This is a genomic window from Roseovarius gahaiensis, assembly GCF_011601345.1.
GTDB lineage: Bacteria > Pseudomonadota > Alphaproteobacteria > Rhodobacterales > Rhodobacteraceae > Roseovarius > Roseovarius gahaiensis.
The window spans coordinates 110,731-166,876 of the sequence record NZ_JAAORB010000004.1 but is presented as its reverse complement, the minus strand read 5'-3'; the positions used below and the strand labels follow the sequence as shown (position 1 = coordinate 166,876).

Genomic DNA, 56,146 nt, shown 5'->3' with positions numbered 1-56,146 from the left:
GAAGGGGTCGAGGGGTTTATCAGTGTTGAGCGGTTTCAAAGCCTGACGACCCCGGGCAAGCTGCTCTCCCTCAGTTTCTGGGAGGACGAGGCCGCCGTTGAACGTTGGCGCAACCTGGAAGGCCATCGCCGCGCCCAAAAGGCCGGGCGCGCGCGGATGTTCGATGATTACCGGTTGCGGGTGGTCAGCGTTATCCGTGACTATGGCAAACATGATCGCGCCCAAGCCCCCGACGATAGCCGCGCGGCGCATGGGCTATAGCGAAAGCATTTCGAACCGAGCCTGAGATTTGCCTTTGATCTTGGCCGATCCGGACGGTAAACGAAACCCCAAGCGGTCCCGTAGCTCAACTGGATAGAGCAGCTGACTTCTAATCAGCAGGTTCGGGGTTCGAGTCCTCGCGGGATCGCCATTTTATATTATTGCAGCCTCTGCGTGCTTTGAAGCCATTCGCTGCGAGGGCAATATCTGGTGCCAGATGGGCTCACCGATCACGAATAGGTTGCCGAAGCTCATATCGTTTCTTCTATTCCTCCTGACCTGCCCACTGCGGGCTTCTCTGTCGTGGAGAGAGTCTGCAGGATGACACTATGTCAATCTGAAAGTCGGCAAAAAGCCTGTCGCTTCCTCTTTTCAAGACAGGTATGGTTTCCCGGAAATGCCGGCTGATGCATGGGGTCACGCACGGTCAGGACCGCTCAGATGCCCCTCAAAACGACAAGGAGGGTACCATCCGCTTTTCAGTCACCATCGCCCTCATCCTCGTGCTGTCCGCGGTGGGGCTGACCTACGAGATTGCTGCAGGCCGCGTGCTCGCGCCCTTCTTCGGCACTTCGTTGCTGACCTGGACGACCGTGATTGCGACGGTTCTGGGCGGGTTTTCCTTGGGCAGCGCGCTTGGCGGGATCGTGGCGGAACAGCCGCGCGCGATCGCCTTGCGCAATGTCCGCAACGCGCTTGTCGCGACAGCGGTTCTCATGGCCGTGTCGCCGACGTTGCTCGGCGTGCTGTATGTCTGGGGCGCGCGCGGCACGGGTGGTATGATGATCAGCGTGTTGCTCGTGTTCTTTCCGGCGTCTGTCTGTGTGACGCTGCCCTCGCCCTTGCTTGCGAAACTCGCAATCGAGGCGCGGCCGGGCCGGGAGGGATCGTCGCTGGGTTTCGTGCTGGCCTCAGGGTCCATCGGGGCCATTTTCGGGGCCATCCTCGCCGGGTTCGTGACCTTGCCCCTGATCGGCTCGACCGCGACCTTTGCCGCCTGCGGCGCCGTCGCCTTGCTTTGCCTGCCCTTCGTGCGCAGCGGCGCGCCGGGCAATCCCGGTGCGACCATCGCGGCGGCCGGTTTTGTCGCCTTTGCAGGCCTGGCCGGATCCCCGGCCTGTCAATACGAATCAGGTCTATCTTGCTTGCATGTCGTTGAGCGCGGCCCAGAGGTGCGCCTCGTTTCGGACGGCACAGTGCAAGCAGCCGAGCGGGTCACGCCGGTAGAGGTTGACGAGGGCACGGTCGAGCTTGTCCTGAGCTATACCGAGTGGCTCTGGGCGCGCATGGATCGCGATCTGGAGCCGGATGCATCGGTCCTTTTTGTCGGCGGCGGCGGTTACACGTTGCCAACAAAGCTTCTTGCGTCAAAGCCAGAGGCACAGGCGGTGGCCGTCGAGATCGACCCTTTGGTGACGAAAGTGGTGCGCGCGCACATGCCAAGTGCGGCGGAAATGATCGCGCAGACCAGTTATCACGTGTCCGAAGATAAAGCTGCCGATGGTCGGCTCGGCATCGTGCATGCCGACGGGCGGGTCTTCCTGAACCAAACCGATCAACGCTTCGACGCCGCCGTGATGGATGCTTTCTCTTCGGGCTCGGTCCCGGCGCATCTGGTCACGCGTGAGACCTTCGCCCGCCTGCGGGAGATCGTCGATGGCCCGGTCTATGTGAACCTTCTGGATACGCCCGACGGCCCCCTGGCGCGCGGCGTCCATGCCATCCTGCGCGAACTTTATCAGAACGTTGAGGCTGTTCAGGGCCGTGTGAACGCGCGGGGCCGAACCAATATCCTCTTTGCGGCATCCCCCCGACCGCTTGAGTCTCTGGACAGTTTATCTAACGGCTACGGCCCCGCACTAATCTCCGACGCTCGCGCCTTCACCGATGATCGCGGCTGGATAGGGCATCGGTAAATCTGACGCGCTACCCGGTGTCTTCGGCCTAAACCGGCCGTTCATCCACCCGAGGTCATCCCGCACTGCGGCCCGTGAGACCGAACTTTTGCTGCGCCCGCAAGGTCCAGTGATCAGCGGGTTCACAGTCGACGGACAATGTGTGACTTCGCTGCATCCCTGCATCCCTGCATCCCTGCGACACGCCGTGGGCCGACCAGCAGTCGTTTCACAATAGCCTATTCCACAGAGCACTCTGATGGGCGAGCTTGGGTTCGCTGCCTCGATTGCCGCCGCATTTGGCCTGTCGAGTAACGCTGCCTCCCCAAAAGACCATCGGCAGACCTCATCGTCGATATTTGCAGCGCAAGGCAAATGGAGCGTTAAATAGTGTCAGACTGGCCGCCGAGCGCCATGTCGGTGGTTGTCCTTTTAGCGCATTGCGCACCGCTGGAGGGCAGCGCGCTGTCTTTTGAAATGGTTTTCCGCCATAGGCCGGCTTGGACCACGACACAACTGCCCCACCAAATTCGACAAAAAAATGCTTTGATGAGCACGCGTTTCATCAAGGTGTCATCCTTTGTGCTCATTAGAGCATAAAAGGGGCTGTTGAATGAACAGAAGATCAGAGATTCTCGAAACGGCACAGTCGCGCGGGCGCGTCATGGTAGACGAGCTGGCAGCGGCCCTGCACGTCTCGGCCCATACGGTCCGCCGTGATATCAACGCGCTGTGCGCGCAGGGTAAATTGCGGCGCCTACACGGCGGGGCCGAATTCATCGAGGGCAGTTCGAATTTGCCCTACTCCGCGCGCACCTCGCTGAATGTGGCCGCCAAGCAGAGGATCGCGGCCCATGTCGCGGGGCTGATCCCCGATGGTGCAACGCTGTTTTTCTCGATTGGCACAACCCCGGCGGTGGTCGCCGCCGCGCTGGCCGCGCGTGAGGGACTGACCGTGATCACCAACAATTTGAACGCAGCAATGGCCCTGTCCGAGGCGCCCGGTGCACGGATTGTCATCCCCGGTGGGGAATTGCGCCTGCCGGACCGGGATATTCTGGGGTCGCTGGCCCAAGAGCTTTTCGGGGCCTACCGCGCGGATTTCGCCATTTACGGTGCCGCCGGGATCGACAACGACGGCTCCCTGCTGGATTTCCACGCACCCGAGGTGCGCATCCGCCGCCAAGCACAGGAAAACGCCCGGCACTCCATTTTCGTCGCGGACAGTTCGAAATTCGGTCGCCGCGCCCCGGCGGTCGGCGGTCATCTTGACGAGGCCGACCTTATCGTGACCGAGACCAACCCCGGTGCGCCTTTTGCGACCTTGCTGGAGTCGCTTGGCGATCGGTTGATCATCGCAGGAGAGAATACATGAGCTTTCTGACACTTGAAGGTCTCACGCGGCAATGGAGCGGACAAGGCGGCGTTCGCGATATAAGTCTTGGCCTGCAGCAAGGCGCTTTCCTGTCGATCCTTGGCCCCTCGGGTTGCGGCAAATCCACGATGCTGCGCCTGATTGCGGGGCTAGAGCAGCCACAAGCGGGGCGCATCAGAATTGATGGGCGCGACGTGACGGCCCTGCCGGCCGCACAGCGCAACCTGTCGATGGTGTTCCAATCTTACGCGCTATTTCCGCATCTCAGGGTGGCTGAAAACGTGATCTTCGGGCTCAAGGTGCGGCGCGTCACCCGCGCGGACCGGGAGCGGCGTCTGGCTGAAGTGCTTGCCATGACCGGACTGGAGGGGCTGGAGCGGCGCAAACCGTCCGAACTGTCGGGCGGGCAAAGGCAGCGCGTGGCACTGGCCCGTGCGGCGGTGGCCGAGCGGCCGCTGTGTTTGATGGACGAGCCGCTGTCGAACCTTGACGCCAAGTTGCGCCACTCGGTGCGTCGCGACATCCGGACACTGGCGCGCAAGTTGGCACTGACGGTCGTCTACGTGACCCACGATCAGGGCGAAGCGATGAGCCTGTCGGACAAGGTCGTGCTGATGCGGGATGGTCATATTGAACAGATTGGCACGCCTTCTGATCTTTACGCGCGACCGGCCACCATCTTTGCCGCGCAATTCATCGGCGACCCGCCTATGTCGCTGATCGACGCGGCCGCGCTTGGCCAAGAGGGTGCTTATACCATCGGGATGCGTCCCGAAGCCGTTTCACTTGTGCCAGCCGGCCAAGGCGATCTTGACGCGCGGATCGACGATTTCGAGTATCTGGGCGGTGAAACCCGTCTGGCACTCAGGCATCCGGCGGCGGACGGGCTCGCCGCGATCTTGCCCGGCCCCGCCCCGTTCGAACCCGGCCAAACGGTCGGTGTGGTTATCCCCAAAGAAAATCGGCTCCTTTTCGACTCCGTCACCGGAAGCCTGAAAAAGGAGCCGCAGCAGAATCCAAAGGCGCGCATTCGTCAAAATCCCGCGCCCGAGGATGGCCATAGGCCCCTTACTCCAACCCAAACAGTCAAAGAGGACCTCTTGAAATGACCCGTATCACTGCTGTGTCCGCCATATTGGCGGCCTCCACCGCGCTCGTCAATCCAGCCATGGCCGAGACCGAACTGACCATGTATTACCCCATCGCCGTCGGCGGCGCGCTGACCGATGTGGTTGATGGGATCGTCGCCGAGTTCGAAGCGCAAAACCCTGACATCAGCGTCAACGCGATCTACGCTGGCAACTATGACGACACGCGTATCAAATCGCTGGCCGCACTCAATTCCGGCGAGCCTGCACAGCTTGCGGTAATTGCTGCGATTGATGCCTATGATCTGATCGAGCAAGATCTGGTCGTGCCCTTCGAGGACATGATCAAGACTGATGCTGAAAAAGCTTGGCTAAACGGCTTTTATCCGGCGCTGATGGCCAACAGCAAAATCGAAGACAAGACGTGGGGCGTGCCGTTCCAGCGGTCCACCGTCGTGGCGTATTACAACAAGGACATGTTCCGCGAGGCGGGCCTTGATCCGGAAACCGCACCAACCACATGGGACGAATTGGTGTCGATGGGCAAAGCCCTGACCAACGACGACCACCATGGCCTTATGATCCCCTCGACGGGCTATCCCTACTGGATGTTCCAGGCGCTGGCGATCCAGAACGGTCAAGAACTGATGGCGAATGACGGGCTGACCACCTATTTCGACGCGCCCGACTCTGTCGCGGCGCTTGAATTCTGGAAATCGCTGTCGACCGAACATGGCATCATGCCCGAAGGCACCGTGGAATGGGGCACGCTGCGCCAAGCCTTCCTTGAGGGTGAGACCGCCATGATGTGGCATTCCACCGGCAACCTGACGGCGGTCAAGGACAATGCCGAGTTCGATTTCGGTGTCGCCATGCTGCCGGGCCAGGAACGTCTGGGCTCGCCCACCGGCGGTGGCAATTTCTACCTGTTCAAAGACTCGACCGACGAGGAAAAGCAAGCTGCGCTTGAACTGATCAAGTTCATGACCGCGCCCGAGCAAGCTGCGAAGTGGTCCATCGCCACCGGCTATATGGGCGTGTCGCCCGCCGCCTACGAAACCGAAGCGCTCAAGACCTACACGGCTGATTTCCCACCGGCCCTTGTGGCACGCGATCAGCTTGAACACGCGGTTGCCGAATTCTCGACCTTCGAGACGGCGCGCGTGCGCGACGGTCTGAACGCCGCAATCCAATCGGCACTGACCGGCGACAAAAGCCCGCAAGAGGCGCTGGCCGAGGCGCAAGCCACTGCCGAGCGTCAACTGCGCGCCTACAAGTAAGCCCAAGCTATGACCCTTTACCGGGCCGGTTGATCAATCCGGCCCGGCCCTATGGAGACCCACATGACCGACGCATTCACCTTTGAGCGCCGCCGCCGCGCGCTGCATGGCTGGCTATTGTTGTCGCCCGCGCTCATCATGCTGACGGCGTTTGCCTTTTACCCGTCGCTGGCCACCATGGTGACCTCGCTCTGGTCGCGCGGCACCCGCCGCAACCCGGCCGAATTTGTGGGGCTGGACAATTACCGCTACCTTTTCGACGATCCGACCTTCTGGCAGGTGGCAAGCAACAACCTTCTCTATGCTTTGGTCACAATCCCGGCGTCCATGGCGCTGGCGCTTGTCATGGCGCTTTGGGCCAATTCGAAAATTCCGGCGCGCAGCTTTATACGCACTGCCTATTTTACGCCCACCGTGCTGCCAATGATCGCGGCGGCGAACCTTTGGCTGTTTTTCTACACGCCCAGTTTCGGCATCCTCAACCAGATCGGGGCGCTCTTTGGGGCCGAGCCGGTCAACTGGCTTGGTCAACCCGAAACCGCGCTTTGGGCGATCTGCGTGGTGACGATCTGGAAAGAGGCGGGGTTTTTCATGATTTTCTATCTCGCCGCGCTGCAAACCATCCCACCCGATTTGAAAGAAGCCGCCGAGATCGAAGGCGCAAGCCGCTGGACCTACGCGCGCCGTATTCTACTGCCGCTCTTGATGCCGACCACGCTGTTCATCCTCGTCAATGCGATGATCAATTCGGTCAAGCTGATCGACCACCTGTTCATCCTCACCAAGGGCGGGCCATCCGACAGCTCAAAGCTGATCCTCTACTACATCTGGGAGAACGCGTTTGCCTATTTCGACAGGCCATCAGCCGCGGCGATGACTGTGCTGGTACTGGCCCTGATGGGGGCATTGGCGGCTTTTCAGTTCCTCGTGCTTGACCGGCGGGTGCATTACAGATGATCCGTTATATCGAACCCGCCGCCGCAGTCCTGCTGGCCCTTTTGTGGATTTCGCCGCTGGTCTTCGCATTCTGGGCCGCGTTCCATGATGTCAGCGACGCGGTGAATTTCCGCCTGACCGCGCCGCTGACGCTTGAAAACTTCCGCACCGCTTGGGCTGGTGCGCCGTGGCTGCGGTATTTCCTCAACACCTTCATGCTGGTCTCGCTGATCCTTGCAGGGCAGTTCCTGCTTTGCACGCTGGCCGGTTATGCCTTTGCACAGACAGAATTTCGCGGGCGCGACGTGCTGTTCATTCTCGTGCTGATGCAGCTTTTCATCCTGCCTGAGGTGTTGATCGTCGAAAACTATCAGGTCGCCGCCTCCTTAGGGCTGCTTGACAGCATTATGGGCATCGGCGCGCCCTATATGGCCTCGGCCTTTGGCATATTCCTGATGCGGCAGGCGTTCAAATCCGTGCCCAAGGATCTGGACGAGGCGGCACGCGTCGAAGGTTGCGGCACATTGGGCGTGCTCTGGCGGGTCTATGTGCCCGCTGCGCGCCCCACCTATCTGGCCTATGCGCTGGTCTCGGTGGCATCGCACTGGAACAACTTCCTTTGGCCGCTAATCGTGACCAATTCGCCCTCAACCCGCCCGCTGACCGTGGGCCTGTCGCTGTTTGGCGCGCCCGAGAACGGGGTCGATATATCGGTGATCTCGGCAGCCACGGTCATGGTGATCGCGCCGCTCTTGATCGGCTTTTTGATATTCCAGCGTCAATTCGTTCAGGCCTTCCTGACCGCTGGTGTGAAATGAGGACAGTATGACCCGCATCCTGCACATCTCGGATCTGCACATCATGCCCGAAGGGCAACTGTTCCACGGCACGATCGACACCGCCACAGCGCTGCAAGACATGCTGTCCGGGCTGGCACGCCTATTACCCGCCATCGGCCCGGTGGAGCGGCTGGTGATTTCGGGCGACCTGACGGAAACCGGATGCGACGGTGCCTATGATCACCTGCGCGCAATTATGGCCACGGCACCGCTGCCTTGGCGTGCCATTCCAGGCAATCATGATAATCGCGAAACCATGCGGGCCTTTGCCGCGCAGGAGGGCTGGATGCCCGATAAAGGGCCGATCAACTGGCGCGAGGATCTGGACGATGTCACCACCCTGGGCCTTGATACGCTGGTTGAAGGGGCAGCCCACGGTGAGGTGAGCGACCAGACACTGGAGTGGCTTGCGGCCACGCTGCGCGATCTGGCAGGCCGTCCGCTGCTTGTCTTCATGCACCACCCGCCTTTTGCAACCGGCATCTCTGCCATGGACGCCATCGGCCTCACCCCCAATCCACGCCTTGAGGCCGTTTTGCATGACCATGACGGCCCTGTGCAGATTGCCTGCGGGCATGTTCACCGCATGATCACGGGTCAGTTTGCCGGACGCCAAGTCACGATTGCTCCGGGCACGTCACATGCAGTTGGTCTTAATCTTCAAACCCAAACTGGGGTTCATTTCGTGCCGGGTCATTGCGGCGCAGTTCTGCACGATGTTGGGCACAGCTGCCAAACTTTACATATTTCATCTGACGATTTGCGGTAACCGGACGCTCCATCCAGCGCAATGCGCTCCCCCCAGAATACCGCGCTGAGGCCGTGCCGGATTTGTTCCGTGCTGGCTTTCTTTGACGTGAGCCTAAGCCAGTCGCCGTCGTGTTCAATGTCATTAAACTGAATCATATACATAAAAAATCGTCACATATCAGAAATATAGTCCGCCACATATGATTAATATCGCGTGCGTGTCGGCCCACGAATGGGCCGAAGACCTTCTTTCATGGCGCTTCCTTGACGGGTGCGTCCAAATTTCTGTCGGAGACACTGATGAAAAAGCACCTCCTCGCTACGGTCGCCACTTTGGCTGTGAGCGCCGCCGCCGGACAGGCGCAGGATCGCACGGAAATCCAGTTTTGGCACGCCATGGGTGGCCAGCTGGGCGAGCGCACAGACGCCTTCGCCACCACCTTCAACGAGCAGCAGGACAGCTGCACCGTCAACTCGGTTTACCAAGGCGACTACACCGAGACGATGACCGCAGCAATCGCGGCATTCCGCGCCGGCGAACAGCCCAACATCGTGCAGGTCTTCGAAGTTGGCACCGCAACCATGATGGCTGCCGAGGGCGCGATCTACCCCGTGCATCAGTTGATGGAAGATCAGGGTCTGGCCTTCGACGAAAGCAGCTACATCCCTGCCGTGATCTCCTACTACTCTGACACGGACGGCAACATGCTGTCTCTGCCCTACAACTCGTCCACCCCTGTGATGTGGGTCAATGTCACCTTGTTTGAAGAGAACGACATCGAGATCCCGACGACCTGGGACGAAACCATCGACGCCGCCCGCGCCCTCAAAGCCGCTGGTGTCGCCTCTCCGTTGGGCTTTGGCTGGCAATCCTGGACCATGATCGAGAACTTCTCGGCGTGGCATGACCTGGAGATCGGAACGCTTGAGAACGGCTTTGCCGGCACCGGCACCGAGCTGAAGATCAACAATCCCGCCGTGGTCGGCCACATTGACCGCATCCAAACCATGGCCGAGGAAGGCTTGTTCACGTATGGCGGCCGCCGGGGCGACTCCCGCCCGCAATTCGTGAACGGCGAAGCCGCCATGTGGATCAACTCTTCGGCCTATTTTGGCGGTTTTGAGGCCGACATTCAGGACTTCGAGTTTACCCAAGTTCCGATGCCGATCGACACGTCTGTCCGCGCCGAGCCGCAGAACTCGATCATCGGTGGCGCTACGCTCTGGGCCTTGCAGGGCCATGAGGATGCCGAGTTTGCCTGCACCGCGCAATTCCTCGACTTCCTGTCGGGCACCGAACAGCAGGCCGACTGGGCCCAGGCGACCGGCTATGTGCCGATCACCAACGCCGCTGCCGAGCTGATGGACGAGCGTGGCTTCTTTGCTGATAATCCGGGAACGGACGTGGCCATCAATCAGTTGTCGCTGAACGAGCCGACCTCGAACTCTCGCGGGTTGCGCTTTGGCAACTTTGTGCAGATCCGTGACGTGATCAACGAAGAACTGGAGGCTGTCTGGGCCGGTGACAAGACCGCTCAGGAGGCATTGGACGCCGCTGTGACGCGTGGCAACGCGCTGTTGCGCCGCTTCGAGGCCACCAACTCCTGATCCTCTGGATCTGACTGTCAGGCCGGCCGGGGCATGCTTCGGCCGGTTATTTTTTATCTGGAAATCCCATGCAGAAACGTGTCGTCTTTCGCCACCGTTGGCTGCCCTATCTGCTGCTCGCCCCGCAGATTGCGGTTACGCTGATCTTCTTCATCTGGCCCGCCTATCAGGCGCTGGAAACCTCATTCTTTTTGGAGGATGTGTTCGGTTTCAACCGGACATTTGTCTGGTTTGAGAATTTCACCGCGCTGTTTTCCGATGGCAGCTACTTACGCAGCTTCTGGACGACCCTGATCTTTGGTCTGTCGGTGACGCTATTGTCCATGAGCACGGCTCTGGCGCTGGCTGTGGCGGCCAACCGGGTGTTGCGGGGCAAAATGAGCTACCGGACCTTCTTGATATGGCCCTATGCGGTGGCCCCGGCGCTGGCAGGGGTGCTGTGGTTCTTCATGATGAATCCGTCGCTGGGCATTGTCGCCTATATGCTGGAAAGCACCTTTGGTGTGGATTGGAATCATTACGTCAACGGCCGTCAGGCCCTGTTGATGGTGATCGTCGCCGCCGCGTGGAAACAGATCAGCTATAATTTCTTGTTCTTCCTCGCCGGATTGCAATCAATGCCGAAATCGCTGATCGAGGCGGCAGCCATCGACGGGGCCAGCCCGGCACGCCGCTTTTGGACAATCTGCTTTCCGCTGCTGTCGCCCACCACGTTTTTTCTGCTGGTGGTCAATCTGGTCTACGCATTTTTCGATACCTTCGCGATCATCCATGCCACGACCTCGGGCGGGCCGGCTGATGCGACCGCGATCCTCGTCTACAAGGTCTATTCCACCGGCTTTGTGGGACAGGATTACGGATCGTCGGCCGCACAGTCAGTGATCCTGATGGCGCTTGTGATTGCGATGACCGTCGTTCAATTCCGCTTCGTCGAACGCAAGGTGCAATACTGATGGTCGAAAACCGCCCCCTCGCCACCGTGACAACCCATGTCGTGCTCATCCTTGGCATCGTGTTCTTGTGCTTTCCTGTCTGGGTCGCGCTGGTTGCGTCCACCCATCCGGGCGAGGCGCTGGCACGCTCGCCCATCCCGCTTTGGTTCGGCACTCAGGCGGTCGAGAATTACACCCAGTTGCTGACCGCGGGCGTTCCGGCTGCAGGTGGCGTGCCGCTGGCCACCATGATGTTCAATTCGCTGATCATGGCGCTTGGCATCACACTCGGCAAGATCGCGATCTCGCTGCTGTCAGCCTTTGCCATCGTGTATTTTCGCTTCCCGCTGCGGATGCTGTTTTTCTGGCTGATCTTCATCACCCTGATGCTGCCGGTAGAAGTCCGCATTCTGCCCACTTACGACGTGATCGCCAGCCTTGGCATGCTGAACAGCTATTTCGGTCTGATCATTCCTCTGATCGCCTCCGCCACAGCGACGTTCCTGTTCCGGCAGTTCTTTTTGACCATACCGGACGAACTGGTGGAGGCCGCCCGCATGGATCGGGCCGGTCCGATCCGGTTCTTTTGGGATATATTGCTGCCGCTGTCGCGCACCAATATCGCGGCGCTGTTCATCATACTGTTCATTTACGGTTGGAACCAGTATCTCTGGCCGCTCCTCATTACAACGGATCAAGACCTTTACACTATCGTGATGGGCATCCAGCGGATGGTTAACGTGGGTGAAGGCATCCCGATCTGGCACTACACCATGGGCACGGCGATTCTGGCCATGATCCCGCCTGTTCTCGTGGTGCTGGCAATGCAGCGGCTTTTCGTGAAGGGCCTTGTGGAAAGTGAGAAATAAACCATGGCAGACTTGAAATTGAACGGTGTGGGCAAAACCTATGCGGGCGGCGTGTCTGCCGTGGCCGACGCCACGTTCGAGATCGCGGACGCAGAGTTTATCGTGCTGGTTGGCCCATCTGGCTGCGGCAAGTCCACGATACTGCGCATGATCGCCGGTCTCGAAGAGATCACCGAAGGAGACTTGCAGATCGGCGGCCGGGTGGTCAATGCGGTCGAACCCGGCGACCGTGACATCGCCATGGTGTTCCAGAACTACGCGCTCTACCCGCACATGACGGTGCGCGGGAACATGTCCTACGGCCTACGCAATCAGGGCATGCCGAAGGCAGAAATCGACACGCGGATCGCCGAGGCCGCACGGTTTCTGCAACTGGAGCCTTATCTTGATCGAAAACCCCGCGCCCTGTCCGGGGGCCAGCGCCAGCGGGTGGCAATGGGGCGCGCCATCGTGCGCGAGCCCTCAGTTTTCCTGTTCGACGAACCGCTGTCGAACCTCGACGCCAAGCTGCGCACCCAGTTACGGGCCGAGTTGAAGGATCTGCACAAGCGTCTTGGTGCCACCTTCGTTTACGTGACCCACGACCAGATAGAGGCGATGAGCCTTGCCGATCGCATTGTCATTATGTCAAGCGGCAAGATCGAACAGATCGGCACACCGATGGATCTCTATACGAACCCTGCTAGCACTTTTGTAGCCGAGTTCATCGGCGCCCCGCCCATGAACGTTCTGCAGGCGTCTGGCCAAGCAGCCCGGGAACTTCTTTCACTGGCGCCGGATGCTCCTGCAGATCTTGGCTTTGTCGGAGTCAGGCCGGAATTTCTGAAGGTCGGAGACACAGGGGTGAAGGCGCATGTTACGCTGGTCGAGCCGCTTGGTGCGGAAACGCTCGTGCACCTGGCACTTGGGCCAGACAAGATGATCATGCGCGGCGGGCAAGACCACGTCTTCGAGGCCGGGAGCGAGATCACCCTGACCTTGGCCCCCTCTGATCTGCGCTTCTTCGATCCGAGCGGCCGCCGAATATCTGCCGCCTAAGCCCCAAAATGGGCCTGACGTCCACCGGGCGTCAGGCCCACCGTTCAGCCTCATTGGCGCGAAATAATGAGGCTTTTTAGTATCACCCGCGAAGCCGCAGGGCCTCTCCGTCCATCATAGGCGCGGGGTGGATCTGTCACGGAATTGTTCCGTCCCATCAATGGCGGACAACGGCTCGCTCCTTGAGATGCACTCCCGCCGCGTGATCGGCTGGGCCGTCTCAAACCGCATGAAACGTGACTTGGCGATCCGGTCGCGCAATTTACCAGCACAGTTTTGACCGATGTGCTGCGTGACGCCAAGGTTAATATCTCGGATGGTTGGGCGTGGTCGCTGGATCGACAATCGCATGAGCGCGCGGCTCTGGCGCTCGCTGAAATATGAATACGTCTATCTGAACGCCTTCAAGGTCGGCGTTTCACTAGACGGTTCAGGCATGGCCCCCCGGCGCTTCGAACAGGATCAGTTCGACCCTCTCATCGCCATCGACCCAAGCGTCATGGCCCGGCGGGATCTCGAAGAAATCGCCCTTGGTGATCGGCGTTTCCTGCCCGCTCTCGACCATTCGCACCACCAGCCTGCCCGAGAGGCAATAGCCGGTGTGATGCATCGGGCAGGTATCGGGAGACCCAAGAAGCGGTTTCTCGTCCGCCTCCCAGGTCCAGCCGGGCTCGAACACCGCGTGCATGCCGGTCGAACCTTGCGCTGTCTTGACGATGTCGATGCCGCCCTGCGCCTTCATGTCAAGCCGGTCGTCGGGGTATTCGAAGCGACGGGTTTCGATTTGGGGCGTCATGTTGTGCCTGCCTTTCCGCGGGCCGGCCATTGGGGCTGGTCCGCTTATACGTGGGTGATTTCGGGTTTCAGGGTGTCAAGGATCGCCCCGACCTCGGCGCGGGTGTCCGCGTCGTAGTTCAGGGCCTTCATCGTCTTCAGGATATCGTCGGCGGCGCCGTCGTATTTCGCATCGTCGATCTTCATGCCGCGATGCGCCTCGGTCATGCTGCGACCGGTGTAGGTGCCCGGCCCGCCACTGCCGACGGCGAAGAAGTCGCATGTGTGCTGCTTGATCTCCTCGACCCGCTCGGGGCGGTCGGCGTAGGGCTGAAACCGGTGGCCAATCAAGGGGTTGTCCATATGAGCCGCGACGGCCCCATCGACGATCCGGCGGATGCCCGCGGCGCCGCCAAGGCGTTCGTAGAGCGTCACGGTCCAAAGGTCTTGGGCGAGGGAATGGGGCATGGCTGCTCCTTTCTGGTCTGTCGGTGGGTTTGCTCAGGTGGGTTCGGACTGCGCGGCCCTGACGGCATGGGCCGTCATTGGTTTACCACCGATGGCCCACGCGCCGCTGGGGATTTCCTGCACCCGAACCCATGTCACGCCGCGCAGGGCCTCGCCCTCGATGCCGACCATTGCTTCGGTCACGTCCCGGATCATCCGCTGTTTCTAGTCATCGTCGAAGACCCCTTCGATCAGTTCGATATCGACAAGAGGCATTTTCTTTCTCCCTTGGTTTCAAGTGGTTTGGCGTGTGCCGGACCGCTCCGGCCTGTGCGTAGAATGGCATCCATGTCTGCTGTCAGGCTAGTTCACGAACTGAATCCGCCCCGGTACAGGGCCTGAACTGGTCAGATGCGGGGGCGATATGTCAGGCGGTGGGCACGACAGGAAAGGAGGCTCTCCATGACCAATGCGAGCTACAAACAATTCTGCCCCGTCGCGATGGCGGCAGAGGTTTTGTGCACCCGCTGGACGGTTGTTTTGTTGCGCGAACTGGTGGCCGGATCGACCCGCTTTAACGAGTTGCGCCGAGGCGTGCCGCGCATGTCGCCGGCGCTGCTGTCAAAGCGCTTGCGCGAGTTGGAGACGGCGGGTGTGGTGATGCGCGAACGGCTGCCTGAGGCGCCCGAGATCGAAGCCTACCGGCTGACCCAAGCCGGGTGCGACATTCAGCCAGTGATCGAGGCCATCGGCATGTGGGGCCAGAAATGGGTTGAGACCGAGCCGTCGCTGGAAAACCTCGACCCCGAGCTTTTGATGTGGGACATGCGCCGCAATCTCGACACCGACCCGGTGCCGGACCGCCGCGTGGTGATCGCGTTCATCTATCCCGAACTGCCCGAGGCTCAGCGCAACTGGTGGCTGATCGTCGAGCCGGACCGCACGGTTGACCTGTGCCACATCGACCCCGGCTTTGACGTTGATCTTTACGCGACCGTGGATCTGCGCACGATGACCGAAATCTGGATGGGCCTGCGGTCGGTCTCTGATGCTGTCGACCGCGAGGCGCTGCTGTTGGTGGGCTCTTCGGGCCTGATCCGTTCCATGCAGACCTGGCTGGGCCTCAGCCCCTTCGCGGGGCAGGAAAAACTGGCAAGTTGAGTGTGATTTGCCGGTCAAGCAGACGGCGCCGAATGGCGGTTGGGTATATGTGCCGCCTCCCGGTCAGCTTCCGGTGAACCGCCCGCGCCAAGGAAGCCGGGGAAGGGGCTGCTCACAGCGCGCTCACCAAGATGGTGCGACCGTCACTTGGGAATTGCAATGTGCACAAACATTGATCATCCTGTATACTATGGAGTACCTGCAGACATCGCACAGCGCTTTTCTGACAAGCATGGCCGGAATCGTGGCGTTGGCAGCCGGTTTTACCGGCTTGTCGCTGACCCGTGGGCTGCAGCAACGCGCAGTGATGGCAAAAAAGCTGTCTGTCGCCTTGGCGGCCGTGGCCCTAGGGGGCGGGATTTGGGCGATGCACTTTATCGCCATGCTCGGGCTGCAAATGCCCGTTCTGTTTTACTACGACGCTGCCGTGACGCTTATCTCGGCCTTGACCGCCATTCTGATTGTCGGGGCCGCCTTGATGCTTTTGCATTTTGCCGAGCGCACGCCGTTGGTCATCACCAGCGCCGGTGCGATTGTCGGGGGCGGTGTTCTTGCGATGCATTATATTGGAATGGCCGGGCTTCAGCTGTGTCGGGCCGTCTATACTTGGCCGGGGCTGGTGATCTCCTCTGTCGTTGCCATTGGCCTGTGCATCATGGCGTTTTGGGTCGCATATGGCCATCGGACAAACCGTAATATTCTTTTGGGGACGCTGTGTTTTGCCGTCGCCGTCATTGCTGTTCATTTCTTGGCGATGGCGGGAACCCGTTTTGTTGCGATGCCGGATACCGGAGAATTCGGACCGCTGATGAGCAATGAGATCCTTGCGCTTGGAGTCATCTTTTTCAGTTTTGTAATCTTTGGGGCCTGTCTTTGGGTCAGTGTCACCTATCTGCTGCCCGGCGACGGCCCCAAGCGCCAACCTGCTGCAGCAAAAGATGCAGCTGAACCCGCACCGACCGAACCCGCACCGACCGAACAAACCCCGGAGGACACGCATGTTCTGTGCGAGCGTGATGGCAGCAAAGTCTATCTGAGTGCAAAGGACATTCTGTTTGTGCGCGCGGACGCGCATTATACGCAGGTCTACACGGCGCAAGAGCCGTTGTTTTGCACTTGGTCGTTCAGCGAAGCTGCCAAATGCCTTTTGCCCGCAGGTTTTTTGCAAACGCACCGCAGCTATCTGGTCAATCCGGGCCGGGTGGCCCGGTTTGAACGCGTCAAGGATAAGGGCCGCTGCGTGTTTGAAGGCGATGATATACCACCTGCGCTGGTAAGCCGAACCAAGCTTAAGACGACACAGGATGCGCTGGCGCCATAGACGGCGCATTTCGTGCCAATAGCGGCGCATTTCGTGCAAAACCCCAACGTTTCATTGAAATTTTAATGCGTCCGCATGGCGACGCCCGCAATCTTCTACCTAGCCAGAACATTCGCTTTAGGGAGGAGAAAGCCGATGATTCCAGCGGCGTTTGAATATTATCGCCCCAAGGACATGGCATCCGTGCTGTCCTTGCTCGAAGAACACGGGGATGACGCTCGCGTCATGGCCGGAGGCCACAGCCTCATCCCCATGATGAAACTGCGCATGGCCGATGTGCCGCATCTGATCGATCTTCAGGATATCGACGGGCTGTCAGAGATCGAAATTGGTGCCGACACGATCAAGATCGGGGCCATGGTGACCCAAATGGACCTGATCAGCCACGAAGGGCTGGCAGACGCTGCACCCATCCTGCGCGAGACGGCTTTGCAAATTGCCGATCCTCAGGTGCGCTACATGGGCACCGTGGGCGGGAATGTTGCCAATGGCGATCCGGGCAATGACATGCCGGGCCTGATGCAGTGTCTTGATGCGACGATGTCCGTGATTGGGCCGGATGGCGCGCGCGACATCCTTGCACGGGAATTTTACGAAGCAGCGTATATGACCGCGCGGGAAGATGACGAAGTCTTGACCAGCGTGACCATTCCGCGTCCCAAGGGCGGTCACGCTTACGAAAAGCAAAAGCGCAAGATCGGGGATTACGCTACGGCGGCCGCTGCTGTGCAAATCGTGAAAGAGAACGGGGTTTGCACAAGCGCCTCAATCGCGATGACCAACCTCAGCGATATTCCGATCCATTCGCCAGACGCAGAAGCCGCGCTTGTCGGGACGGCCGTGGATGACGCTGCGATCAAGGCAGCGATGCAGGCCATGCTGGGCGACATTGACCCCAACGAAGACAACCGGGGCCCTGTCGCTTTTAAAAACCATGTGGCCGGCGTCATTTTGCGACGCGCCATCGAACGCGCTTGGTCGCGGGCGTAAGGGAGGAATAATATGTCCAACAAGATGCACATTAAATTTACTGTGAACGGCAAAGTCGAAGAGTTCCTTGCCGAGCCACGCGAATTGTTGATCTACACGCTGCGCGAGCGGCTGAATATCACCGGGCCGCATATCGGCTGCGAAACGTCCCATTGCGGTGCTTGCAGCGTCACGATTGACGGAAAATCTGTGAAAGCCTGTACGATGTTCGCAGTGCAGGCCGATGGCGCCGACATCACGACGATCGAAGGGATCGGTGGCCCTGACGACCTGCACCCGTTGCAAAATGCGTTCAAAGAGCATCACGGGCTGCAGTGTGGCTACTGCACACCGGGAATGATCACCCGCGCAACCAAGCTTTTGGAAGAGAACCCCAACCCGACCGAGGAAGAAATCCGGTTTGGCATGGCTGGCAATATTTGCCGCTGCACGGGCTACCAAAACATCATCAAAGCCATTCAGCACGCTGCGGCGGAGATGAATGCAGCCAAGGAGGCGGCGGAATGAAAGACGAAGTCACTCGCGACGAACGCGTCGATAACCTCAAAGGCATGGGCTGCTCGCGCAAGCGGGTCGAGGACGCCCGATTTACCCAGGGCAAGGGCAACTACGTTGATGATGTCAAACTGGATGGCATGCTCTTTGGCGATTTCGTCCGCTCTCCTCATGCGCACGCCAGAATCAAGAATATTGACACATCTGCCGCTCTGGAAGTGCCCGGCGTTCTGGCCGTGCTGACAGCCGCTGATCTGGAACCGCTTGGCCTGCATTGGATGCCGACACTGGCCGGTGACAAGCAGATGGTTTTGGCCGATGGCAAGGTGCTGTTTCAAGGCCAAGAGGTGGCCTTTGTCGTGGCCGAAGACCGCTATGCGGCTTCGGACGGCATGGAAGCGGTCGTTGTCGACTACGAGGAATTGCCAGTTCTGGTGAACCCGTTCGAGGCCCTGAAATCAGACGTCGTATTGCGCGAGGATCTGGTGGCCGAGGATGGCTCTATTCCTGACGGGGCCCACGGCCCGCGCAAGCACGCCAACCATATCTTCACATGGGAAGCGGGCGACAAGGACACCACCGACGAGGTCATCTCGAACGCCGAGATCGTGGCCGAGGAAGAGATGTATTACCACCGGACCCATCCTTGCCCACTGGAAACCTGCGGCTGCGTGGCCTCGATGGATAAAGTCAACGGCAAGCTGACGCTTTGGGGCACCTTTCAGGCGCCGCACGCGATCCGCACAATCGTGGCGCTGATTTCCGGGATGGAAGAGCATAACATTCGCGTCATCTCACCTGATATTGGTGGCGGCTTTGGCAACAAGGTTGGGGCGTATCCCGGGTATGTCTGCTCGGTTGTGGCCTCTATCGTGACGGGCAAGCCGGTCAAGTGGATCGAAGACCGGATGGACAACCTGATGACAACGGCCTTCGCCCGTGACTACTGGATGAAGGGCAAGATCTCGGCCACCAAAGACGGAAAGATCACTGGTCTGCATTGTCATGTGACAGCGGATCATGGCGGCTTTGACGCCTGTGCGGATCCAACGAAATTCCCGGCCGGGTTCATGAATATCTGCACCGGGTCTTATGATATCCCCACAGCTTTCCTAGAGGTGGACGGCGTCTACACCAACAAGGCACCGGGGGGCGTATCCTATCGCTGTTCCTTCCGGGTGACCGAGGCGGTCTATTTCATCGAACGCATGATCGAGGTTCTGGCGATCAAGTTGAACATGGATGCGGCAGAGCTGCGTCGGATCAACTTCATCAAAAAAGAGCAATTCCCCTACACTGCGGCTTTGGGTTGGGAATACGACTCGGGTGATTATCACACCGCTTGGGACAAGGCGCTCAAGACCGTCGACTATGACGGGTTGCGCGCCGAACAAGCGCAGCGTGTTGAGGATTTCAAGGCCGGCAAGACCCGCAAGCTGATGGGTATTGGTTTGTCGTTCTTCACCGAGATCGTCGGTGCGGGGCCCGTTAAGAACTGCGATATTCTTGGCCTTGGCATGTTCGACAGCTGTGAAATCCGTATCCACCCGACAGGCTCGGCGATTGCGCGGCTTGGCACGATTTCTCAGGGTCAGGGACATGCGACGACCTTCGCGCAAATCCTTGCCTCAGAAGTTGGTCTGCCAGCGGACAGCATCACCATAGAAGAGGGTGATACCGACACCGCCCCTTATGGCCTTGGCACTTATGGATCGCGTTCCACCCCGGTGGCCGGGGCCGCCACGGCCATGGCCGGGCGCAAGATCCGCGCCAAGGCACAGATGATCGCGGCGTATTTGCTCGAGGTGCACGACGATGACGTAGAATTCGATGTCGATCGTTTTGTCGTCAAAGGTGCGCCTGAAAAGTTCAAGACGATGAAGGAAATCGCCTTTGCCGCCTACAATCAGGCCATTCCGGGCATGGAACCGGGGCTTGAGGCGGTCAGCTACTACGATCCGCCAAACATGACCTACCCGTTCGGGGCCTATGTCTGCGTGATGGATATCGACGTGGATACAGGCGTGACAGAGATCCGCCGCTTCTATGCGCTGGATGACTGTGGCACGCGGATCAACCCGATGATCATCGAAGGGCAAGTCCATGGCGGCCTGACCGAGGCGCTGGCTGTCGCACTGGGCCAAGAGATTGCCTATGACGACATGGGCAACGTCAAAACCGGGACGTTGATGGATTTCTTCCTGCCAACCGCATGGGAGGTGCCCAACTACGAGACTGACTACACCGTAACGCCCAGTCCGCATCATCCCATCGGTGCCAAGGGCGTGGGTGAAAGCCCGCATGTCGGTGGTGTGCCGTGTTTCTCCAACGCTGTGCAGGATGCATTCCGTGCCTTTGGCAACACGCATACCAACATGCCGCATGATCATTGGCGGATCTGGAAGACCGCCAATGAACTTGGGCTGCACGACTAACGCCAATGAGGGTGCGCGGAGACGCGTACCCTCAGGAGAATCCTATGAGCTGGACTGACTTGAAAACCGCACTGGCCGGGCAAGGCTATGTGGCCTCTGATGACTTGGCTGTTGCTTTGCAACTGGCCTTGTCACTGGGCCGCCCCTTGTTGCTGGAAGGGGCCGCAGGTGTCGGCAAGACCGAAGTTGCGCGCACATTGGCGCAAGCACAGGACACGCGGCTGATCCGGTTGCAATGCTATGAAGGCCTAGACGCGGCGCAGGCGATCTATGAATGGAACTACCAGCGGCAATTGTTGAGCATCCGCGCGGCAGCCGAAGGCGGAGAGACTGGCAAAGCCGTCGAAGACCGCATCTTTTCGCGTGATTTTCTTTTGGAACGCCCGCTTCTGGCGGCGATCACGCAAAAAACACCCCCGGTGTTGCTGATCGATGAAATCGACCGGGCAGATGAAGAGTTTGAGGCCTATTTGCTGGAAATCCTGTCGGATTTTCAGGTTTCCATCCCGGAACTTGGGACAATCAAGGCCACCTCGCAGCCTATCGTGATCCTGACATCGAATGGCACCCGCGATCTGTCGGACGCGCTGCGCCGTCGTTGTCTATACACTTATGTCGAATACCCCGACCGGGCGACGGAATTGGCCGTCCTAAAGGCGCGCTGCCCCGAAATCGAGCAGCGGCTGGGCGAGCAGATCATCGGCTTTGTGCAACGCCTGCGCGAGGAGGATCTGGAAAAGACACCTGGCATCGCCGAAATGCTGGATTTTGCGGCAGCTCTGATGGGGCTGGGCATCGCAGACCTGACCGAAGATCCGGCGGTTTTGCAATCCACCCTGACCACCTTGCTAAAGACCCAAAGCGATCAGGCGAGCATCACCCCGGATGTCGCCGCCCGCATCGCGGGAAAGGCGGCATGAGCCGGGTCACGAAATTCACCGCCCGTGATCCCGGGCCTGCCGCGCGCATGGCGGGGTTCATCGCGCATCTGCGCGAGAATGGCTTGCGTTTGGGTGTCGCCGAGGCAGATGCGGCCATGGCCGCGATTTCGGAGATCGACGCGATCCATCCCGACGACTGCCGCAAGGCCCTGCGCGCCGTTTGCACCGGCTGCAAGGACGAGGCAGAGCGGTTCGACGATCTGTTCAACAGCTTCTGGATGGACATGGGCCGGGTGAAACAAAAAGTCATCCCGAACCAAACCGCTAGCGCGAACGATAATGTGCATTCCTCCCGCGATGGACAGGGCGAAGATCTTGGCGCCGCTGGCTCTGCAACAGCCCCTGACACCGATGGTGGCGAGGCGGACAGTGATGGCACTGGGAAGTTGATCGCAACGAAACAGCGCAACCTAAACCGCCGCGACTTGCGGGATCTGGTGCGCCCCGAGGACATCGCCGAAGCTGAAGACGTGGCGCGCCGATTGGGCGCGGCGTTGCGCGACACCCGATCCCGTCGCCGGGTTGCGGCCCGCCGGGGCGACAGGCTGCATTTCCGAAAAACCATCCGCCATAGCCTTGCGACCGGTGGCGAACCTTTGCGCCTGATCAAGAAACGCAGGCCCGACCGTAGCCGCAAGATCACGGCGATTTGCGACGTGTCCGGTTCGATGAGTGTGTATTCCCAAGTCTTTCTGGCTTTTCTATTCGGGCTCATGCGGGCCGATACATCGGCGGATGCCTACCTTTTTCACACCCGCCTTGTACGGATCACCGAAGCCTTGCGCGACAAAGACGCGATGCGCGCCATTGGCCGCATGACCCTGATGGCAGATGGCTTTGGCGGCGGATCGAAAATCGGCGAAAGCCTGCAAGGCTTCGCAGATACTTATGCGCGCCGTTTTGTTGACGGTCGATCTGTGGTGGTCATCCTGTCCGATGGCTACGACACCAGCGATCCGGCGATCCTTGATCGCGCCCTTGCCAAGTTGCGCAAGCGCGGATGCCGGATCATCTGGCTTAACCCGCTCAAAGGCTGGACAGATTACCAACCTGTGGCCGCGGGCATGGCCGCAGCCCTTCCGCATCTCGATCTGTTCCGTGCAGCAAACACCCTTGACGATCTTGCTGCCCTCGAAACGGAGTTGGCCCGCATATGACACCCGCAGAAGTCATCTCTTCTGAACTCGCCGAAGTCGCACAAGACCTGCGCAACCGGTCAGAGCCCTTTGCCTTTGCCACCATCGTGCGCACCGTGGGCGCGACGGCGGCCAAGCCGGGTGCCAAGGCGCTGCTGTCGGCGGATGGCACCATCCTGCAGGGCTGGCTGGGCGGTGGCTGTACCCGAGGCGCGGTAAAGCGCGCGACTTTGCAGGCTCTGGCAGAGGGCGCACCGCAGCTTGTATCGGTCGCACCGGAAGACCTGCTTGCCGAAAAGGGCGTCACGCCCGGTGATCAGATTGACGGCACCCAATTCGCCCGCAACGGCTGCCCTTCACGGGGGACAGTGGATATATTCATCGAGCCGTGTCTGCCCCTGCCGCAACTGGTGGTTTTGGGCGCATCTCCGGTCGCGCAAGCGCTGAGCATGCTTGCACCGACCTTCCATTGGCACGTCGAAACCGAAATGCAGGCCGTTGGGCCACAGCGGTTCATCGTGGTCGCGACACAAGGTCAGGGGGATCTGGACGCGCTGAAGGCCGCGCTCGATACGCAGGCGGACTACGTTGCCTTTGTTGGCAGCCACCGCAAGTTCGAAGCCCTCGCAGCAAAGCTTGTAGCCGCAGGCGTTGAGAAAGCCGCAGTAGACCGTGTCAAAGCGCCAGCCGGGTCCGATATTGGCGCGGTCACGCCAGAAGAAATCGCCCTGTCTATCCTGGCTGAACTGGTCGAGCGTCGCCGGGCAAAGGTGAAGTCCTGCGATGAATAATCTGAGCACCGTCATACTCGCCGCCGGCCTTTCGCGCCGGATGGGCACAGACAACAAGCTGTTACTGCCGGTTAATGGCATGCCGATGATCTGTCATATGGTCCGCGTGTACAGCGCGGTTACAAATGGCGCCGTGATCGTCGTCACCGGCCATGAGGCACAGCAGATCGAGGCCGCGCTTGACGGCAGTGTTGTGCAGACGGTTTTCAACCCCGATTACAGATTGGGTCAACACACCTCTGTTTCCTGCGGTTTGAACGCGGTGCCAGAAGGCCATGACCTTTTGATTGGATTGAGTGATCAGCCTATGCTGCGCGAAAACGATCTGCACGCGTTGCTTGACGCCCATAGCGCACAGCCCGGCCAAATCTCGATCCCGCGATACGCAGGCCAGCGCGGCAACCCGATCGTGGTCCCTGCGGTGCTGCGGGCTCGGCTTCTGACTGATCCTCGCAACCCCGGTTGCAGGTCATTCACGCGCCAGAACCCCGAACATGTACAGTTCCACGACCTGTCCGCTGCGGGGTTTTACGCCGATATCGACACGCCCGAAGCCTACGCCGCGTTTGAACGTGGCGCATTGGAGCACGTCCTATGAAATCACTCAGAAAATTACTGATCCACCTGCGTCGCATGCTCGCGCTAACCCCTAAACAGGCCGAGCATCTGGCCACCCTCAAATTTCCCTGTTGCTAAAGAAGGATATCGCATGGAACTCGCTGACGAAGTAACAATCAACGCCCCCAAAGACCGTGTCTATGAAGCGCTGAACGATCCCGAGGTGCTGAAGCAGTGTATCCCGGGCTGTGAAGAACTGATCAAACATTCTGACACAGAACTGGAAGCCAAAGTCGTGCTCAAGGTTGGGCCTGTGAAGGCGCGTTTTAGCGGCAATGTGCAGCTTGATACGTCCGGTGCGCCTGATCAATTTTCGCTCACTGGTCAAGGCAACGGCGGCACGGCGGGCCATGCGAAAGGCGGGGCGGACGTCACGCTGACAGCCATCGACGCCCACACCACACTGCTGAAATATGACGCCAAGGCGGATATCGGCGGCAAGCTGGCGCAGCTTGGCAGCCGTCTGATCCAAAGCACGGCCAAAAAACTGGCGGCGAAGTTCTTCAAATCATTTGCCGAAGTGGTCAATGAAGACGCTGCCGCCTGAGGATCTGACCTACACCGAGCATCCCTCGGACATCATTGCAAAGGCGGCCGCGCTCATCAATGCCGGCCGTCCTTTCGCGCTGATCACGTCCATGGCCATCGAAGGTGGGGCCGCGCGAGAGGTCGGGTCGCTGGCTTTGGTCGAGTCCAATGGGGCCATGACCGGCTATTTGTCCAACGGGTGCATCGACCGCGACATTCAACTGCACGCACAGTCAGCACTGGAGCGCGGCACAAAAACGCTTATTCGCTATGGCGAAGGCTCGCGCTATGTCGATCTCAAGTTGCCCTGTGGCGGGGCGCTGACGGTGTTGATTGATCCGGTGCCGGATCGGAACGCCATCTTGAAGGCAGCTCAAAATTTGGCGGCGCGTCACCCTGTGCGCTTGCAATTTTCTGCCGAAAACATGAGCAAAGCTTTTGACTATAGCCCCCGTGATCGTCTGGTGCTGGCCGGGCGCGGGGCTGTTTTTCGGTCCATCGCCCAAATCGGCAAGGCGACGGGATTTGACCTGCATCTCCTTTCGCCTGATCCCGAAGACCTTGCCGCCATCGGGCATTTGGCCAGTTCAAGGCCCGTGCATCTGACAACGCCCGATCAGGTGCCTGAGTTGAACACGCTTGACGCCTTTTCGGCCTTTCTGACGTTGTTCCACGACCATGGGTGGGAACCGGACCTGTTGCGCGCAGCGGTAAACAGCCCTGCCGCGTTCATCGGCAGCTTGGGAAGCCAACGAACCCACCAGATGCGGCTGGACACGCTGCGCGCCATGGGCGTTGATGAGTCAGCATTGACGCGTTTGCGCGGGCCCATTGGTCTGGTTCCATCTTTGAGAGATGCGCCATCCATTGCGGTGTCTGCGCTGGCCGAAGTTGTCGCGGCTTTGCAGCAAACAAACCGTTAGGCGTAACCAGCTGGCGCGCAGGGCCAGCCGGGCGTCGGCCATTACGTCAGCTCCAGAAAGCTGATCCCTGCCAAAACAAGCGCCGCGAGAAACAGGGTTTCGGCCACGATCAGCGTGATCGCCCCGCCGCCCACCTTGATGATGTTGCGCAGGTCCGTCTTCATGCCAACAGCGGCGATGGCCGCCAGCAGCGCCCAAGACGACAGTTTGGCCAAGAGCGCCCCCAGTGTTGCGGGGATCAGGCCAAGGGAATTCAGCGAGGCGAGGCACAAAAACCCCACCACAAAACCGGGCACGATCGGTGTTCGGGTGCCGCCGTCGCGCATCTGTTCACGGTGCCACACCAGCGTGATCACGATCACCACCGGCGCAAGGAAAGAGACGCGGATTAGCTTGACGAGGGTTGATGTCTCGCCCGCGGTCTCGGAAATCGAAAAGCCCGCGCCAACAACCTGCGCGACATCATGCACCGTCGCGCCGATAAAGGCACCGGCCGTGACGTCATCGAACCCAAGCGCCGTGGTGAAGATCGGATAGAGGATCATCGCGATCGTTGACAGGACCGTGACACCCAGCACAGTGAACAATAGGTTTCGTTCGGACCGGTCGTCCTTTGGCAGGACGGCGGCGATAGCCATGGCGGCCGAAGCGCCACAGATTGCCACTGACCCGGCCGTAAGGATGGCAAAGCGCGGCCCCTGTCCGATTACCCGCGCCAGCGCCACACCAAAGAGGATGGTGGCGATCACCCCCAGCACCAGCAGCCCGATCATTCCCCAGCCCAGCGAGGTCAGCATCTCTACGCTGATCCGCGCCCCGAGAATGGCGACACCAAACCGCAAGACGGACCTTGCAGTAAAGCCGATCCCGGCCGCTGCCGAGGTTTCTTCGCTCAGAAAGTTAAGTGCGATCCCGAACAGGAGCGCCATCAGCATCGCCGGCGCGCCGTAATGCTCGGCCACGAATTGCGCGGCCAGCGCCACCAAAACGGCGATCATGAGGCCGGGAAAATAGCTTCGGACGCGCCCGGCCAAATGTCGGCCGGACGCGAGCGAGAGGTCTGGCAGCTTCATGTCGGTCTATTCGACCATGTCGGCGGGATCGATGCCGGCGATCTGAACCGGGGTCTTCATCGCGTCGCGGCGGAACGGATCGCCCAGTTCTTGGTTGAGCATCGCCTCGATGAGGGTGGTGGTATTGTTCTGCATCTGGTCGATGATTGCTTGGTTCAGCGCGTCTGTCAGTTCCTCCATCGTGCGGGCGACCACACCCTTGAGGCCGCAGGCCTCGGCCATACGGGCAAAGCTGACCTGCGTGTCAAGTTCGGTGCCGACGAAATTGTCGTCGAACCACAGGGTCGAATTGCGCTTTTCCGCGCCCCACTGGTAGTTGCGGAACACGATCTGGGTGATCGCGGGCCACTCGGGCCGGCCGATCGCCGTCAGTTCGTTGACGGCGATGCCAAAGGCCCCGTCGCCGGCAAAGCCCACCACCGGCACGTCCGGGCAGCCGATCTTGGCGCCCATGATGGACGGCAGGCCATAGCCGCAGGGGCCGAACAGACCGGGCGCGAGGTATTTCCGCCCCGCTTCGAAACTGGGATAGGCGTTGCCGATGGCGCAGTTGTTGCCGATATCCGAGCTGATGATCGCCTCGCGCGGCAGCGCCGATTGGATCGCGCGCCACGCCATACGCGGGCTCATCCAGTCGGGCTTGGCGGCGCGGGCGCGTTCGTTCCACGTCGTGCCGGGATCGTCCTCTTCGTGGTCCATCGACGACAACTGCTGCGCCCATTTCGACTTGGTTTCGGCGATCTTGGCGCGGCGCGCCTCGCGGCCCTCATCGCCAGCGGTCTCTGAAAGCTGGGCAAGGATGCCGCGGGCGACCTTGCCCGCGTCGCCGACAATGCCGACCGAGACGGTCTTGGTGCGCCCGATGCGGTCGGGGTTGATATCGACTTGGATGATTTGCGCGTCTTTGGGCCAGTAGTCGATGCCGTAGCCCGGCAACGTCGAGAACGGGTTGAGCCGCGTGCCAAGGCACAGCACCACGTCAGCATCGCGGATCAACTCCATCCCCGCCTTCGAGCCGTTATAGCCCAGCGGCCCGGCAAAAAGCGGATGCGAGCCGGGGAAGGCGTCGTTGTGCTGATAGCCCACGCAGACCGGCGCATCGAGCCGTTCGGCCAAGGCGCGGCTTGCCGCGATCCCGCCTTCGGACAGCACCACCCCGGCACCGTTGAGGATAACCGGGTTTTTCGCGGTCGACAGCATCTGCGCGGCTTGCGCGACAGAGTTTTCACCGCCCGGCGAGCGTTCGAATTCCAGCGCCGTGGGCAGGTCTACGTCGATCACCTGTGTCCAGTAATCGCGCGGGATGTTGATCTGTGCTGGTGCCGAAAGTTGCTTGGCCTTGGAGATCACCCGCGCCAGCACCTCGGCCATGCGCGACGGGTCGCGCACCTCTTCTTGATAGGCGACCATGTCTTCGAACAGCTTCATCTGCTCGACCTCTTGGAAACCGCCTTGGCCGATGGTCTTGTTGGCCGCCTGCGGTGTGACCAGCAGCAGCGGCGTGTGGTTCCAGTAAGCGGTTTTCACCGCCGTCACGAAATTGGTGATGCCGGGGCCGTTTTGGGCGATCATCATCGACATCCGGCCTGTCGCGCGGGTGTAGCCGTCGGCCATCATCCCTGCGCTGCCCTCATGCGCACAGTCCCAGAAGGTGATCCCGGCCTTCGGGAACAGATCCGAGATCGGCATCATGGCCGACCCGATGATCCCGAACGCATGTTTGATCCCATGCCGCTGAAGGGTTTTGACAAAGGCTTCTTCCGTGGTCATCTGCATGGCGTGTGAATCCTTTCACGATTGTATGTCGGAGTTAGGTGGCGCGGGCGCCCGCGCTGTGATCCTCGCGGATCATGTCGGCGGCTTTTTCGCCGATCATGATCGCCGGGGCGTTGGTGTTGCCCGAAACGATCTCGGGCATGATCGAGCAATCCGCGACGCGCAGGCCGGTGATGCCGTGCACGCGCAGACGGGCATCCACCACCGCATCCCCGCCGGGCCCCATCTTGCAGGTGCCGGTGGGGTGGTAGATCGTCGTGGAATAGTTGCGCGCCCAATCCAGCGTGCCCTCGTAGTCGTCGAGATCAAGCGACGCGTCGGGGCGGAACTCTTCGGAGATCTTGCTGTCGAGCGGTGCGTGGCGTGCGATGCGCCGGGCGATCCTGACGCCTTCGACGATCGTTCGACAGTCGGTCTCGGTCGAAAGGTAGTTGGGGTGGATTTTCGGGTATCCGGTTGGATCGTCCGGGGCGAGACGGATCTTGCCGCGGCTTTCGGGGCGCAGCTGACAAACCGACATCGTAAAGGCCGAGAAGGGATGGACCCCCTCGCCGGGGCTGTCGGCTGACCAAGGTTGCACGTGGAACTGGATGTCGGGCGTTTCGACATGCGGGCCGGTGCGCATAAAGCCGGTTGCAAGGCTTGCGGCCATCGCCATCGGCCCGGCCCGGAACATCGCGTATTTGAGCGCAATGCGCGCCTGATTGTAGAGGCTGCGCACCTCGTCGTTCAGCGTGGGTTCATTGCACTTGAACACCAGCCGGGCCTGAAGGTGGTCTTGCATGTTGCCGCCCACGCCGGGCAGGTCGCGCAGCACCTCGATGCCACATGCCTTGAGGTGTGCGGCCTCGCCCAATCCCGAGAGCATCAGAAGATGCGGCGATCCGATGGCGCCGGAGGATAGGATGACCTCTCGCCCGGCGGTGACCACATGCTCGGCGCCCGCCCGGTCGCGATAAGCCACCCCGGTGGCGCGGGTGCCGTCGAAAACGACTCGGCTGGCCTGTGCCCGTGTCAGGATGGTCAGGTTCTCGCGCTTGCGGACTGGGTTGAGAAAGGCCACGGCCGACGAACAGCGCCGCCCCTTGCGCGCGGTGAGCTGAAAATATCCCACGCCTTCCTGTGTTGCGCCGTTGTAATCGGGGTTGAACGGATAGCCGGCCTCTTGTGCGGCGGCGACCCAGGCGTCGCAGATGGGGCGTTGTAGCCGCATGTTCGAGACCGAAAGCGGCCCGGCGTCGCCATGAAACTCATCCGCGCCACGCTCTTGGCATTCGGATCGCTTGAAGAGCGGCAGCACCTCGTCCCAGCCCCAGCCCGGATTGCCCTTCTGCGCCCAGCGGTCGTAATCCTGCGGCTGGCCGCGCACGTAAAGCAGCCCATTGAGCGAGGACGACCCCCCCAGCACCTTGCCGCGCGGCCAGTCAAGCGCACGGCCATTCAGGCCCGGATCAGGCTCGGTGCGGTAACACCAGTCCACCGACGGGTTGTGCATGGTTTTGAAATAGCCGACCGGGATATGGATCCATGGATTCCAGTCACGCCCGCCCGCTTCCATCAGAATGACAGTGATATTCGGATCGGCAGAGAGGCGATTCGCAAGCACACATCCAGCAGAGCCCGCCCCAACGATTACGTAATCCGCTGATATTTCCGACATTTTCGACCGCCCTTTGCCCAAATTGTGTGCGGGGAAATATTTTCCTTGCCAGGTTGAGCATATGTCGATCAATATTGAGACTGCAAGTATCAAAATTGCGCAATAAGGGAGGATATCATGAAAGCATCGAAAGCCCTCAGCGGGATTTCCCGCAGGGATCTGTTTCGCCTGTCAGGTCAGTTCGGCCTGTCATCCGTGGTTTTGGGCGCCGGGGCGCTGACGGGGGCGGTGTCGCTGTCTTCGGTCGCCCGTGCAGCCGAAAGCACCTATGAAAAGCGGTTTGCCAAAGAGCCAAAACACACGCTGAAATTGGGCGCGGCTGGCTTCAATGCGCAGAACCTTCTGATTGAACGCGCCGGTGTTCTGGAGTTTGCCCGCGATCTGGAGGAGCGGACCGAAGGTGAAATCCGCGTGGAATTCATCGGTGATAACCAAATCTGCGGCCAGTTGAACTGTGTCGAAAAGGCCCAGACCGGCGTGATCGACATGTATGCCGCCTCGACGCAGAACTCGGCTGGTGGCGCGCCCTATCTCAACGTGCTCGACTACGCCTATATGTTCCCCAGCCGGGCATCGCAGTATCATTTCCTGTACTCGCCGGAATCGCAGCGCATCCTGCGCGATCCGTTGGAAAAGCGGCACGGTCTGAAGTTCCTCTTCAGCCATTGTGAACTGCGCGGCATCCAGCTTGGCAGCAACTTTGCCGATAAGCCCACTGTCACCAAGCTGGAAGAGCTTTTTGGCACCAAGAACCGTGTGACGGGCACACAACTTGGCCGCATCGCGATGCAACAGCTGAACCTGAACCCAGTGCCGGTGGCGTGGGAAGAAACGCTTGACGGTCTCAAGCAGGGTCTGATCGACGGCGCCGAAACTTGGGCGTCTGCCGTGGCCTATGCCAACATGTCGCCGGTTGTGAGCCAGTCGGTCGACCTCAAGTTCTTCTGCGGCACGGAGCACACGTCGATGTCGGCGCGGGTCTTTGACGAGATGGAACCGCATCTGCAGGACGCGATCATGGAATCGGCTTATTTGGCACAGGTTCACGTGCAGGCGGCCAACGAGGCGGCGTTGGTCAAGACGGTGGGCTTCTCTGACCCGCAGCTTCCCGGCACGATCTTTGACCAGCATGACGTGCGTCCTGCGTTCCTTGCAGACGATCAGATCAAGATGGCCGAAGAGATGTGCTCGCCCGAGTTCAACCCCGAGCCTTGGGCGCAGTGGCGCGAGCGGCTCAACAACTGGGCCGGTGGCATCGACACCTATCAAGAGATCTACGACACCGCGCGCCAGATTCCCGTGGATACGCTGCCCGAGAATGTCGAGCCGCGCCGCTGGTGGCGTTCGGCATGATCACCTAGCATAGGGTCGGGCCGTATGCGGCCCGACCTCAAGCCGCCGTGACGTGCGGCCAAGACATACGGCAACCCAAAGGGAGGAATGGGCATGACCGGTTGGTTTCAGGGCACGGGGGACATCCTGAGTGCCCTCGCTGCGGGCGATTCATGGATGTTGAGCGAAGCAATGCGTGCACCGGCGGCTTGGCCGCTGGGGCTGATCGCGATGCTGGCGCTGGCAATGGTTTTTCTTGTGCTCTATCGCGTCGTGCCGTGGACCGAGCGTAACCTTGAACAGACGCTTATGGTCGTGTCCTACCTCGCCATTGGTGGGATCATTTTCGTCGAGGTGTTTCGCCGCTTCGTCCTGTCGCAGCAGGCACCTTGGTCGACCACGCTGCCGCCGTTCCTGTTCCTCATTATGACGTGGTTCGGGTGCAGCTATAACGTCAAGTTGCGCACGCATCTGGCGTTTAATGAATTCCGCACCGCCATGCCACGGGCGGGTCAGATGGCATGCCTGACGCTGGATGCGGTGATGTGGATTGGATTTTCTTGGGTGGTGGTCGTGACCGCGACCAAGGTGGCGGCTAACTCGGCCGCGAATTTTCAGATCATGCTGGGCACGGACAACATCATGCAATGGTGGTTCCTGCTGTCGGTGCCGCTGGCGTTCACAACACTGGTGGCGCGGGTGATTGAAAACCTGCTGACCGATATCGCCAATTTCAGGCGGGGCAACACGCTTATCACCCAAGCCGTGATCGGAGGCGACTGACATGACCGACCCTTCAACGCTTGTCACGCTCATTTCTATAGGGGTGACCCTTCTCTTCATGCTCGGCGTGCCGGTCTTTCTGGTGATCGGCTACTGGGTGATCGGCGTCTCCTTCGTGCTTGGGATGCCATTGCAGAATATCGGCGGCGCGCTGGCGGATGTGTTCACCGACGGGTTTGCGCTGCTGGCGATGCCACTCTTCATCCTGACGGGCGACCTGATCAACCGCTCGGGCATCGCACGACGCCTGAGCGATTTCGCCTATGCCTGCCTTGGCTGGATCCGTGGCGGGCTGGCGATGGCGTCACTTGGCGCTTGCGGGCTTTTCGCCGCGATCTCCGGCTCCAATTCGGCCACCACGGCCACGATCGGCTCGATGCTGCATCCCGAAATGGTCAAAGGCGGCTACGATGAGCGGTTCTCGGCGGCGACGGCGGCGGCGGGCGGCACGGTGGGTATCATCATCCCGCCCTCGATCATTTTCATCGTCTATGGCTTCCTGCTCAATCTGCCGATTTCCGAGCTGTTCGTCGCCGGCATCATCCCCGGTGCGATGATGGTGGGCGCGATGATGTTCGCCGCCTTCCTGATCTGCTGGAGCAACAAGTGGGGCATTCTCATCGCACTTAGCCCGATGCGGGTGATCAAAACCGCCATCGGCGCATGGCTTGGCTTTTTTGCCATCGGCCTGGTTCTCTGGGGCATTTACACCGGAAAATTCTCACCCACAGAGGCGGCGGGCGTGACCGTGGGCTTCTGCGTGATCGTGGGCTTTATAAGCCTGCCGCTCTACAAGATCATGGGCGGGGCCAAAGGCCGCGACGTGAGCGAAAAGCGCGTCTCGGAAATGCTGGTGGTCGAAGGGTTCAGCCCGCTGGAGTTGCCTTCGATCACCATGCGCTCGGCGCAGATCACAGGCATTCTTGCGCCGCTCATCGCGGTGTCGGTGGTGATGCAGCAGATCTTGTCGGTGCTGGGCGCGCAGGAACTGATCGGCGATTTCGTAACCTCGATGGGCGGGTATTACGCGGTGCTTTTCACGTCGATGGCGATCGTTTTTGTCTGCGGTATGGTGCTGGAAAGCCTGCCAGTGACGATCATCCTTGCGCCGATCCTTGCACCGATTGCGCATTCGGTGGGCGTCGAGCCGGTGCAATTCGCGGTGATCTTCCTTGTCGGGGCGTCCATCGGGTTCGTCACACCACCCTATGGTCTGAATCTCTATGTCGCATCCGGCGTGACGGGCGTTCCCTACTTCCGGCTTTTGCGCTACACGCTGCCGTATCTGGTGGCACTGCTGACGGTCTGGTTCATAATCGCGTTGGTGCCTGAATTTTCAACGGCGCTGTTGCCGAACCGATGACGGTGGGGTTTCGATGGACGGGGACAACACGGGGACAATCCCCACAAACCTGCGCTTGCTTTTGGTGATTGAAGAAATCGCCAAGGCAGGCGTGCCGGTCACGCCCACGGATGTGAACGCCGCCCTCGGCCTGCCCAAGCCAACGATCCACCGGCTGTTTGCCACGCTGGAGGACGAAGGCTTTTTGCAGCGCGACATGGATGGGCGGACCTATTCGCCCGGCCCCCGGTTGCGCACCATGGCGGGCGGCATCCTGTCTTCGCTGCGCATCCGCACCGCGCGGCAGGCCATTCTCAAACGGCTGAGCAGCGAGATCGGCGAGACCTGCAACATTGCCCTGCCAGATCGCGACGCGATGATCTATCTGGAGCGGGTCGAGACCGAATGGCCGCTGCGGATCCAATTGCCCATCGGCACGCGCGTGCCGTTCTACTGCACGGCAAGCGGCAAGATGTACCTGTCGTCACTGACAAAGACGCACCTTGCGAAATACCTTGCCGCGACCAACCTTGAGGCGCGGACGCCCAATACCCTGACCGGTGCCGACGAACTGATGACAGAGATCGCCAGCGTGCGCACGCAGGGCTATTCGATTGATCGCGAGGAATTCATGCGCGACATGATCGCGCTTGCCGTGCCGATCCTTGATACGAACGACCGTCTGATGGCGACGCTGGCCTTTCACGCGCCGACGCAACGTTTCGACATCGCACGCGCGTTGGAATATCTGCCTTCGATGCATGCTGCGGCGGCAGACCTGTCACGACTTGTGTCCGAGGGTGATGCGGGCTGAGCCCCGCCGCCCCCCGTCCAGCAGGCCCGCGCAGTCATAGGGCCTGCCCAAGTGTCCAATCGCCGCGGCCTCGCGCATGATTTGCTTGGTCGCGGCAGACGCGCGAGGCCCGTTTTCCTGCACCTGCGGAGGATGGCCGCATCTTGGGTGATGCAGCCTTAGCCTGCCGGATTGCACATGTCGCCGACGACACCGCGACGCAACGGGATCATGCCGTTTGGTTCCAACAAAACGGTTTCCAGCTTGGCGCTTAGGCGTGGCCCGATATTTTTGATCCTACCATATCTGTTCCGGTGACAGGGGCGTTGTGGTCATGTTTAACGCGCCAAGTGCGCGCAATCGGGCATAGGCCGCATCCGCGAGCGCATTGCAATCGGTCAAGGCCCGGTCAAACCGTGCATGATTGAACTCTGTCAAAACCCGTGATGCCAGCGTCGCTTCGTCGGCATCCAGCAGACGCGATGCCGCGCGCACAATATCGGGCAGTTCCGTATTCGTGTGCGCCTCGATCGCGCGCCAGTGCGTCCAGACTTCCTGCAGGATCGGGTCCGGCGTTTGGAAGGCAAGATGCATCAGCCGTTTGAAGTCGCTGAAGGCCGAGGGGCCGGTTTCGATGCCCTGTGGGACCAGCGAAACCGTATCGGGGTCTTTGTCCGCCTTTCGACAGTCCAGAAAGCGATGGCTTTCGCCGGTTGTCAGGTAGCGGTGCTGCTGCCATGCAGGCGGCACCGAAGTCTGCCCCATAAAGACCGGCAACAGCGGCGCGGTGACCGGCCCGACCGGCGCATGCCACATCATGCGCAGCGCATCATGCTTGGGATGGACAAGCGGCACAACCTGCCCATACCCGGCGGTGTCGCCGGTCAGGCGCTCTGTGCTGATCGACCAGAATACATCCTCCAGACCGATCTTGCCCGGCCGCGCGGCGCGGCTGCGCATTTCGTCCTCGATCCAGGCGACGCCATCCCAACGGTGCTTGCCGTCACCATAGACATGATTGACATGAAACGGGCCATCATCCGGCGACCACCAGCCCATCTCGCGGGCCGTGTCGAAGAAATGCGGCGGACACAGGAAATCTTCGGTCGGGGCGTCTGGAACCGTGCCAATATAGCCCGGTCGCGAGGCCCGGATGCTGTCCGGGCCCAGCCGTTCGGCACACCAAAGGCCCTTGCCGCCGGCAAACTCAATCACCACCCAAGCCTCGTCAGGGTCGGCGATTATGTGGGAATTGCCGCCATAGGTGGAATAGCCATGCGTGGCGATCAGCGTGCCGATCAGCTCGACACCTTCGCGGGCAGTGCGGGCCCGCTCCACCACCAATCGGGCAAGGTCGGAATAGTTTGGCCCGCTCTGATCCTTGGGCGTCATCTCGATCAAATCGGCCCGTGAGGTGGACCAGATGTCGCGCACGGCCACGCCACATTCGTTCAGCCCGCCATTGGTCAGCGGGGCCGGGACTCCAAGATAATAGCTATAGCTCACCCGCATATTGCGCAGCGTCTTAGGGGCTTGTGGAATGCTACCAAGATGGCCCGGCATATCGGCTTGCGGGGTCACGCCCACCGTGACGGTCGCCCCCTGTGGATGTTCGGCGCGCGGGCATATTTCCAGCCAGTGACTGCTTGGCTCATCCCCATAACCGGCCAGGTAGGCCACCCCGTCGGCTGTGTGGTTGCGTCCGATATAGATACCGTAACTCATTGTGATCTTCTCTTTATTTGATGTGTGTCACGACTGGACAAGTGGGAAATGGCAAGCATGTCGCCGCCCGTCCGGCATCGTCATATGAGGTGGCTTCTCGGCCCTGCAACGATCCTGTGCAAACGGACAGCGGCCTGCGAAATCGCAGCCCTTGGGCCGATTAAGCAAGCTTGGCACCTCGCCCGAGATTGATACATGCACGCGGCGGCGATCCGGGTCGGGCTGCGGCACGCCTTGGACAAGGGCCTGCGTGTAGGGATGAACAGGCCGTGCAAAGACTTCGTCGGTCCGCCCCTCTTCGACGATGCGGCCCAGATACATGATGGCCAGCCTGTCGGCGATATGGCGCACCACGGGCAGGTTGTGCGTGATGATCAGGTAGCCCAGCTCGTGCTCGGCCTGCAAATTGGCCATGAGATTGAGAATCTCGCCCTGCACCGACACATCCAGCCCGGCGGTAGGCTCGTCGGCGATGATCAGCTTGGGGTTCAGGGCCAGTGCGCGGGCCACGCCGACACGCCGAGCTTGCCCGCCTGACAATTCATGGGGGTATCGCGACAGAAAGGCTTTGGGCAGGCGCACCATTTCGGCCAGCCGCTCGGCCTCTTTGTCCAGATCAACACCGGCGATACCGTGAATCTGGAAGGGTTCGGTGATCAGGGCGCGCACGGATTTGCGCGGGCTGAGCGAGCCGACAGGATCCTGAAACATCATTGCCATGTCCCGGCGCAGCGGCTTGAATCGTCGTTCGGGCATATTCTGGGTTTCTGTGCCTTCGAAGCGCACGCTGCCCGCTTGCGACGGCACAAGGTTCAGCACACAGCGGCCCAGTGTCGTCTTGCCCGAGCCGCTTTCGCCAACCAGCCCGACGGTTTCGCCCGGGGCAACGGACAGGCTGACATCAAGCACAGCATCCACGTGGCGCTGGCGGATACCGTTCAGACGCGCGCGCAGCGGTCCGACTGTCTGGAACTGGACATTTAGATCAGTGACCTCAAGCAGAGGAGCGTCACGTATCGCGCGCGCGGGCTTGGCCGCACCGGCGTCGCCTTGCCCGACGGTCATAACGTCCAACGGCGGCGGCCAGCTTGGGTCATGGTGCGGCCCGTCCAGCAGGTGACAGCGCGCAAGGCTCATCTCGCCACGGGTCACATCCGGCGGCATCTTCTCTTGACAGGCGGGCAGCGCCCGCGGGCAGCGCGGCGCAAAGATGCAGCCCGACAGCGCCTTGGTCAGGTCGGGGATATCGCCGGGGATCACCGGCAGTTTGCGCGACACATCGTCGATCCGTGCCGGATCGCATTCCAAAAGCGCGCGGGTATAGGGATGCTGCGCATTGTGGAAGATTTCGCGCACGTCGCCTGCCTCGATGACCTCGCCGGCATACATCATGATCACGTCGTCGCACAGCTCGGCAATCAGGCCAAGGTTATGCGAAACGACGGCAACTGTTGCGTCCAGTTCCTTCTGGAGATCCTGCAAAAGGTGAATGATTTGCGCTTCCATTGTCACGTCAAGCGCAGTTGTCGGTTCATCCGCCAGCAAAAGCTGTGGCCCGGTCAGCAGCGCCATGGCGATCCCGGCCCGCTGACGCATTCCGCCCGAAAAATGGTGCGGATATTGGTCGATCCGCTTGTCCGGGTCGGGGATGCCCACTTTGCCCAGCATCTCGACGGCCATGCGGCGTTTCTCGGCCGTGGACACATCCGGTCGCCGGTAAAGGATGTCCAGCATTTGCTGGCCATAGGTCAGCACCGGGATTTGGCTGGTCATCGGGTCTTGGAAGACCACCGATATTTCCTCGCCGCGGGTGGCGCGCAGCTGCGCCTCGCTGGCGTGCAGCAGGTCGCGGTCGCCAAAGCGGACTTCGCCGTCCGTCACTTCGGCGTTCTTGGCCAGTAGGCCCAGCAATGCCCAAAGCACGGTGGATTTCCCCGATCCGCTTTCGCCCACGATCCCCACGATCCTGTTCTTGCGGATCGGAAAGGAGAAGTCGCGCAGCGCCTTGACCCGGCCCCGCGGCGTGCGGAAATCAACCGAAAGGTTGCGAATGTCCAGCAGCGTTTCGGGCGCGTCTGTGGTATCCTTGGGCATATTAGCGTCCTTTCCCCATGCGTGGGTCGAAAATGTCGCGCAGTGCCTCGCCAAGGAAGGTAAAGCCTAGCGTCGTCAGGATCAGCGGGATGCCCCCTGCGATTACCATCCAAGGCGCATCGCGGATCACCAGATAGCCCTCGTTCAGAATCGTCCCCCAACTGGCGGTGGGTGGCGTCACGCCGAGGCCCAGAAAGCTCAAGCCCGCCTCGACAGTGACCACCACTGGCACTTCCATCGCCGCGAGGATCAGCAGCGGCCCGACGACATTGGGCATGACGTGGTGCAGAAGGGTTCTTGTCATGCTGGCGCCCAGCGAGCGTTCGGCGAGGATGAAATCGGTGTTCCTCAGTGTCAGCGTGGCCGTGCGGGCCACCCGCGCATATTGCGGGATTGATGTGATGATCACGATGGCCAACACGACGCCGAGGCTTGGTCCGGTGAGGGCCACAGTTGCCAGCGCCAGAACGATTGTCGGGAAAGAGCGCACGGTGTCAAAGGCCAACAGAAGCAGATTGTCCAGCCAACGGGGCCCGAACCCGGCGATCATGCCGAGGATCAAGCCGATGACCAATGAGACAGAGACGCCGATCGCCGCGATATAAAGGGCCACCCGCCCACCGTAGAGAATGCGTGACAGCGTATCGCGGCCCAATTGGTCGGTGCCTGCCAGATGCTCCAGCGTCGGGCCGGACAGACGCGCCGGGACATCCAGCGCGTTCGGATCATAGGGCGCAAGCCAAGGTGCAAAGATGGCACTGGCAAAGAACAGCGTGACAAGGATCAGCCCGGTCAGCCCCTGCCAATTGGTCAGGAACATATGCAGCTTCTCGCGGCGTTCACGGGCGGCGGATTCGCGGATTTCGGCCTCGGTCACGTGATCGGGTAGCCCCGTCGCGTCGACAGCCGGAATACCGGTTTCGGATTCAGAGCGATTCTCGGACACGGGGATCAAACCAAGCTATGAGGATGTCAGAAAACAGGACGACGAGGATATAGAGGCCTGTGGCCACCAAAACCGCGCCCTGCACGATCGGGAAGTTGCGCGCCATCACGGCGTCGAAGATCAGCTTGCCAATGCCGGGGCGGGCAAAGATGATTTCGGCAAATACAGTCGCCGAGAGCATACCGCCAAACCCCATACCAATCAGCGTGATGGTGGGAAGGATGGCCACCCGCAGCGCGTAGCCAAAGATCACCCGCCGCGGCCGTAAGCCAAAAGCGCGCGCCGACCGAATGTAGTTTTCGCCCATCACCTCCAGCATCGAGGCGCGCACCATCCGTGCCAGATACCCCACCCAGCTTAGCCCGATGGCAAAGGCGGGAAGGATCAGGTGGGAAAGCTGGTCGCCAATATCTCCGGATTCTCCCGCGCCGATGGCCGGTAGCCAGCGCAGATGCACCGCAAAGATCAGCAGCGCCCAGATCGACACCAAGAATGACGGAACCGCAATCGTTCCAACCGACAGCACGCCGGTGATGCGGTCAATCCAGCTGTTGGGTTTGACCGCCGCCAAGCAGCCCAACGGAATTCCAAGCAACATGGCCCAGCCCATCCCCGCGCCGACCAGCGCCAGCGTGAAGCCGATCCGCTCGTTGATTATGGCGGTCACCGGCCGATCCGAGAACACGTCCAGCCCAAGATCGCCGGTCAAGGCATTGCCGATATAGATCAGGAACTGTCGCCAAACGGGGTCATCCAAGTGCATCTTTTCCGCATAGCGCGCGATTGCCTCGGGCGTGGCGCGCGGACCAAGCGCGATGGTCGCCGGGTCGCCGGGTATCAGGTGCAGCAGCGAAAACAGCACCAGCACGACCAAGCCGATGACCATCGCCGACAATCCCAGACGTTTTGTAAGGTAATACAGCACGTTCGGCCTCTCTTCGATCGATTTGCACAATACCGGCCCGCGCGGTGCTGCGCGGGCCGTTCCCGAAGGCCGATGATCAGCCTTGGCCGAACCGACGGTAGTTCAATTCGCCCGACGGGGCGGCATTCACCACCACCTCGGTGCTGTGCACGAAGGCTTCGGGCTCGTGGTTGATCCAGACATAGGCGCCGGTGTTCTCCATGATCTCTTGCATGCGAACATAGATGTCGTGGCGCTTTTGCGGATCGGTCTCGTTGATGCCCTCTTCGTAGAGGCGGTCAAATTCTTCGTCCGTCCAACGCTCCCAGTTCCAGACCCCGACCTGATCCGAGGTGAACCACTGTGTCGCCTCATAGGGGTCCGGCGTGGTGCCGAACCGCATCAGCCAAAGTTCAAGATCCTGCCATGTGTCGCCTTTGCTTTCTTGGCCCATGTCCCAGTAGGGGCCGCTGTCAAGCGGCAGAATTTTGACGGTGATGCCCACCTGCATCAGGTTCGCCTGAATGATCTGGGCGGTCAGCATCCGCTCTTGGTTGTTCAGGGTGCGCAGCGTCAGGCTCAATCCCGACACACCGGCCTCGGACAACAAGGCGCGCGCCTTTGCCGGATCATAGCTATAGCCCGTGGTGTCCCGCTGGCCGGTCAGACCGGGGCAGATGATGCCGTGCGACTTGGCCGTTGTCCCCGAGTAGGCGCCTTGCAGGATCGTATCGACATCCACCGCATGCTGGATCGCCTGACGGATGCGGATATCTTGCAACTTCGGATGTTCGGTGTTCATGCCCATCCACATGTATTGCAGTTCTCCGGCCACGGCGATGTCGGTGCCGTCCGGAAGATCTTTGGTATACCGCGCAAGCGTATCGGCGCCGACCTCGGTGCAGTCCAACTCTCTGGCCTCAAAGGCCAATTCCGCCGCCTTGACCTCGGTGATGACGTTGCATTCGACCTTGTCAAAGGCGGGCTTGGGTCCAGTCCACTCGGGGTTTGCGGAAAAGACTGCGCGCTGGCCCGGTGTCGCCTCGTATGTGTAAGGGCCGCAGACCGCCGGGAACTTCGTGGTGAAACTACCGCCCACATCCGCCATCGCCTTTTCGCTTAGAACCGCACCGGGCCCATGGCACAGCGTGATCATGATGAACGGCGCGAAGGGCTTGGCAAGAACAATGGTTCCGCTGCGGTCGCCGGTCACTTCGACGTGGTCCAATGCTTCGAAATAGCCGGACCAGTCGGTGTCCTTCATCCGCTCGTAGGAAAACTTGACATCTGACGCCATGACCGGGCCGTAGCCGTTTGACCAGATCAGGCCCTCGGCCAGTTCAAAGTCGATATGCGTGGCGTCGCGTTGTTCCAGCTTGGTGACGAAATAGGTCGGCTCCCATGTGAAGGTTTCTCCGTCACGGGCATATTGCGCAAGGAACGGCAGGCATTGCTTCTGGGCTTCGATCTCGGTGCCGCCACTCATGAAGCCCGGGTCAAGCACATTGTTGTCACCGTCGATGCGCAGGCGCAGTGTGCCGCCTGTTTGCGCAAAGGCCGCTGTGGTCCAAGCGGGGGCAAGTCCAAGGGCGCCCAAAGCCGCCGTCGTGCCGAGAAAGCCCCGGCGAGTTGTTCCTGTCTGTTTCATCGTCTTGTTCTCCCTTAACTATTTCTGATCGGAGCATGCATGGTGTTGAAACCGATCACTTTCGCATGAATTCGCTACATACGCCGGACATCGCTTCTACTGACTTACATGTGGTCACGCGGTATGCGTTCTTCCCATTGTTTTTCCGCGATCAGCGTATCTCCCTCCCAGGCGCGCAACTCGGCGGTGATGATAAAATCGTTGGCATCGGTGTGCAGCAATGTGCGGGTCTCGGACCGCACCGACCAATCGTCGCGGCTAAGCCCGTAATGCCATTCGGTCCGCCCCCAAGCCGAGGTCACATCATCAAGCTGAACGCCATATGTTTCATACCCCTGCTTGTGCAGTGTTAGGTCATTGGTCAGCAAACGCGTGACCCCGCCGCCATCGGCGAATTGCATTTGTATGTCGTTGTTTGCCGCATCCTCGACAATGCGGAACCACGTTTCGGGTTCGACAATCTGTTCGGTCGGGGGCGGCGGTGCGGCCACTGGGGCGTCGAACGCGGCCAAGGTATCATCCAAGGCGGCAGGTGCGCGCAATGGCAACTCCAATGCGCTGCCATCGGTGTGAACGCTGAACATCACCGGATCGGGCGTTGGCCAGATCATCGGAAAATAGCTGCTGGACAAAGCCAGCCGCAGCCGGTGCCCGGCGGGCAAGGATTGCGCGACGTGCTTCATGGGGATTGTCACGTTGTAGACTTCGCCGGGCTGCAACATCTGCGGCTGGTCGTGTCCCTGAAGGTGGTTGATGTTGAAAACACCAAAGGACAGGCGAGTCGCGCGGCCATCGGGGTGAACATCCACCAACCGCGCGGCAATTTGCGCCACCGGCCTGTCCACGGCAAGCCGCAAGTGGACATTGGCATCACCCGCAAAGGCCAGCCCATCCTCGGGCACGTCGATTTCAAAGCACAGGCTTCCGGCGTCTTCGCGGCGCTGGTCCAACGGGGCGTCGCCCGGTGTGCCGTAGCCACACCATTTGCCAGAGGCCATGCCCACATCCGCGGGGCTGTGGTGATGCAGGACGGTGCTTGCGGATGGTTGCGCGGTGCTCAATCCGCCGTCTGGTGTCAGGTGGAACGCTGTCCGCGTCACCTGCGGTGAGGGCCAGCTTGGCTCGGCAATCCAATGGCCGGGGCGGTGCGTGTAATGGCCCTTGGGTGTGGCGCTGTCTTGCATGTAGAGCCGCATCATCGGCTCGTCCATGATGCCGGTTTCGCGCCCTTTGAGCCAGTGATCCCACCAACGCAATTCGTCCTGAAGAAAACCTATCGCCGGGCCGGGTTCGCCCATGTGCGGATAGCGATGGGCCCATGGTCCCACCAAGCCCTTTTTCGGCCCCGGCAAATTCTCCATCAGGCGAAACACGCTGCGTGGATAGCCATCGGCCCAGCCCGAGACCGCGTAGACCGGCACCTGAACCTTTGACCAGTCCTCGCAAACTGACCCATGCTGCCAGAAGGCGTCGCGCCGCTGATGCTGTAGCCAATTCTTCAGCCACAAACCGCTGCCCTCAAGACGCTCTAGCCATAAGTCGCGCCATTTTTCGCCCACATTCGCGGGGTCGGGGGGCAGGGTATTGCGCCCGAACATGATCGAGGCCCAGCTTAGTTGCTCACCCAGAAGGCAGCCGCCCATGTAGTGAATATCGTCGGCATAGCGGTCATCGGTGGAGCACAGTGTCACCACGGCCTTAAGCGCGGGCGGCTGCAACGCTGCGATCTGCAAACCGTTGAACCCGCCCCAGGAAATGCCGATCATGCCGACATTGCCATCGCACCATGGCTGATCGGCGATCCAGGCGATCGCGTCGCACCCATCTTGCAGTTCTTGCGGTAGGTATTCATCCACCATCAGCCCTTCGGAATCGCCTGCACCGCGCAGGTCCAGCCGGATCACCGCATAGCCATGCCCGGCCAGATAGGGCTGCATTGACGCATCGCGCGCGGTGGTGAAATCGTTTTTGCGATAGGGCAAATATTCCAAGATCGCGGGAACCGGCGCATCTTCTGCGCCTGCTGGCATCCATATGCGCGCGGCCAGCTTGCAGCCATCAGGCATCGGAATTTCCATATGATGGATTTCCTTAACCTCTTGGGGGAATTTAACCACATGCTCCATTTGCCTGCCTCCGATTTGCCGCACATCTCAGTGATGCCTTTGTTGGTCGAAAGCCTATGTCCCTTGGCATAACGTGACAACTTCGCGACCATTCGCAAGTTGACGCGATTAAGGCGTCACTATAAGAATGAGACATGTCTGATGAGCTTCGCCACAACCTCGCCCTGCTGTGCAGTTACCACCTTTCAATTGCAGAGGTGTGCCGCAGGCTGGAAATCAACCGCCAACAATTCAACAAGTATCTTGCTGGTAGTTCGCATCCGTCGCGCCGCAACATGCGGCGAATCTGCGATTTTTTCGGCGTCTCGGAATCCGAGCTTTTGCTGGACCCGCGACAGTTCGAGGATGTCATCGCGCTAAAACGCAGGCCGGTCCAACAAGAGGCGCTGAGCAAACCCCTGCGCCATCTCGACAAGCTGTATCAGCACAGCCAAGACTTGGGAAAATACCTGGGCTACTATTTTCGGTATTTCTATTCTTTTGGAAACCAAGGCAAGGTCATCCGGTCTCTCGCGCTCGTCTACAGCGAAGATAACAAGTATTATTGGAAAAATATCGAAATCCTGCGAGACCCCAAGACCGGGCGATCAAACGGCTTGAACAAGTACGAGGGCGTTTTGTTCTATCTTGCCGACCGTCTCCATATTCTGGAGTATGAAGCGATCGAGGTAAACACGATCACGCAGGCAACCCTGTACCCCAGCCATCGCAACCGCATCGGCCTGTTGCTGGGTATCCAGACCGGCGGACCAACAAGACGCGGGCGCAAACCCGGTGCCTCGAAAGTGGCGCTTGAGTATTTGGGAACCGATATCAATGTGCGCCAAGCCTTGAAACGGACCGGACTGTTCGACCCTAATGATGGCGCGATCCGATCGGACATTCTGTCATTGATCGAGAATACCATTGAACCGCCCTCTGTTGTCTTGGATGTGGAAGAACCGTGATGCCTAGGCCGGAACGGTAGGTAGTGTCTCAGTTTGAAATTGATTTCTTTTTGTAGGGGCCACGCTTCTTAGGTGCTGGTGCGCGCGCGTCGATCAGGCCCACGATCCATTCCATATCGTGCAGCGTGTCGGACACGCCAGCCGCCATCGCGGCTGTCATGCGCAGGCTCTTGTGAACCCGCACAAAATTGTAGTGCACGAAGTAGAGCGAAAGCATGTGCAGGTGGTTTTCCAGCTTCTTGGAAAAGCCATTGGTCAGGCGGGTAAATCGGCGCATACCCATGCGCATTGTGAGGTTTTGGCGCTCAACGTATGACGTGCTGACGTGCGCCATGTCGTGGCGACCTTCAACAGCGCGCTTCTTAATCCCGGTGCACTCAGCCGGAGAATACTTGCGCTCTGCTGTTTTGCCGCCCAGATCGCCATACAGCTTGATAAGCTGGGCATAGTCCACATCGCCACCAAACGCGCCTTCTACGGCCTCCAGATAGGCGCGGCGGCCATCCGTGGTCAGTTGCACGCGGCTGGAAAGGCGGGCACACAGATCGTCCATAAACTCAATTGCCGTTGCCGCCGAACGGTCACCAATCTCGTAAGCCAAAATCATCTTGCTATCAGCGTCGATAGCCGTCCACGTCCACACGTCGCCAGCGCCATCAGGAGCGGCCTTAGCGGTTTTTACGTTCTTGTCCTTGGCGTAGACGAAAGACCAGATTTCATCGCACTGGACGCGCTGTGCGTTCACGTTGCGCACGGCTTCATCGTGGTAGGCCGCACACGCTTCACCAGCGTCCACCAGCAGCTTGGAAACGGTATTGATCGACACGCCTGTAATGCGGCTGATTGAGCGCATGGAAGAACCCTCAACAAGCATATTGAGGATGGTGCAGCGGGTTTTGGTGTCGAGTTTGTTCATACCTAGAATATAAGTATGCAGGCCCTATTTAACAAGCAAAAAGTTCACTTTGTTTTCTTGCCGAATATGTAGCCAGCTACCGTCAACTGAAAGGTCAGTAGGCGCTCTAACGCTGTCCCGAGGTTCTCAGCCCATATAGACGCAAACCCAATCACTCAAAGCGCAAAAAACCCAACCATAAGAAGAATGAAGCTCAAGTTGAGCGAACTATCATCCGAGCCTATCAACCTCCCGATGGGGCCTTGCTGCGCCGAAAGGGTTTCCATATCCCGATTATGTCGGGCCTGAGCCGCTCTTTCTTCCGGAGACTCAAACGTTCCTGACGCCTCCGCTTCAGGCGTCGGGTCGCGCTCGAGATCAACCTGTTTTTCTTTGATTTTCGCCATCGGCATCAACTTCTGTCAGCAGACGGCAAAACTCTTCGTGAATATACTCGTCCGGGATCGGTGTGTTTTGAGCAACTCTAAAGTTGTTCTCCTGTGCAACTTTATGCCAAGGAGTGCCGGGGCGGTGGGTTAAATCAGACAAAGAAAAGCTCGTCATGTGGCCATATCTGTCCCATACCCAATCAATAAGATTGAGAACTTCCCGATCTCCTTCATCAACCCTATCAGGCTCTCCAAACGGAGATGCAGATTGAGGCGCATCAATCTCGCGCCTGCCAAAAAGCTTCAATGCGTGATAAAGGCTTGGGAACACTGGGCCAAACTTCCAAATCTGAGGCCCCTCGGAAGTAAGGCGCGAGCCCTCCAAACCGTAATGCCCGAGCCAATAGCCGTAAGAGCAGTAAACAAGCTTTTGAAGCTTCATATGCTCCAAGCCATAGGGCTCGCCGTGACGGTCAATGAACTCATTCGCGATAGCAAGAGGGGTATAAGGCGCAGCCATCACTTCCACCTCGCGTCTGCGGCCTTGCGCGCGATCTCTGAGCGCTGGGCGTCCGTGGTGTTGTCCTGACGCGCCTTCGCGCCCGCCAAACCGCTCTTGCGCTTGGCCGGTTGTTTCAGTGTTGTTTCTTCGATCTCGCCCGTTGCGATCTTTGCAATGTGGACAGCATTGCCGATCACGTCCGCTGGGCGCTTTTGGCCTTGCGGTCCTTTTGGCATCGTCTTCCTCCTGTGCGTGCGGTCTAATGCCGCCTAAGATGCTTGTTACCACATCTAGGCAATATATGTAAGCTTGTCGTGACACTGACAAGAGCGCATCGCGCGGGCGTGACAATGTATGTAAGAGGTTAAGATTGCGTTGAGCCATATAAAGACTCCCTGATTTCAAACTGAGACACTACCGAACGGTAGGCTGACTTGGGTCGTGTGGTGATCGCGCTCCTGATCCGGCACTGGCCTGTGGGTTTCGGCGCACGCGCTTTGTATGGTGATGGTCATGTCGCGAATCAATCTGGAACAGCTCAAGACATTTTTGTCCGTCGTCCGTCTGGGTGGGGTGGGCAAGGCGTCGAAGATGCTGAATCTAACCCAGCCTGCTGTCACGACGCGCATCCGCAATCTTGAACGCTCTCTTTCGACCGAGCTGTTCGATCGCACCGGAAGCAGTTTGCGCCTGACCAAGCGTGGTGAGCTATTGTTGAAATATGCCGAGCAATTTGAGCAGCTCAGCGAGTTGGTGGCCCAAGACGTGATCGACCCGACAGGCGTGGAGGGGCATCTGCGGCTGGGCGTGTCCGAGACCATCGCCCAATGCTGGCTGCCGGATCTGATTGCCGAACTGCACCAACGCTATCCTCAGCTTGAGATCGAAATCAATGTTGATATCTCGATCAATCTGCGTGCCGCTTTGTTGGACCGCGAGATTGATCTGGCCATTCTGTTGGGGCCGGTATCAGACTTTTCCGTTGATAATATCGAACTGCCGGGGTTTGATTTGGCGTGGTATCGCGCCGTTGGTCAGGACGCGCCTGATCAGCCCAACAGTTATTTTGCGCGCCCGGTGATCACCTATGCCCGCAACACCCGCCCACATCGGGAATTGAAGGCGGAACTGTTCGAACGCGTTGGGCCCGGCGTGACATTGTTTCCATCTTCGTCCCTGTCAGCTTGCTTTCGTCTGGTCGAGGCGGGTTTGGGCGTGGCCGCGTTGCCGCGGGCCTTGGGGGCCAGGTATGTGGCGACAGGCCGGATCACCGAATTTGATCCCGGCTGGCATCCGCAGCCGCTGCGCTTTTCTGCGTCCTACATGGGGGAACCGCGAAGCCCGATCGTGACGACAGCCGCGCAAACCGCCTTGAAAATCGCATTGAACTACGATCAGTGATAAAAATATTTTATATCAACTGTAAATTTTATTCGATTTGCGTTTATTGTCTTCTTTGGTGATCCTGCACATTGTATCGGAGGGCTGCCAATTGGACATCACATACGAACACTTGCAGGGCTCAGGCGCGGGTGACGTGCGTGCCGCGATCCGGTCGGGTCGCTATAGTGGACAGACGGCTGGGTTGGGGGCTGGTTGCTTGCAGGCCAATGTGGTGATCATGCCCGAGGCTTATGCCTTGGACTTCATGCGCTATTGTCAGCGCAACCCCAAGCCGTGCCCGTTAACCGGTGTCTCCGACACCGGAAACCCGATGATGCACACCTTGGGCCGCGATATCGACATTCGCAGCGATGTGCCGGCCTACAATATTTACCGTGATGGCAAATTGGATGGGTCTGCCGATAACATCCTTGACCTGTGGAGCGATGATATGGTCGCCTTTGCGCTGGGGTGTTCTTTCACCTTCGAACATGCCGTCCAACGCGCGGGCGTGCCGCTTTGGCATATCCGGCACAACACCACGGTGCCGATGTTCCGCAGCAATATTGAGACTGTTCCGGCGGGGCGGTTTTCGGGCAAGATGGTGGTCAGCATGCGCGCCATTCCTGCCGCGCATGTCGATGATGTAGCCGCCATTTCGCGGCGCTATCCCTTGGCCCACGGCGGGCCGGTGCATATCGGTGATCCGGCGCAGATCGGCATTACAGATACCTCCTGCCCCGATTGGGGCGATGCGGCCCCGATTGGCCGCGACGAGGTGCCGATGTTCTGGGCTTGTGGCGTGACACCGCAAGTGGCGGTCGAACAAGCGCAATTGCCGCTTTGTATCACGCATAAACCCGGTCACATGCTGATTGCCGATGTGCCGGAAGATGCCGAAGTTCCGGTGATCGCGCCTCAGATGTCCGCCGATGCTTGATGCGAACACAACACCACAACCAACATGGAGAATAAGATGAAACATATTCTGACAACAGCCGCCGCCGCAGCGATTGCGGCCACGCCTTTGGCCGCACAAGACCTGTCGGTCGTCGGCAGTTGGTCCAGCCTGCCACTGCACAAGCAGTTCGAGACACCGTTTTGGACAGAAACGCTGCCCGAGGCCTCCGGTGGGTCGATCAACGTGTCCCTGACCACCCATGGCGAGATGAACTTGGGCGTGGCCGACGTGTATCGCCTGTTGGGGCAGGGCGTCTATGACGTGGCAATGACCGTGGCCGATTACGCCGTGGCCGACTCGCCCGCGCTGGAAAGCCTTGACGTTCCATTGGTCGCCCTATCCGCCGATGAGGCCCGCGCCATGGTCGATACCGCGCGCCCGATGGTGGAAGACATCTATCGCGACACGTTCAACAGCCATGTGCTGGCGATTGCGCCTTACCCACCGCAGGTTGTGTTCTGCAATGCCGAGGTCAACAGCCTTGATGATCTTGAGGGGCTCAAGGTGCGGGCCTCGGGACGCATGACGGCCAAGTTTCTTGAGGCGCTGGGCGCCGAGGGCGTGAATGTCAGCTTTTCCGAAGTGCCGGGCGCGCTGCAAAAAGGCGTGGTTGATTGCGCCGTCACTGGCGCCGGATCGGGGTATAGCGCCGGATGGTGGGAAGTTTCGACACATCTGCTGCCCATTCCGCTGGGTGGATGGGATCCGGTTGTCACCGCGATCAATATGGACAAGTGGCAAAGCCTTGATGCCGACACGCAAAGCCTGATCGAAAGCCAGATCAAGACCGAATTCGAAGATCCCGCATGGGCCGTCGCACAGGATGCGTTGGTTAATGATATTGCCTGCCTGACCGGCAATGGCGAATGCCCGGCCGGTGACGCGCGCGATATGACGCTGGTCGAGGTGTCGGATGCCGATTTCGAAAATGCACGCGAGATCCTTGTGACCGAAGTGCTGCCTGATTGGGCGGATCGCGCCGGTGCCGATTGGGCGCAGCGCTGGAACGCGTCGGTTGGTGAAGTGGTCGGTGTCAGCATCCCCACCGAATAAGACCTGGCACTGAACGAAAGAGGCCCCCGATGGCAGAGCGACTTCTGAAAACACTGCGTAGCCTGAACCGGGGCGTTGCCATAGCTGTTGGCATCATGCTTCTGGCCTGTGCCGCGGTTGTGTTGTTGGATATCGGGCTGCGGCAATTGGGGGCCTCTTTCGGTGGAACCGATGAAATCAGCGGCTATGCCATGGCCATCGCCACGTCATGGGGCATGGCATATGCCCTGCTGGAACTGGGCCATGTGCGGATTGATCTGATCCGTGGGCGCGTTGGCGCCTTGGGTCGGTCTTTGTTCGATCTGTTGGCAATGGTGGTGCTGGCGGCCACTGTCAGCTTGATCGCCGTCAAATGCTGGCCTGTGCTAGAGCGGTCGCTTTCGGTCGGGTCACGGGCCAATACCCCGTTGGAAACCCCCTTGTGGTGGGTGCACGTGCCATGGTTCGCGGGCTGGGCATGGTTTGCAATCATGTCGTGGCTGACGTTTTTGGCGGCCTTGACGTTGGTCGCGCGCGGCCGGTTCAAAGCGTCCGAGGCCGCAATCGGCGCCTTTGGCGAAGAGCAGGAGGTGTTGAAATGATCACCTATGTCTCGGTTGGCCTGCTGGCCCTGCTTAGCCTGTCGATCCCGGTGGGAATTGTTCTATTCCTGTTGGGCTTTGGCGTGGATACGTTCTTTAGCGCCTTTCCGCTGACCCGTGGCTTGGGCAACATGGTGTGGTCTACCTCGAATAACGCCACGCTGATCGCCATTCCGTTTTTCGTGCTGTTGGGCGAAATTCTTGTGCGCAGCGGCGTGGCCGGGCGCACCTATGCGGCGCTTGATAAATGGATCTCATGGCTGCCGGGCGGTCTGGTCCATGCCAATGTCGCAACCGCAACGATGTTCTCGGCCACCTCGGGCAGTTCGGTGGCAACCGCCGCCACCGTGGCCACGGTGGCGATGCCACAAGCCGAAAAGCTGGGCTATGATCCAAAACTGTTTTCCGGTGCGATTGCGGCAGGCGGCACGTTGGGCATCATGATTCCGCCGTCGATCAACCTGATCGTTTATGGCTTTCTGACGCAAACCTCGATTCCGCAATTGTTTTTGGCCGGGTTGGTGCCGGGTATCGGCCTTGCGCTGGCCTTTATCGTGATGACGGCGATCATCTGCATGATCCGCCCCGAGCTGGGCGGTGAACAACGGCTGTTCGCGCTGCCGGTGATGCTGCGTGCGCTGGCGCATCTGGTGCCGATCATCCTGCTGTTCACGGTTATTATCGGCACGATCTACAAGGGCTGGGCCACCCCGACCGAGGCCGCCGCGGTGGGCGTTGCCGGGGCGCTGGTCATTGCAGCGGTGTTCGGGGGGGTATCGGTTGGCATGCTGACCGAAAGCCTGTTGGGCACGATCAAGATCACCTCAATGATCATGCTGGTCGTTCTGGGGGCGTCTTTCCTGAACTTCACGCTGGCCTCGGCCGGGCTGGGGCAGGAATTGCGCGCCTTTCTTGAGGGGCTGGGCCTGACGCCGTTGATGACGATCTTTGTGATCGTCGGCATTTATATCGTGTTGGGCTTTTTCATCGAAACCCTGTCGCTGATGGTGGTCACGATCCCGATCATCGTGCCGCTGGTGGTGCAATTGGGCTATGATCCGATCTGGTTCGGTATCTTGATGATCGTATTGATCGAAATGGCCCTGATCACCCCACCTGTGGGTCTGAACCTGTACGTGGTGCAGGGCGCGCGCAAATCGGGGAAAATGGGCGATGTGATGCTGGGCGCACTGCCTTACGTGTTCGCCATGTTCCTGATGGCGATGGCCTTGATCGCCTTTCCGCAAATCGCGCTTTATCTTCCGGGTGCCGTTCAGCCCTGAGCCTTGCGCCGCTGACGCCCCACGCAACCCGAAACCAGACAGCATGGTCATATGACATCGCACCCCGCCGAAACCGGACCCCAAGACGCCACGGGCTGGCCCCGCATTCGCACCGTGGGTGTGGTTGGCCTGCTGGTCAGCTTTGGTGACCAGTTGACCGAACCCGCCAACCGTGCGGCGCTGGCCCTGCGTGCCGCGATCGAAGCCGAAGGTTGGGACGGGGTTGAAGAATGTTCAACTTCGCTGGTCTCGGCCTATGTCCGGTTTGATCCGCTTTGGATCAACCACAGCGATCTGCAAAACCACTTGCGCCGCCTGCTGGACAGCCGTGATTGGTATCAGGCCGATCTGCCACAAGGTCGCCGCCTGTGGCGCATTCCGACGGTCTATGGCACCGATCTGGCCCCGCAATTATCCGAGGCGGCGCAAGCCGCAGGGCTGACCGAGGCCGAGGCCATTGCCTCGATCTCGGGCACGCGGGTGCGGGTGCAGACCATCGGCTTTGCCCCCGGTCAGCCCTATTTGGGCGCGTTGGACGAGGCATGGAACATCCCCCGCCAAAAGACCCTGACCGAGCGCGTGCCCGAAGGCGCGCTGACGGTGGCGATCCGGCAGCTTGTTCTGTTTTCTGTCAGCACCCCAACCGGATGGCGGCATATCGGGCAAACGGCGTTTCGGCTGTTCCGGCCCGAGGCCGACACGCCCTTTGTGCTGCGCCCCGGTGACGAGGTTGAATTTCAGCCAACCACACCTGAAAAATTAGCGGCCATGCGTCAGGACGGGCCGGATGGCGGCGCCATGTCCGAGAAGATCACATGACCCGCGTGCTGATCGTCCACCGGGCCGGGCCGGGCGTGACCCTGCAAGATCAAGGGCGCCCCGGCTATCTGGGCTTTGGCCTGTCGCGCGGGGGCGCGGCAGACCGTCTGGCGCTGGCCGAAGGGGCCGCGCTGTTGGGGCAGGGCGATGATTTGGCCGCGATTGAAATGGCTGGACTGGGTGGCGAGTTCGAGGCCGGGGCGGATATGCGCATCGCGCTGACCGGCGCGCCCATGCGCGCGTCGATTGATGGCACGCGCATCGCATGGAATGCCTCTCATGCCTTGCCGCGGGGCGCGCGGCTGTCCATCGGCGGGGCCGAGCAGGGCAGTTACGGATATTTGCACGTCGGTGGCGGCGTGGATTTGCCCGCGCAGCTTGGGGCGCGGGGCGCGCATCTGGCGGCCGGTGTGGGTCATGCGGTGCAGGCGGGGGATGATCTGCCTTTGGGGGATGATCCCAAGCCGGGTGAGGTCGGGCAGGGGATTACGCCCTTGCCACGGTTTGACGGCGGCACCGTGCGCGTTGTGCCAAGCCTGCAAACCGATTTCTTCGGGCCCGATCAGATTGCCCGATTCGAGGCCACGGAATTTCACCGTGACACGCGCGGCAGCCGGATGGGGGTACGTCTGATCGCCGAGGCTGCAGACCCGCTGCACAGTGACACGGGCCTGTCTGTCTTGTCCGAGGTGGTCGTGCCGGGCGATATCCAGATCACCGGCGACGGCACGCCGTTTGTCTTGCTGAGTGAATGCCAGACAACCGGGGGCTATCCGCGCATCTGTTCGGTTCTGCCGTGTGATTTGCCGATTGTCGCGCAGGCCCAGCCGGGGGCGAGGTTGCGGTTTACCTTCGTCACATTGGACAACGCTGTCGAGGCCGAGCGCCGCGCCGCCGCCCATCGGGCGGGGCTATGCAGCGGGTTGCATCCCTTGGTCCGCGATCCGCATGACATCCGTGATCTTCTTTCCTATCAATTGATCGGCGGCGTGACCGCTGGAACCGAGCTTGACCAAGAAAAGGCCCAAACATGACGCGCAGCGTGGATTTGAATGCCGATATGGGCGAAAGTGTTGGCCCGTGGAACATGGGCGACGATACCGCTTTGCTGGACGTGGTAACGTCGGCCAATATCGCCTGTGGCTTTCATGCGGGCGATTGGAACGTGATGGCGGCCACGATGCGGGCCGCCCATCAGCGCGGTGTCGGCATCGGCGCGCATCCGGGCTTTGCCGATTTGCAAGGGTTTGGCCGTCAGCGTATGCATGTGCCGCGTGAAAGCCTGGGCAACATGGTGCGCTATCAGATGGGCGCGGCCATCGGTATGGCCCGTGCCAATGGTGCCCATGTGCGGCATCTGAAACTGCACGGCGCGCTGGCCAATATGGCCGCCGAAGATCACGACCTTGCACTGGCCTGTTACGAAGCAGCGCTGTCGGTGGACCCCGATATCACGATCATGGTGCTGGCCGGCACCGCGCAACAGGCCGCTGTGGCCGATCTGCGCTGTAACGCGGCCTGTGAGATCTTCGCCGACCGCGCCTATAACGATGACGCCACGCTGGTCGATCGCAGCCTGCCCGGTTCGGTCATCCACGATGCGGCCGAGGCGGCCAGCCGTATTGTCGAGATGGTCACCGCCGGTGCGATCATCGCCCAAAGCGGGCGGCGCATCGACACCCGGATCGACACGATCTGCCTGCATGGTGACACGCCCGCCGCTGTGGATATCGCCCGCCAAGTGCGCGCCGGTCTAAAAGACAGCGGCGTCACGCTGGCCCGGTTTCAGGGCGCACCAATTTAGTGTTCTGCGCCTGACACCAGTTTCCCAGACCGCCCGCACGGGCTGGCGATTGGTCAGGCTGGGCGCGCCACTCCGATCTTTTTCGGATTTGGCTGGCATAAAGTGCTTCTGAACTGCCGTCTGATCGCCACCCCGCGGTCTGGCAAGGGGCCGACTTCAACGACAGTTGCTAACTGGCCTTGGCGTATAGGAAAGGTCCGCTCCCTACACTGAAAGCCGTCATCGAACAGGTCCACCCGGACAACTCGCCCCTTGCCCTCAACCTCCGCCGGTTTTGCGAAACAGGCGGGTGACGATCACGAAAAACAGCGGCACAAAGATCACCCCCAGAACGGTGGCCGACAAGGTGCCGCCCAACACGCCCGAGCCGATCGCGTTGCGCCCGCCCGACCCCGCGCCGGAACTTAGCACCAACGGTAGAACCCCCAGCGAAAACGCCATCGAGGTCATGATGATCGGGCGGAAACGCTGGCGCGCGGCTTCGGCCACGGCGTCAATCACGCGCTCGCCCGCCTCGTATCGGTCGCGGGCAAATTCGACGATAAGAATGGCGTTCTTGCCGGTCAGGCCGATCACCGTCAGCAGCCCCACCTGAAAGAACACGCCATTTTCAAACGCCCCCAGCCACGCGCCGAGCAAAGCGCCCAACACCCCGATTGGCATGGCCAGCATCACCGCGAAAGGAATGGACCAGCTTTCGTAAAGCGCTGCCAGCGACAGGAACACGGCCGCCAGTGACAGGGCATATAGCAGCGGGGCCTGATTGCCCGATTGCCGTTCTTCCAGCGACAGCCCGGTCCAAGCCAGATCATAGCCATCGCCCAATTGTCCCACCAACCGCTCCATTTCGGCCATCGCCTCGCCGGTGCTGACGCCTTGCGCGGGCGAGCCTTGGATCTGGATCGACGGGATGCCGTTATAGCGATACAGCCCCTGCGCGCCGTAATCCCATTGCCCTTCGGCGAAGTTGGAAAACGGCACCAGCCCGCCGCTGGCATTGCGCACGCGCCATTTCTCGATATCCGAGGGCGTGGCGCGGTCGTCGGCCTCGCCCTGCACATAGACCCGCTTGATCCGGCCTTGGTCGATGAAGTCGTTCACATATGTCCCGGCCCACGCGATTTGCAGCAACTGCCCCACATCCGTCGGTGTCAGCCCCATGGCCCCGGCCTTGCGCCAGTCGATATCCAGATTGAATTGCGCGGCATCTTCCAAGCCGCTTGGTCGGACCGAGGTGACGACATCGCTTTGCCCCGCCATGCCCAGCACCTGATTGCGGGCGTTGATCAGGTCTTCGTGGCTTTGGCCATCGCGTGCTTGCAGGTAGAAATCAAAGCCCGACACGTTGCCCAGTTCGATCACCGAGGGCGGCACGATGGGGAACACCTGCGCATCACGGATCTGGCTGAACGCGCCAAAGGCCCGCCCGGCCAGCGCCTGAACACTTTGCGCAGGCGACGGGCGCTCATCCCAATCCTTAAGCTGAACAAAGGCGATGCCCATGTTCTGCCCGCTGCCCGCAAAGCTGAAGCCGACAACCCCGAACATGGATTTCACCACCTCTGGTTCTTGGGTCAGGTAATAATCTTCGACCTGCTTGACCACATCCAGCGTGCGTTCGGCGGTGGCGCCTGTGGGGGTCTGGATCAAGGTGAACAGGATGCCCTGATCTTCCTCGGGCAGAAACCCGGTGGGCGTGCGCATGAACAAAAAAACCATCGCGGCGGCCAGTGCCAGATACACAAGGCCCACCCGCAACGGGCGGCGCACGCTCCAGCGCACGGTGCCGGTGTAGCCGGATAACACGCCGTTAAAGCCTTTGTTGAACCAGGCAAAAGGCCCGCGGGTTGCGCCATGCCCCTTGGGCTTGAGCAATGAGGCACACAGCGCCGGGGT

At 60.2% G+C, this 56,146-nt stretch carries 54 protein-coding genes, 1 tRNA gene and 1 pseudogene (2 of these 56 running past the window's edge); 38 read left to right on the top strand and 18 right to left on the bottom strand.

What is annotated here, in order from left to right:
• The 3 genes from HAT86_RS04375 to HAT86_RS04365 all read left to right on the top strand — a co-directional run.
• Positions 1–261, top strand: the 3' portion of a protein-coding gene (locus HAT86_RS04375; RefSeq protein ID WP_167193774.1) for an antibiotic biosynthesis monooxygenase family protein. The gene continues 87 nt to the left of window position 1, outside the view; only the last 261 of its 348 coding nucleotides appear in the window; its start codon lies off the left edge, out of view; its stop codon occupies positions 259–261.
• 74 nt (positions 262–335) lie between these two features.
• Positions 336–412 (top strand) — tRNA-Arg (locus tag HAT86_RS04370).
• A gap of 256 nt (positions 413–668) precedes the next feature.
• Positions 669–2,177 (top strand): fused MFS/spermidine synthase, encoded by a 1,509-nt coding sequence (locus HAT86_RS04365; RefSeq protein ID WP_196780507.1) that lies wholly within the window; start codon positions 669–671, stop codon positions 2,175–2,177.
• Positions 2,178–2,539: 362 nt separating this feature from the next.
• On the opposite strand, the gene HAT86_RS04360 is transcribed toward HAT86_RS04365, so the two are convergent.
• On the bottom strand, positions 2,540–2,722 hold the full coding sequence (locus HAT86_RS04360; protein ID WP_167193772.1) for a hypothetical protein: 183 nt from the start codon (positions 2,720–2,722) through the stop codon (positions 2,540–2,542).
• A gap of 47 nt (positions 2,723–2,769) precedes the next feature.
• On the opposite strand from HAT86_RS04360, the gene HAT86_RS04355 reads away from it, so the two are divergent.
• The 11 genes and pseudogenes from HAT86_RS04355 to HAT86_RS04305 form a co-directional block, all read left to right on the top strand.
• Positions 2,770–3,531 carry a DeoR/GlpR family DNA-binding transcription regulator gene (locus HAT86_RS04355; RefSeq protein WP_167193770.1) on the top strand — a complete coding sequence of 254 codons (762 nt, stop codon included), beginning with the start codon at positions 2,770–2,772 and terminating at the stop codon, positions 3,529–3,531.
• Positions 3,528–4,640, top strand: a complete 1,113-nt coding sequence (locus tag HAT86_RS04350; RefSeq protein WP_167193768.1) for an ABC transporter ATP-binding protein — start codon at positions 3,528–3,530, stop codon at positions 4,638–4,640. The genes HAT86_RS04355 and HAT86_RS04350 overlap by 4 nt, the downstream gene beginning before the upstream one ends.
• A complete protein-coding gene (locus HAT86_RS04345; protein WP_167193766.1) occupies positions 4,637–5,899 on the top strand; it encodes an ABC transporter substrate-binding protein in 1,263 nt (420 codons plus the stop codon). The genes HAT86_RS04350 and HAT86_RS04345 overlap by 4 nt, the downstream gene beginning before the upstream one ends.
• A 63-nt stretch (positions 5,900–5,962) precedes the next feature.
• Positions 5,963–6,856 (top strand): carbohydrate ABC transporter permease, encoded by an 894-nt coding sequence (locus tag HAT86_RS04340; RefSeq protein WP_167193764.1) that lies wholly within the window; start codon positions 5,963–5,965, stop codon positions 6,854–6,856.
• On the top strand, positions 6,853–7,653 hold the full coding sequence (locus HAT86_RS04335; RefSeq protein WP_167193762.1) for a carbohydrate ABC transporter permease: 801 nt from the start codon (positions 6,853–6,855) through the stop codon (positions 7,651–7,653). Before HAT86_RS04340 ends, HAT86_RS04335 begins: the two co-directional genes overlap by 4 nt.
• 7 nt (positions 7,654–7,660) lie before the next feature.
• On the top strand, positions 7,661–8,443 hold the full coding sequence (locus HAT86_RS04330) for a phosphodiesterase (protein ID WP_167193760.1): 783 nt from the start codon (positions 7,661–7,663) through the stop codon (positions 8,441–8,443).
• 281 nt (positions 8,444–8,724) lie between these two features.
• Complete coding sequence (gene ugpB, locus HAT86_RS04325; protein WP_167193758.1) at positions 8,725–10,032, top strand: sn-glycerol-3-phosphate ABC transporter substrate-binding protein UgpB; 1,308 nt, start codon at positions 8,725–8,727, stop codon at positions 10,030–10,032.
• 68 nt (positions 10,033–10,100) lie between these two features.
• Positions 10,101–10,985, top strand: coding sequence for a sn-glycerol-3-phosphate ABC transporter permease UgpA (ugpA, locus tag HAT86_RS04320; protein WP_167193756.1), 885 nt, complete (start codon positions 10,101–10,103; stop codon positions 10,983–10,985).
• Positions 10,985–11,833 carry a sn-glycerol-3-phosphate ABC transporter permease UgpE gene (ugpE, locus tag HAT86_RS04315; RefSeq protein ID WP_167193754.1) on the top strand — a complete coding sequence of 283 codons (849 nt, stop codon included), beginning with the start codon at positions 10,985–10,987 and terminating at the stop codon, positions 11,831–11,833. Before ugpA ends, ugpE begins: the two co-directional genes overlap by 1 nt.
• A 3-nt stretch (positions 11,834–11,836) precedes the next feature.
• Complete coding sequence (locus HAT86_RS04310; RefSeq protein ID WP_167193752.1) at positions 11,837–12,871, top strand: ABC transporter ATP-binding protein; 1,035 nt, start codon at positions 11,837–11,839, stop codon at positions 12,869–12,871.
• A gap of 246 nt (positions 12,872–13,117) precedes the next feature.
• Positions 13,118–13,295 (top strand): annotated as a pseudogene (locus HAT86_RS04305) (IS3 family transposase); the annotation flags it as partial.
• Between the two features lie 6 nt (positions 13,296–13,301).
• On the opposite strand, the gene HAT86_RS04300 reads toward HAT86_RS04305, so the two are convergent.
• The 3 genes from HAT86_RS04300 to HAT86_RS04290 are packed head-to-tail and all read right to left on the bottom strand — an operon-like array spanning position 13,302 to position 14,308.
• A complete protein-coding gene (locus tag HAT86_RS04300; RefSeq protein ID WP_167193750.1) occupies positions 13,302–13,667 on the bottom strand; it encodes a cupin domain-containing protein in 366 nt (121 codons plus the stop codon).
• 44 nt (positions 13,668–13,711) lie between these two features.
• On the bottom strand, positions 13,712–14,113 hold the full coding sequence (locus tag HAT86_RS04295) for a group I truncated hemoglobin (protein ID WP_167193748.1): 402 nt from the start codon (positions 14,111–14,113) through the stop codon (positions 13,712–13,714).
• A gap of 33 nt (positions 14,114–14,146) precedes the next feature.
• Positions 14,147–14,308: a tautomerase family protein gene (locus tag HAT86_RS04290; protein ID WP_231125808.1), complete on the bottom strand. Its 162-nt coding sequence runs from the start codon at positions 14,306–14,308 to the stop codon at positions 14,147–14,149.
• A 246-nt stretch (positions 14,309–14,554) separates the two neighbouring features.
• Here HAT86_RS04290 and HAT86_RS04285 point away from each other — a divergent pair, with 246 nt between their 5' ends.
• The 11 genes from HAT86_RS04285 (at position 14,555) to HAT86_RS04235 (ending at position 25,431) form a co-directional block, all read left to right on the top strand.
• Entirely contained in the window at positions 14,555–15,253 is a 699-nt protein-coding gene (locus HAT86_RS04285; RefSeq protein ID WP_167193746.1) for a winged helix-turn-helix transcriptional regulator, read from the top strand.
• Positions 15,254–15,443: 190 nt separating this feature from the next.
• Entirely contained in the window at positions 15,444–16,574 is a 1,131-nt protein-coding gene (locus tag HAT86_RS04280; protein ID WP_167193744.1) for an MHYT domain-containing protein, read from the top strand.
• Between the two features lie 135 nt (positions 16,575–16,709).
• Positions 16,710–17,564 carry an FAD binding domain-containing protein gene (locus HAT86_RS04275; protein ID WP_167193742.1) on the top strand — a complete coding sequence of 285 codons (855 nt, stop codon included), beginning with the start codon at positions 16,710–16,712 and terminating at the stop codon, positions 17,562–17,564.
• 12 nt (positions 17,565–17,576) lie between these two features.
• Positions 17,577–18,071 (top strand): (2Fe-2S)-binding protein, encoded by a 495-nt coding sequence (locus tag HAT86_RS04270; RefSeq protein ID WP_167193739.1) that lies wholly within the window; start codon positions 17,577–17,579, stop codon positions 18,069–18,071.
• On the top strand, positions 18,068–20,494 hold the full coding sequence (locus HAT86_RS04265) for an aerobic carbon-monoxide dehydrogenase large subunit (protein WP_167193737.1): 2,427 nt from the start codon (positions 18,068–18,070) through the stop codon (positions 20,492–20,494). The genes HAT86_RS04270 and HAT86_RS04265 overlap by 4 nt, the downstream gene beginning before the upstream one ends.
• 44 nt (positions 20,495–20,538) lie before the next feature.
• Positions 20,539–21,414, top strand: coding sequence for an AAA family ATPase (locus tag HAT86_RS04260; protein WP_167193735.1), 876 nt, complete (start codon positions 20,539–20,541; stop codon positions 21,412–21,414).
• Entirely contained in the window at positions 21,411–22,592 is a 1,182-nt protein-coding gene (locus HAT86_RS04255; protein ID WP_167193733.1) for a vWA domain-containing protein, read from the top strand. The genes HAT86_RS04260 and HAT86_RS04255 overlap by 4 nt, the downstream gene beginning before the upstream one ends.
• Positions 22,589–23,362, top strand: coding sequence for an XdhC family protein (locus tag HAT86_RS04250; protein WP_167193731.1), 774 nt, complete (start codon positions 22,589–22,591; stop codon positions 23,360–23,362). Before HAT86_RS04255 ends, HAT86_RS04250 begins: the two co-directional genes overlap by 4 nt.
• Positions 23,355–23,960, top strand: coding sequence for a nucleotidyltransferase family protein (locus tag HAT86_RS04245; RefSeq protein WP_167193730.1), 606 nt, complete (start codon positions 23,355–23,357; stop codon positions 23,958–23,960). Before HAT86_RS04250 ends, HAT86_RS04245 begins: the two co-directional genes overlap by 8 nt.
• Before the next feature lie 111 nt (positions 23,961–24,071).
• Positions 24,072–24,527: a CoxG family protein gene (locus HAT86_RS04240; protein ID WP_167193728.1), complete on the top strand. Its 456-nt coding sequence runs from the start codon at positions 24,072–24,074 to the stop codon at positions 24,525–24,527.
• Complete coding sequence (locus HAT86_RS04235) at positions 24,508–25,431, top strand: XdhC family protein (protein ID WP_167193726.1); 924 nt, start codon at positions 24,508–24,510, stop codon at positions 25,429–25,431. Before HAT86_RS04240 ends, HAT86_RS04235 begins: the two co-directional genes overlap by 20 nt.
• Positions 25,432–25,472: 41 nt before the next feature.
• Here HAT86_RS04235 and HAT86_RS04230 read toward each other — a convergent pair whose 3' ends face one another.
• From HAT86_RS04230 to HAT86_RS04220, 3 genes are read right to left on the bottom strand one after another with little or no spacing between them, the layout of a single operon-like run.
• Entirely contained in the window at positions 25,473–26,504 is a 1,032-nt protein-coding gene (locus HAT86_RS04230; RefSeq protein ID WP_167193723.1) for a YeiH family protein, read from the bottom strand.
• Positions 26,505–26,510: 6 nt separating this feature from the next.
• Positions 26,511–28,280 carry a sulfoacetaldehyde acetyltransferase gene (gene xsc / locus HAT86_RS04225; RefSeq protein ID WP_167193721.1) on the bottom strand — a complete coding sequence of 590 codons (1,770 nt, stop codon included), beginning with the start codon at positions 28,278–28,280 and terminating at the stop codon, positions 26,511–26,513.
• Positions 28,281–28,314: 34 nt separating this feature from the next.
• Positions 28,315–29,940, bottom strand: a complete 1,626-nt coding sequence (locus HAT86_RS04220; RefSeq protein ID WP_167193720.1) for a GMC family oxidoreductase — start codon at positions 29,938–29,940, stop codon at positions 28,315–28,317.
• Positions 29,941–30,057: 117 nt separating this feature from the next.
• Here HAT86_RS04220 and HAT86_RS04215 point away from each other — a divergent pair, with 117 nt between their 5' ends.
• The 4 genes from HAT86_RS04215 to HAT86_RS04200 all read left to right on the top strand — a co-directional run bounded on the left by HAT86_RS04215 (position 30,058) and on the right by HAT86_RS04200 (position 34,211).
• A complete protein-coding gene (locus HAT86_RS04215) occupies positions 30,058–31,293 on the top strand; it encodes a TRAP transporter substrate-binding protein (RefSeq protein WP_167193718.1) in 1,236 nt (411 codons plus the stop codon).
• Positions 31,294–31,386: 93 nt separating this feature from the next.
• A complete protein-coding gene (locus tag HAT86_RS04210; protein ID WP_167193716.1) occupies positions 31,387–32,055 on the top strand; it encodes a TRAP transporter small permease in 669 nt (222 codons plus the stop codon).
• Position 32,056: 1 nt separating this feature from the next.
• Positions 32,057–33,418, top strand: coding sequence for a TRAP transporter large permease (locus tag HAT86_RS04205; protein ID WP_167193714.1), 1,362 nt, complete (start codon positions 32,057–32,059; stop codon positions 33,416–33,418).
• Positions 33,419–33,431: 13 nt separating this feature from the next.
• Positions 33,432–34,211: an IclR family transcriptional regulator gene (locus HAT86_RS04200; protein ID WP_167193712.1), complete on the top strand. Its 780-nt coding sequence runs from the start codon at positions 33,432–33,434 to the stop codon at positions 34,209–34,211.
• A 276-nt stretch (positions 34,212–34,487) separates the two neighbouring features.
• Here the strand turns inward: HAT86_RS04200 and HAT86_RS04195 are convergent, their stop codons facing one another.
• From HAT86_RS04195 to HAT86_RS04170, 6 genes are all read right to left on the bottom strand, one after another.
• Positions 34,488–35,915 carry a C69 family dipeptidase gene (locus tag HAT86_RS04195; RefSeq protein ID WP_167193710.1) on the bottom strand — a complete coding sequence of 476 codons (1,428 nt, stop codon included), beginning with the start codon at positions 35,913–35,915 and terminating at the stop codon, positions 34,488–34,490.
• 27 nt (positions 35,916–35,942) lie between these two features.
• A complete protein-coding gene (locus tag HAT86_RS04190; RefSeq protein WP_167193708.1) occupies positions 35,943–38,009 on the bottom strand; it encodes a dipeptide ABC transporter ATP-binding protein in 2,067 nt (688 codons plus the stop codon).
• A 1-nt stretch (position 38,010) separates the two neighbouring features.
• Positions 38,011–38,955: an ABC transporter permease gene (locus HAT86_RS04185; RefSeq protein WP_331272495.1), complete on the bottom strand. Its 945-nt coding sequence runs from the start codon at positions 38,953–38,955 to the stop codon at positions 38,011–38,013.
• Positions 38,936–39,880 (bottom strand): ABC transporter permease, encoded by a 945-nt coding sequence (locus HAT86_RS04180; protein WP_167193706.1) that lies wholly within the window; start codon positions 39,878–39,880, stop codon positions 38,936–38,938. Before HAT86_RS04180 ends, HAT86_RS04185 begins: the two co-directional genes overlap by 20 nt.
• 76 nt (positions 39,881–39,956) lie before the next feature.
• Positions 39,957–41,507 (bottom strand): ABC transporter substrate-binding protein, encoded by a 1,551-nt coding sequence (locus HAT86_RS04175; RefSeq protein ID WP_167193704.1) that lies wholly within the window; start codon positions 41,505–41,507, stop codon positions 39,957–39,959.
• A 104-nt stretch (positions 41,508–41,611) separates the two neighbouring features.
• Positions 41,612–43,633 carry a CocE/NonD family hydrolase gene (locus tag HAT86_RS04170; RefSeq protein WP_167193702.1) on the bottom strand — a complete coding sequence of 674 codons (2,022 nt, stop codon included), beginning with the start codon at positions 43,631–43,633 and terminating at the stop codon, positions 41,612–41,614.
• Between the two features lie 134 nt (positions 43,634–43,767).
• Here HAT86_RS04170 and HAT86_RS04165 point away from each other — a divergent pair, with 134 nt between their 5' ends.
• Positions 43,768–44,580 (top strand): helix-turn-helix transcriptional regulator, encoded by an 813-nt coding sequence (locus HAT86_RS04165; RefSeq protein WP_167193701.1) that lies wholly within the window; start codon positions 43,768–43,770, stop codon positions 44,578–44,580.
• A 28-nt stretch (positions 44,581–44,608) separates the two neighbouring features.
• Here HAT86_RS04165 and HAT86_RS04160 read toward each other — a convergent pair whose 3' ends face one another.
• From HAT86_RS04160 to HAT86_RS04145, 4 genes are all read right to left on the bottom strand, one after another.
• Positions 44,609–45,496, bottom strand: a complete 888-nt coding sequence (locus HAT86_RS04160; protein ID WP_231125807.1) for an IS1 family transposase — start codon at positions 45,494–45,496, stop codon at positions 44,609–44,611.
• A gap of 155 nt (positions 45,497–45,651) precedes the next feature.
• Positions 45,652–45,882, bottom strand: coding sequence for a hypothetical protein (locus tag HAT86_RS04155; RefSeq protein ID WP_167193699.1), 231 nt, complete (start codon positions 45,880–45,882; stop codon positions 45,652–45,654).
• On the bottom strand, positions 45,854–46,384 hold the full coding sequence (locus HAT86_RS04150; RefSeq protein WP_167193697.1) for a Panacea domain-containing protein: 531 nt from the start codon (positions 46,382–46,384) through the stop codon (positions 45,854–45,856). Before HAT86_RS04150 ends, HAT86_RS04155 begins: the two co-directional genes overlap by 29 nt.
• A complete protein-coding gene (locus HAT86_RS04145) occupies positions 46,384–46,563 on the bottom strand; it encodes a histone H1 (protein ID WP_231125806.1) in 180 nt (59 codons plus the stop codon). The genes HAT86_RS04150 and HAT86_RS04145 overlap by 1 nt, the downstream gene beginning before the upstream one ends.
• 316 nt (positions 46,564–46,879) lie before the next feature.
• On the opposite strand from HAT86_RS04145, the gene HAT86_RS04140 reads away from it, so the two are divergent.
• The 8 genes from HAT86_RS04140 to HAT86_RS04105 all read left to right on the top strand — a co-directional run bounded on the left by HAT86_RS04140 (position 46,880) and on the right by HAT86_RS04105 (position 54,250).
• The gene (locus HAT86_RS04140) at positions 46,880–47,767 is read left to right on the top strand and encodes a LysR family transcriptional regulator (protein ID WP_196780506.1); all 888 of its coding nucleotides are present in this window, start codon (positions 46,880–46,882) and stop codon (positions 47,765–47,767) included.
• Between the two features lie 91 nt (positions 47,768–47,858).
• Positions 47,859–48,689: a putative hydro-lyase gene (locus tag HAT86_RS04135; protein WP_167193693.1), complete on the top strand. Its 831-nt coding sequence runs from the start codon at positions 47,859–47,861 to the stop codon at positions 48,687–48,689.
• A gap of 36 nt (positions 48,690–48,725) precedes the next feature.
• Complete coding sequence (locus tag HAT86_RS04130) at positions 48,726–49,763, top strand: TRAP transporter substrate-binding protein (protein WP_167193691.1); 1,038 nt, start codon at positions 48,726–48,728, stop codon at positions 49,761–49,763.
• 29 nt (positions 49,764–49,792) lie between these two features.
• On the top strand, positions 49,793–50,344 hold the full coding sequence (locus HAT86_RS04125; protein WP_167193689.1) for a TRAP transporter small permease subunit: 552 nt from the start codon (positions 49,793–49,795) through the stop codon (positions 50,342–50,344).
• Positions 50,341–51,627, top strand: coding sequence for a TRAP transporter large permease (locus HAT86_RS04120; RefSeq protein ID WP_167193687.1), 1,287 nt, complete (start codon positions 50,341–50,343; stop codon positions 51,625–51,627). Before HAT86_RS04125 ends, HAT86_RS04120 begins: the two co-directional genes overlap by 4 nt.
• Before the next feature lie 51 nt (positions 51,628–51,678).
• A complete protein-coding gene (locus tag HAT86_RS04115; RefSeq protein WP_167193685.1) occupies positions 51,679–52,446 on the top strand; it encodes a 5-oxoprolinase subunit B family protein in 768 nt (255 codons plus the stop codon).
• A complete protein-coding gene (locus tag HAT86_RS04110) occupies positions 52,443–53,480 on the top strand; it encodes a 5-oxoprolinase subunit C family protein (RefSeq protein WP_167193683.1) in 1,038 nt (345 codons plus the stop codon). The genes HAT86_RS04115 and HAT86_RS04110 overlap by 4 nt, the downstream gene beginning before the upstream one ends.
• Positions 53,477–54,250 (top strand): LamB/YcsF family protein, encoded by a 774-nt coding sequence (locus tag HAT86_RS04105; RefSeq protein ID WP_167193681.1) that lies wholly within the window; start codon positions 53,477–53,479, stop codon positions 54,248–54,250. Before HAT86_RS04110 ends, HAT86_RS04105 begins: the two co-directional genes overlap by 4 nt.
• 258 nt (positions 54,251–54,508) lie before the next feature.
• Here HAT86_RS04105 and HAT86_RS04100 read toward each other — a convergent pair whose 3' ends face one another.
• Positions 54,509–56,146 carry the 3' portion of an efflux RND transporter permease subunit gene (locus HAT86_RS04100; RefSeq protein WP_167193679.1) on the bottom strand. It continues 1,464 nt past the right edge of the window, so 1,638 of the gene's 3,102 nt are visible here — the last part of the coding sequence; its start codon lies beyond the right edge, outside the window; its stop codon occupies positions 54,509–54,511.

Excerpts from the sequence above, each read along its gene's own strand:
- HAT86_RS04365 (WP_196780507.1), top strand. The coding sequence starts at position 669 with ATGCATGGGGTCACGCACGGTCAGGACCGCTCAGATGCCCCTCAAAAC.
- HAT86_RS04360 (WP_167193772.1), bottom strand. The coding sequence starts at position 2,722 with ATGAAACGCGTGCTCATCAAAGCATTTTTTTGTCGAATTTGGTGGGGC.
- HAT86_RS04355 (WP_167193770.1), top strand. The coding sequence starts at position 2,770 with ATGAACAGAAGATCAGAGATTCTCGAAACGGCACAGTCGCGCGGGCGC.
- HAT86_RS04350 (WP_167193768.1), top strand. The coding sequence starts at position 3,528 with ATGAGCTTTCTGACACTTGAAGGTCTCACGCGGCAATGGAGCGGACAA.
- HAT86_RS04345 (WP_167193766.1), top strand. The coding sequence starts at position 4,637 with ATGACCCGTATCACTGCTGTGTCCGCCATATTGGCGGCCTCCACCGCG.
- HAT86_RS04340 (WP_167193764.1), top strand. The coding sequence starts at position 5,963 with ATGACCGACGCATTCACCTTTGAGCGCCGCCGCCGCGCGCTGCATGGC.
- HAT86_RS04335 (WP_167193762.1), top strand. The coding sequence starts at position 6,853 with ATGATCCGTTATATCGAACCCGCCGCCGCAGTCCTGCTGGCCCTTTTG.
- HAT86_RS04330 (WP_167193760.1), top strand. The coding sequence starts at position 7,661 with ATGACCCGCATCCTGCACATCTCGGATCTGCACATCATGCCCGAAGGG.
- ugpB (WP_167193758.1), top strand. The coding sequence starts at position 8,725 with ATGAAAAAGCACCTCCTCGCTACGGTCGCCACTTTGGCTGTGAGCGCC.
- ugpA (WP_167193756.1), top strand. The coding sequence starts at position 10,101 with ATGCAGAAACGTGTCGTCTTTCGCCACCGTTGGCTGCCCTATCTGCTG.
- ugpE (WP_167193754.1), top strand. The coding sequence starts at position 10,985 with ATGGTCGAAAACCGCCCCCTCGCCACCGTGACAACCCATGTCGTGCTC.
- HAT86_RS04310 (WP_167193752.1), top strand. The coding sequence starts at position 11,837 with ATGGCAGACTTGAAATTGAACGGTGTGGGCAAAACCTATGCGGGCGGC.
- HAT86_RS04300 (WP_167193750.1), bottom strand. The coding sequence starts at position 13,667 with ATGACGCCCCAAATCGAAACCCGTCGCTTCGAATACCCCGACGACCGG.
- HAT86_RS04295 (WP_167193748.1), bottom strand. The coding sequence starts at position 14,113 with ATGCCCCATTCCCTCGCCCAAGACCTTTGGACCGTGACGCTCTACGAA.
- HAT86_RS04290 (WP_231125808.1), bottom strand. The coding sequence starts at position 14,308 with ATGATCCGGGACGTGACCGAAGCAATGGTCGGCATCGAGGGCGAGGCC.
- HAT86_RS04285 (WP_167193746.1), top strand. The coding sequence starts at position 14,555 with ATGACCAATGCGAGCTACAAACAATTCTGCCCCGTCGCGATGGCGGCA.
- HAT86_RS04280 (WP_167193744.1), top strand. The coding sequence starts at position 15,444 with ATGGAGTACCTGCAGACATCGCACAGCGCTTTTCTGACAAGCATGGCC.
- HAT86_RS04275 (WP_167193742.1), top strand. The coding sequence starts at position 16,710 with ATGATTCCAGCGGCGTTTGAATATTATCGCCCCAAGGACATGGCATCC.
- HAT86_RS04270 (WP_167193739.1), top strand. The coding sequence starts at position 17,577 with ATGTCCAACAAGATGCACATTAAATTTACTGTGAACGGCAAAGTCGAA.
- HAT86_RS04265 (WP_167193737.1), top strand. The coding sequence starts at position 18,068 with ATGAAAGACGAAGTCACTCGCGACGAACGCGTCGATAACCTCAAAGGC.
- HAT86_RS04260 (WP_167193735.1), top strand. The coding sequence starts at position 20,539 with ATGAGCTGGACTGACTTGAAAACCGCACTGGCCGGGCAAGGCTATGTG.
- HAT86_RS04255 (WP_167193733.1), top strand. The coding sequence starts at position 21,411 with ATGAGCCGGGTCACGAAATTCACCGCCCGTGATCCCGGGCCTGCCGCG.
- HAT86_RS04250 (WP_167193731.1), top strand. The coding sequence starts at position 22,589 with ATGACACCCGCAGAAGTCATCTCTTCTGAACTCGCCGAAGTCGCACAA.
- HAT86_RS04245 (WP_167193730.1), top strand. The coding sequence starts at position 23,355 with ATGAATAATCTGAGCACCGTCATACTCGCCGCCGGCCTTTCGCGCCGG.
- HAT86_RS04240 (WP_167193728.1), top strand. The coding sequence starts at position 24,072 with ATGGAACTCGCTGACGAAGTAACAATCAACGCCCCCAAAGACCGTGTC.
- HAT86_RS04235 (WP_167193726.1), top strand. The coding sequence starts at position 24,508 with ATGAAGACGCTGCCGCCTGAGGATCTGACCTACACCGAGCATCCCTCG.
- HAT86_RS04230 (WP_167193723.1), bottom strand. The coding sequence starts at position 26,504 with ATGAAGCTGCCAGACCTCTCGCTCGCGTCCGGCCGACATTTGGCCGGG.
- xsc (WP_167193721.1), bottom strand. The coding sequence starts at position 28,280 with ATGCAGATGACCACGGAAGAAGCCTTTGTCAAAACCCTTCAGCGGCAT.
- HAT86_RS04220 (WP_167193720.1), bottom strand. The coding sequence starts at position 29,940 with ATGTCGGAAATATCAGCGGATTACGTAATCGTTGGGGCGGGCTCTGCT.
- HAT86_RS04215 (WP_167193718.1), top strand. The coding sequence starts at position 30,058 with ATGAAAGCATCGAAAGCCCTCAGCGGGATTTCCCGCAGGGATCTGTTT.
- HAT86_RS04210 (WP_167193716.1), top strand. The coding sequence starts at position 31,387 with ATGACCGGTTGGTTTCAGGGCACGGGGGACATCCTGAGTGCCCTCGCT.
- HAT86_RS04205 (WP_167193714.1), top strand. The coding sequence starts at position 32,057 with ATGACCGACCCTTCAACGCTTGTCACGCTCATTTCTATAGGGGTGACC.
- HAT86_RS04200 (WP_167193712.1), top strand. The coding sequence starts at position 33,432 with ATGGACGGGGACAACACGGGGACAATCCCCACAAACCTGCGCTTGCTT.
- HAT86_RS04195 (WP_167193710.1), bottom strand. The coding sequence starts at position 35,915 with ATGAGTTACGGTATCTATATCGGACGCAACCACACAGCCGACGGGGTG.
- HAT86_RS04190 (WP_167193708.1), bottom strand. The coding sequence starts at position 38,009 with ATGCCCAAGGATACCACAGACGCGCCCGAAACGCTGCTGGACATTCGC.
- HAT86_RS04175 (WP_167193704.1), bottom strand. The coding sequence starts at position 41,507 with ATGAAACAGACAGGAACAACTCGCCGGGGCTTTCTCGGCACGACGGCG.
- HAT86_RS04170 (WP_167193702.1), bottom strand. The coding sequence starts at position 43,633 with ATGGAGCATGTGGTTAAATTCCCCCAAGAGGTTAAGGAAATCCATCAT.
- HAT86_RS04165 (WP_167193701.1), top strand. The coding sequence starts at position 43,768 with ATGTCTGATGAGCTTCGCCACAACCTCGCCCTGCTGTGCAGTTACCAC.
- HAT86_RS04160 (WP_231125807.1), bottom strand. The coding sequence starts at position 45,496 with ATGAACAAACTCGACACCAAAACCCGCTGCACCATCCTCAATATGCTT.
- HAT86_RS04155 (WP_167193699.1), bottom strand. The coding sequence starts at position 45,882 with ATGGCGAAAATCAAAGAAAAACAGGTTGATCTCGAGCGCGACCCGACG.
- HAT86_RS04150 (WP_167193697.1), bottom strand. The coding sequence starts at position 46,384 with ATGGCTGCGCCTTATACCCCTCTTGCTATCGCGAATGAGTTCATTGAC.
- HAT86_RS04140 (WP_196780506.1), top strand. The coding sequence starts at position 46,880 with ATGTCGCGAATCAATCTGGAACAGCTCAAGACATTTTTGTCCGTCGTC.
- HAT86_RS04130 (WP_167193691.1), top strand. The coding sequence starts at position 48,726 with ATGAAACATATTCTGACAACAGCCGCCGCCGCAGCGATTGCGGCCACG.
- HAT86_RS04125 (WP_167193689.1), top strand. The coding sequence starts at position 49,793 with ATGGCAGAGCGACTTCTGAAAACACTGCGTAGCCTGAACCGGGGCGTT.
- HAT86_RS04120 (WP_167193687.1), top strand. The coding sequence starts at position 50,341 with ATGATCACCTATGTCTCGGTTGGCCTGCTGGCCCTGCTTAGCCTGTCG.
- HAT86_RS04115 (WP_167193685.1), top strand. The coding sequence starts at position 51,679 with ATGACATCGCACCCCGCCGAAACCGGACCCCAAGACGCCACGGGCTGG.
- HAT86_RS04110 (WP_167193683.1), top strand. The coding sequence starts at position 52,443 with ATGACCCGCGTGCTGATCGTCCACCGGGCCGGGCCGGGCGTGACCCTG.
- HAT86_RS04105 (WP_167193681.1), top strand. The coding sequence starts at position 53,477 with ATGACGCGCAGCGTGGATTTGAATGCCGATATGGGCGAAAGTGTTGGC.